This is a genomic window from Acidimangrovimonas pyrenivorans (assembly GCF_042643245.1).
In the GTDB taxonomy this organism is placed as follows: Bacteria; Pseudomonadota; Alphaproteobacteria; order Rhodobacterales; family Rhodobacteraceae; genus Acidimangrovimonas; species Acidimangrovimonas pyrenivorans.
The window spans coordinates 1-56,812 of sequence record NZ_JBHRSK010000014.1; the positions used below are offsets into that span (position 1 = coordinate 1).

47 protein-coding genes (1 of these 47 cut by a window edge) are annotated in these 56,812 nt (G+C 69.2%); 23 read left to right on the forward strand and 24 right to left on the reverse strand.

Annotated elements, in window-relative coordinates:
* Window positions 1–134 precede the first annotated feature (134 nt).
* Window positions 135–677 carry a flavin reductase family protein gene (locus tag ACFOES_RS15750; protein WP_377834265.1) on the forward strand — a complete coding sequence of 181 codons (543 nt, stop codon included), beginning with the start codon at window positions 135–137 and terminating at the stop codon, window positions 675–677.
* Between the two features lie 3 nt (window positions 678–680).
* On the opposite strand, the gene ACFOES_RS15755 is transcribed toward ACFOES_RS15750, so the two are convergent.
* The 6 genes from ACFOES_RS15755 to ACFOES_RS15780 form a co-directional block, all read right to left on the reverse strand.
* On the reverse strand, window positions 681–2,462 hold the full coding sequence (locus ACFOES_RS15755) for an IlvD/Edd family dehydratase (protein ID WP_377834266.1): 1,782 nt from the start codon (window positions 2,460–2,462) through the stop codon (window positions 681–683).
* Window positions 2,463–2,516: 54 nt separating this feature from the next.
* Window positions 2,517–3,284, reverse strand: coding sequence for an SDR family oxidoreductase (locus ACFOES_RS15760; protein WP_377834267.1), 768 nt, complete (start codon window positions 3,282–3,284; stop codon window positions 2,517–2,519).
* Window positions 3,285–3,379: 95 nt separating this feature from the next.
* On the reverse strand, window positions 3,380–4,144 hold the full coding sequence (locus tag ACFOES_RS15765) for an SDR family NAD(P)-dependent oxidoreductase (RefSeq protein ID WP_377834268.1): 765 nt from the start codon (window positions 4,142–4,144) through the stop codon (window positions 3,380–3,382).
* Window positions 4,141–5,091 (reverse strand): SDR family oxidoreductase, encoded by a 951-nt coding sequence (locus tag ACFOES_RS15770; protein ID WP_377834269.1) that lies wholly within the window; start codon window positions 5,089–5,091, stop codon window positions 4,141–4,143. Before ACFOES_RS15770 ends, ACFOES_RS15765 begins: the two co-directional genes overlap by 4 nt.
* Window positions 5,088–6,014, reverse strand: a complete 927-nt coding sequence (locus ACFOES_RS15775) for a bile acid:sodium symporter family protein (RefSeq protein WP_377834270.1) — start codon at window positions 6,012–6,014, stop codon at window positions 5,088–5,090. Before ACFOES_RS15775 ends, ACFOES_RS15770 begins: the two co-directional genes overlap by 4 nt.
* A complete protein-coding gene (locus ACFOES_RS15780) occupies window positions 6,011–7,327 on the reverse strand; it encodes a flavin-containing monooxygenase (RefSeq protein WP_377834271.1) in 1,317 nt (438 codons plus the stop codon). The genes ACFOES_RS15775 and ACFOES_RS15780 overlap by 4 nt, the downstream gene beginning before the upstream one ends.
* 77 nt (window positions 7,328–7,404) lie before the next feature.
* Here ACFOES_RS15780 and ACFOES_RS15785 point away from each other — a divergent pair, with 77 nt between their 5' ends.
* Complete coding sequence (locus ACFOES_RS15785; RefSeq protein WP_377834272.1) at window positions 7,405–8,085, forward strand: TetR/AcrR family transcriptional regulator; 681 nt, start codon at window positions 7,405–7,407, stop codon at window positions 8,083–8,085.
* Between the two features lie 73 nt (window positions 8,086–8,158).
* Here the strand turns inward: ACFOES_RS15785 and ACFOES_RS15790 are convergent, their stop codons facing one another.
* Window positions 8,159–8,548 carry a hypothetical protein gene (locus tag ACFOES_RS15790; protein WP_377834273.1) on the reverse strand — a complete coding sequence of 130 codons (390 nt, stop codon included), beginning with the start codon at window positions 8,546–8,548 and terminating at the stop codon, window positions 8,159–8,161.
* 221 nt (window positions 8,549–8,769) lie between these two features.
* Between ACFOES_RS15790 and ACFOES_RS15795 the strand changes: the two genes are divergently transcribed.
* The gene (locus tag ACFOES_RS15795; protein ID WP_377834275.1) at window positions 8,770–11,040 is read left to right on the forward strand and encodes a M10 family metallopeptidase C-terminal domain-containing protein; all 2,271 of its coding nucleotides are present in this window, start codon (window positions 8,770–8,772) and stop codon (window positions 11,038–11,040) included.
* A 153-nt stretch (window positions 11,041–11,193) separates the two neighbouring features.
* On the opposite strand, the gene betC is transcribed toward ACFOES_RS15795, so the two are convergent.
* The gene (gene betC / locus ACFOES_RS15800; protein ID WP_377834276.1) at window positions 11,194–12,705 is read right to left on the reverse strand and encodes a choline-sulfatase; all 1,512 of its coding nucleotides are present in this window, start codon (window positions 12,703–12,705) and stop codon (window positions 11,194–11,196) included.
* Window positions 12,706–12,922: 217 nt separating this feature from the next.
* On the opposite strand from betC, the gene ACFOES_RS15805 reads away from it, so the two are divergent.
* From ACFOES_RS15805 to ACFOES_RS15830, 6 genes are all read left to right on the forward strand, one after another.
* Window positions 12,923–14,923: a CocE/NonD family hydrolase gene (locus ACFOES_RS15805; RefSeq protein WP_377834277.1), complete on the forward strand. Its 2,001-nt coding sequence runs from the start codon at window positions 12,923–12,925 to the stop codon at window positions 14,921–14,923.
* 295 nt (window positions 14,924–15,218) lie between these two features.
* Window positions 15,219–16,805 (forward strand): ABC transporter substrate-binding protein, encoded by a 1,587-nt coding sequence (locus ACFOES_RS15810; RefSeq protein ID WP_377834278.1) that lies wholly within the window; start codon window positions 15,219–15,221, stop codon window positions 16,803–16,805.
* Between the two features lie 12 nt (window positions 16,806–16,817).
* The gene (locus tag ACFOES_RS15815; RefSeq protein WP_377834279.1) at window positions 16,818–17,777 is read left to right on the forward strand and encodes an ABC transporter permease; all 960 of its coding nucleotides are present in this window, start codon (window positions 16,818–16,820) and stop codon (window positions 17,775–17,777) included.
* Window positions 17,774–18,592 carry an ABC transporter permease gene (locus ACFOES_RS15820; protein WP_377834281.1) on the forward strand — a complete coding sequence of 273 codons (819 nt, stop codon included), beginning with the start codon at window positions 17,774–17,776 and terminating at the stop codon, window positions 18,590–18,592. The genes ACFOES_RS15815 and ACFOES_RS15820 overlap by 4 nt, the downstream gene beginning before the upstream one ends.
* The gene (locus tag ACFOES_RS15825) at window positions 18,585–20,222 is read left to right on the forward strand and encodes an ABC transporter ATP-binding protein (RefSeq protein ID WP_377834282.1); all 1,638 of its coding nucleotides are present in this window, start codon (window positions 18,585–18,587) and stop codon (window positions 20,220–20,222) included. The genes ACFOES_RS15820 and ACFOES_RS15825 overlap by 8 nt, the downstream gene beginning before the upstream one ends.
* Before the next feature lie 68 nt (window positions 20,223–20,290).
* Window positions 20,291–21,127, forward strand: coding sequence for an alkaline phosphatase family protein (locus ACFOES_RS15830; protein WP_377834283.1), 837 nt, complete (start codon window positions 20,291–20,293; stop codon window positions 21,125–21,127).
* Window positions 21,128–21,193: 66 nt separating this feature from the next.
* Here the strand turns inward: ACFOES_RS15830 and ACFOES_RS15835 are convergent, their stop codons facing one another.
* Together ACFOES_RS15835 and ACFOES_RS15840 are read right to left on the reverse strand one after the other, a co-directional pair.
* Window positions 21,194–21,958, reverse strand: coding sequence for a class II aldolase and adducin N-terminal domain-containing protein (locus tag ACFOES_RS15835; protein WP_377834284.1), 765 nt, complete (start codon window positions 21,956–21,958; stop codon window positions 21,194–21,196).
* Window positions 21,955–22,890 carry an alpha/beta hydrolase gene (locus ACFOES_RS15840; RefSeq protein ID WP_377834285.1) on the reverse strand — a complete coding sequence of 312 codons (936 nt, stop codon included), beginning with the start codon at window positions 22,888–22,890 and terminating at the stop codon, window positions 21,955–21,957. The genes ACFOES_RS15835 and ACFOES_RS15840 overlap by 4 nt, the downstream gene beginning before the upstream one ends.
* A gap of 242 nt (window positions 22,891–23,132) precedes the next feature.
* On the opposite strand from ACFOES_RS15840, the gene ACFOES_RS15845 reads away from it, so the two are divergent.
* The 3 genes from ACFOES_RS15845 to ACFOES_RS15855 all read left to right on the forward strand — a co-directional run bounded on the left by ACFOES_RS15845 (window position 23,133) and on the right by ACFOES_RS15855 (window position 26,891).
* Entirely contained in the window at window positions 23,133–24,737 is a 1,605-nt protein-coding gene (locus ACFOES_RS15845; RefSeq protein WP_377834286.1) for a phospholipase C, read from the forward strand.
* 9 nt (window positions 24,738–24,746) lie between these two features.
* A complete protein-coding gene (locus ACFOES_RS15850; protein ID WP_377834287.1) occupies window positions 24,747–26,084 on the forward strand; it encodes a cytochrome-c peroxidase in 1,338 nt (445 codons plus the stop codon).
* Window positions 26,085–26,156: 72 nt separating this feature from the next.
* On the forward strand, window positions 26,157–26,891 hold the full coding sequence (locus tag ACFOES_RS15855) for a CbiX/SirB N-terminal domain-containing protein (protein ID WP_377834288.1): 735 nt from the start codon (window positions 26,157–26,159) through the stop codon (window positions 26,889–26,891).
* 17 nt (window positions 26,892–26,908) lie between these two features.
* Here ACFOES_RS15855 and ACFOES_RS15860 read toward each other — a convergent pair whose 3' ends face one another.
* From ACFOES_RS15860 to ACFOES_RS15880, 5 genes are all read right to left on the reverse strand, one after another.
* Window positions 26,909–27,154, reverse strand: a complete 246-nt coding sequence (locus ACFOES_RS15860; protein WP_377834290.1) for an acyl carrier protein — start codon at window positions 27,152–27,154, stop codon at window positions 26,909–26,911.
* Window positions 27,151–28,341 (reverse strand): dihydrolipoamide acetyltransferase family protein, encoded by a 1,191-nt coding sequence (locus ACFOES_RS15865; protein WP_377834292.1) that lies wholly within the window; start codon window positions 28,339–28,341, stop codon window positions 27,151–27,153. Before ACFOES_RS15865 ends, ACFOES_RS15860 begins: the two co-directional genes overlap by 4 nt.
* A gap of 3 nt (window positions 28,342–28,344) precedes the next feature.
* The gene (gene pdhA / locus ACFOES_RS15870; RefSeq protein WP_377834294.1) at window positions 28,345–30,339 is read right to left on the reverse strand and encodes a pyruvate dehydrogenase (acetyl-transferring) E1 component subunit alpha; all 1,995 of its coding nucleotides are present in this window, start codon (window positions 30,337–30,339) and stop codon (window positions 28,345–28,347) included.
* On the reverse strand, window positions 30,336–32,075 hold the full coding sequence (gene acsA / locus ACFOES_RS15875) for an acetate--CoA ligase (protein WP_377834296.1): 1,740 nt from the start codon (window positions 32,073–32,075) through the stop codon (window positions 30,336–30,338). The genes pdhA and acsA overlap by 4 nt, the downstream gene beginning before the upstream one ends.
* A gap of 144 nt (window positions 32,076–32,219) precedes the next feature.
* Window positions 32,220–33,158: an acetamidase/formamidase family protein gene (locus ACFOES_RS15880; protein WP_377834298.1), complete on the reverse strand. Its 939-nt coding sequence runs from the start codon at window positions 33,156–33,158 to the stop codon at window positions 32,220–32,222.
* Window positions 33,159–33,599: 441 nt separating this feature from the next.
* Between ACFOES_RS15880 and ACFOES_RS15885 the strand changes: the two genes are divergently transcribed.
* The 6 genes from ACFOES_RS15885 to ACFOES_RS15910 all read left to right on the forward strand — a co-directional run bounded on the left by ACFOES_RS15885 (window position 33,600) and on the right by ACFOES_RS15910 (window position 41,376).
* Entirely contained in the window at window positions 33,600–34,322 is a 723-nt protein-coding gene (locus tag ACFOES_RS15885; RefSeq protein ID WP_377834301.1) for a FadR/GntR family transcriptional regulator, read from the forward strand.
* Entirely contained in the window at window positions 34,319–35,977 is a 1,659-nt protein-coding gene (locus tag ACFOES_RS15890) for an amidase (RefSeq protein WP_377834303.1), read from the forward strand. Before ACFOES_RS15885 ends, ACFOES_RS15890 begins: the two co-directional genes overlap by 4 nt.
* A 158-nt stretch (window positions 35,978–36,135) precedes the next feature.
* Window positions 36,136–37,680: an ABC transporter substrate-binding protein gene (locus ACFOES_RS15895; RefSeq protein ID WP_377834305.1), complete on the forward strand. Its 1,545-nt coding sequence runs from the start codon at window positions 36,136–36,138 to the stop codon at window positions 37,678–37,680.
* A gap of 67 nt (window positions 37,681–37,747) precedes the next feature.
* Window positions 37,748–38,689 (forward strand): ABC transporter permease, encoded by a 942-nt coding sequence (locus ACFOES_RS15900; protein ID WP_377834307.1) that lies wholly within the window; start codon window positions 37,748–37,750, stop codon window positions 38,687–38,689.
* Window positions 38,690–38,694: 5 nt separating this feature from the next.
* The gene (locus ACFOES_RS15905; protein ID WP_377834309.1) at window positions 38,695–39,525 is read left to right on the forward strand and encodes an ABC transporter permease; all 831 of its coding nucleotides are present in this window, start codon (window positions 38,695–38,697) and stop codon (window positions 39,523–39,525) included.
* 15 nt (window positions 39,526–39,540) lie between these two features.
* The gene (locus tag ACFOES_RS15910; RefSeq protein WP_377834311.1) at window positions 39,541–41,376 is read left to right on the forward strand and encodes an ABC transporter ATP-binding protein; all 1,836 of its coding nucleotides are present in this window, start codon (window positions 39,541–39,543) and stop codon (window positions 41,374–41,376) included.
* Window positions 41,377–41,512: 136 nt separating this feature from the next.
* On the opposite strand, the gene ACFOES_RS15915 is transcribed toward ACFOES_RS15910, so the two are convergent.
* The 8 genes from ACFOES_RS15915 to ACFOES_RS15950 all read right to left on the reverse strand — a co-directional run bounded on the left by ACFOES_RS15915 (window position 41,513) and on the right by ACFOES_RS15950 (window position 50,488).
* Window positions 41,513–42,277 carry a DUF1028 domain-containing protein gene (locus ACFOES_RS15915; protein WP_377834313.1) on the reverse strand — a complete coding sequence of 255 codons (765 nt, stop codon included), beginning with the start codon at window positions 42,275–42,277 and terminating at the stop codon, window positions 41,513–41,515.
* A gap of 15 nt (window positions 42,278–42,292) precedes the next feature.
* Entirely contained in the window at window positions 42,293–44,080 is a 1,788-nt protein-coding gene (locus tag ACFOES_RS15920) for a gamma-glutamyltransferase family protein (RefSeq protein ID WP_377834315.1), read from the reverse strand.
* 94 nt (window positions 44,081–44,174) lie between these two features.
* The gene (locus ACFOES_RS15925; RefSeq protein ID WP_377834317.1) at window positions 44,175–45,059 is read right to left on the reverse strand and encodes an ABC transporter permease; all 885 of its coding nucleotides are present in this window, start codon (window positions 45,057–45,059) and stop codon (window positions 44,175–44,177) included.
* On the reverse strand, window positions 45,056–46,000 hold the full coding sequence (locus ACFOES_RS15930) for an ABC transporter permease (RefSeq protein ID WP_377834319.1): 945 nt from the start codon (window positions 45,998–46,000) through the stop codon (window positions 45,056–45,058). The genes ACFOES_RS15925 and ACFOES_RS15930 overlap by 4 nt, the downstream gene beginning before the upstream one ends.
* A 62-nt stretch (window positions 46,001–46,062) precedes the next feature.
* Window positions 46,063–47,577 (reverse strand): ABC transporter substrate-binding protein, encoded by a 1,515-nt coding sequence (locus ACFOES_RS15935; protein ID WP_377834322.1) that lies wholly within the window; start codon window positions 47,575–47,577, stop codon window positions 46,063–46,065.
* Between the two features lie 96 nt (window positions 47,578–47,673).
* Complete coding sequence (locus ACFOES_RS15940) at window positions 47,674–48,756, reverse strand: ABC transporter ATP-binding protein (protein ID WP_377834324.1); 1,083 nt, start codon at window positions 48,754–48,756, stop codon at window positions 47,674–47,676.
* Window positions 48,753–49,790: an ABC transporter ATP-binding protein gene (locus ACFOES_RS15945; protein ID WP_377834326.1), complete on the reverse strand. Its 1,038-nt coding sequence runs from the start codon at window positions 49,788–49,790 to the stop codon at window positions 48,753–48,755. Before ACFOES_RS15945 ends, ACFOES_RS15940 begins: the two co-directional genes overlap by 4 nt.
* Window positions 49,787–50,488, reverse strand: coding sequence for a FadR/GntR family transcriptional regulator (locus ACFOES_RS15950; protein WP_377834329.1), 702 nt, complete (start codon window positions 50,486–50,488; stop codon window positions 49,787–49,789). The genes ACFOES_RS15945 and ACFOES_RS15950 overlap by 4 nt, the downstream gene beginning before the upstream one ends.
* A gap of 366 nt (window positions 50,489–50,854) precedes the next feature.
* On the opposite strand from ACFOES_RS15950, the gene ACFOES_RS15955 reads away from it, so the two are divergent.
* The 3 genes from ACFOES_RS15955 to ACFOES_RS15965 are packed head-to-tail and all read left to right on the forward strand — an operon-like array spanning window position 50,855 to window position 53,249.
* Entirely contained in the window at window positions 50,855–51,763 is a 909-nt protein-coding gene (locus ACFOES_RS15955) for a 2-dehydro-3-deoxygalactonokinase (RefSeq protein ID WP_377834331.1), read from the forward strand.
* Window positions 51,760–52,380 (forward strand): 2-dehydro-3-deoxy-6-phosphogalactonate aldolase, encoded by a 621-nt coding sequence (locus tag ACFOES_RS15960; RefSeq protein WP_377834333.1) that lies wholly within the window; start codon window positions 51,760–51,762, stop codon window positions 52,378–52,380. The genes ACFOES_RS15955 and ACFOES_RS15960 overlap by 4 nt, the downstream gene beginning before the upstream one ends.
* The gene (locus tag ACFOES_RS15965; RefSeq protein WP_377834335.1) at window positions 52,377–53,249 is read left to right on the forward strand and encodes an SMP-30/gluconolactonase/LRE family protein; all 873 of its coding nucleotides are present in this window, start codon (window positions 52,377–52,379) and stop codon (window positions 53,247–53,249) included. Before ACFOES_RS15960 ends, ACFOES_RS15965 begins: the two co-directional genes overlap by 4 nt.
* 297 nt (window positions 53,250–53,546) lie before the next feature.
* Here the strand turns inward: ACFOES_RS15965 and ACFOES_RS15970 are convergent, their stop codons facing one another.
* A complete protein-coding gene (locus tag ACFOES_RS15970; protein ID WP_377834337.1) occupies window positions 53,547–54,500 on the reverse strand; it encodes a LysR family transcriptional regulator in 954 nt (317 codons plus the stop codon).
* 152 nt (window positions 54,501–54,652) lie between these two features.
* Here ACFOES_RS15970 and chvE point away from each other — a divergent pair, with 152 nt between their 5' ends.
* Window positions 54,653–55,720: a multiple monosaccharide ABC transporter substrate-binding protein gene (gene chvE, locus ACFOES_RS15975; RefSeq protein WP_377834339.1), complete on the forward strand. Its 1,068-nt coding sequence runs from the start codon at window positions 54,653–54,655 to the stop codon at window positions 55,718–55,720.
* A 77-nt stretch (window positions 55,721–55,797) separates the two neighbouring features.
* A protein-coding gene (gene mmsA / locus ACFOES_RS15980; protein WP_377834341.1) for a multiple monosaccharide ABC transporter ATP-binding protein crosses the window boundary here: on the forward strand, window positions 55,798–56,812 show its 5' portion. It continues 524 nt past the right edge of the window; only the first 1,015 of its 1,539 coding nucleotides appear in the window; it begins with the start codon at window positions 55,798–55,800; the stop codon falls past the right edge of the window.

The window sequence follows — 56,812 nt, forward strand, 5'->3', positions numbered from 1 at the left end:
CCCGACGCTGACCAATGTCAACGATTTCCGCGCCATCCTGCTGACCGCCCCGGTGCCCGACTAGGGGGCAATGCCGGTGGCCGGGCCGGCCCCCCGCGCTATGTCGCCAAGAGGCAGGCAGCACGGGGACGGCGATGGACAGCCTGAAGCTGAGCAGGGCCTTCACCCTGATCGAACCGGGGCCGGTGGTGCTGGTGACCACGAATGACGGCGCCCGGGACAACGTGATGACCATCACCTGGACCATGGTGCTGGGCTTCTCGGCGCAATTCGCGATCACCACCGGGCCGTGGAACCATTCCTATGCCGCCCTGCGCGAGAGCCGCGAATGCGTGCTGGCGATCCCGGCGGCCGACCTGCTCGACACCGCGGTCGGTATCGGCACCTGCTCGGGCGCCGATACCGACAAGTTCGCGCGCTTCGGCCTGAGGCGCGAAAAGGCGGCCCATGTCCGGGCGCCGCTGATCGCCGACTGCCTGGCCAATATCGAATGCCGTGTCGTCGATTTCGTCGACCAGCACAGCATCGTCGTGCTGGAGGGGCTGGCTGCCTATTACGACGGCACGCGGGACGAGAAACGCCTGCTTCATGCCGTCGGCGACGGCACCTTCACCGCCGATGGCGAGGGCTTCGACCGGCGCGAGAGGATGCGCGACAAGCTGCCCGGCGGGCTGTAACCGCTAGTGATTGTCGCGCGGCAGGCTGCGGGCGATGCGCTGATAGGCCGTCGCCAGTTCGAGGCAGCCGCCCTGCGCCAGCTGCCCGACATGGCGGCGATAGAGCTCTTCCCACGGCGTCTGGCTGGGGAGCTCGGGCGCGGTCCACGCCGCCCGCCGGGCCTGCCACTCTGCCGCGTCGACCAGCGCGTCCAGCCGCCGCGAGTCGAGGTCGAGCCGCACTCGGTCGCCGGTTCGCAGCAGCGCCAGCCCGCCGCCGACCACCGCCTCGGGCGAGGCGTTGAGGATCGACGGGCTTTCCGAGGTGCCCGACTGGCGGCCGTCGCCGGCGGTCGGCAGATGCGCGATCCCGGCGCGGATCAGCGCGTCCGGCGGCTGCATGTTCACCACCTCGGCCGAGCCGGGATAGCCGACGCAGCCGACATTGCGGATGAACAGCATGGTCTTCTCGTTGATCCCGAGTTCGGGATCGTTGATCCGGTCGTGGTAGTCCTCCGGTCCCTCGAAGACCACGGCGCGGGCCTCGAACACGCCCTCATGGCCGGGTTCGGACAGGAAGTGGCGGCGGAAGTCGTCGGAGATCACCGAGGTCTTCATCAGGGCGGAGTCGAACAGGTTGCCGGAGAGGACGAGAAAGCCGGCCTTGTCGCGCAAGGGCCGTGCCACCGGGCGGATCACCTCGGGATCGAGGCTCTCGCGGCCCTCCAGCAGGGCCGACCACGGCTGGCCCGCCGCCGTCATCGCGGACAGGTTCAGCCGCCCGGCGCGGGCCAGTTCGCCCATCACCGCCGGCACCCCGCCGGCGCGGAAGAAGCTTTCGCCCAGGTAGTCCCCGGCCGGCTGCATGTTGACCAGCAGCGGCTGATCGTAGCCGAGGGTCTCCCAGTCCGTGACGTCCAGCGCCACCCCGGCATGGCGGGCGATGGCCTGCAGATGCGGCGGGGCGTTGGTCGAGCCGCCGATGGCGGTGTTGACGACGATGGCGTTCTCGAAGGCGGCGCGGGTCAGGATGTCCGAGGGCTTGAGGTCGTCCAGCACCATCCGGACGATGCGCCGCCCGGTCTCGTAGGCCATCGCCATGCGCTCGCGGAACGGGGCGGGGATGGCGGCGGCGCCGGGCAGGGTCATCCCCAGCGCCTCGGCCAGCGCGTTCATCGTGCTCGCCGTGCCCATCGTGTTGCAATGGCCGAGGCTGGGGGCGCTGGCGCAGGCGCGCTCCATGAACTCCTCGTAGTCGATCCTGCCCTCGGCCAGCAGCCGCCGGCTTTCCCAGATGATCGTGCCCGAGCCGGCGCGCTTGCCCTTCCACCAGCCGTCCAGCATCGGCCCGCCATTGAGCGCGATCGCCGGCAGGTCGACCGTCGCCGCCCCCATCAGCAGCGCCGGCGTGGTCTTGTCGCAGCCCGTGGTCAGCACGACGCCGTCGATCGGGTAGCCGTGCAGCACCTCGACGAGGCTGAGATAGGCGAGGTTGCGGTCGAGCGCGGCGGTCGGGCGCTTGCCGGTCTCCTGGATCGGGTGGACCGGGAATTCCATCGGCACGCCGCCGGCGTCGCGGATGCCGGCCTTGACCCGGTCGGCGAGGAAGAGGTGGATCTTGTTGCACGGCGCGAGGTCGCTGCCGGTCTGGGCGATGCCGATGACCGGGCGCTCGCCCTGCAGCTCGCCGCGGGTGTATTCCTGGTTCTGGTAGCGTTCGAGATAGAGCGCCGTCATGCCCGGGTTGTTGGGATTGTCGAACCATTCCTGCGAGCGGAACTTGCGGCGCGCGCGTGTGTCGGTCATCTGAAGCCTCGTTTCAATGCGCTCCGGTGCGTTGCCTGCCCGGCGGCGATGGTATCACAGCACCGAGCTCATGCCGCCATCGGCATAGATGATCTGGCCGGCGATGTAGCTCGAGGCGTCGGAGGCGAGGTAGATCGCGGTGCCGGCCAGTTCCTCGGGCCGGCCCCAGCGCCGCATCGGCGTCCGGCCTTTCACCCAGGCGTCGAAGTCGGGATCGGCGACCAGCGCCGCGTTCATGTCGGTCAGCATGTAGCCCGGGCCGATGGCGTTGGCCTGGATGCCCTTCTCGCCCCATTCCGCCGCCATCGCCTTGGTCAGCATCTTGAGCCCGCCCTTGGCCACCGTGTAGGGCGCCACCGTCGCCCGGGCCAGCCCGGACATCAGCGAGCCGATATTGATGATCTTGCCATGCCCGCGTTCCGCCATCCGCCGCGCCGCCTCGCGCCCGACGACGAAGGCCGAGGTCAGGTTGGCGTCGATCACCCGCTGCCAGTCGGCGGTGTCGAGCTCGAGCATCGGCTTGCGGAACTGGATGCCGGCATTGTTGACCAGGATGTCGATGGCGATCCGGTCGGCGTCGAGCCGGGCGAAGGCGGCCTTGATCGCGGCCTCGTCGGTGACGTCGAAGGCGGCGGTCAGCACCTCGTGGCCCGCAGCCCGCATCTCCTGCGCCGCCGCCTCCAGCCGCGCCGGGTTGACCCCGTTCAGCACCACCCGCGCGCCGGCGCCGGCCAGCCCCTCGGCGATGGCGCGGCCGAGACCGCGGGACGAGCCGGTGACCAGCGCGGTCCTGCCGGTGAGATCGAAAAGGGCAAGCGACATGGGCATGGCTCCTGACTGGCGACGACGCGGGCGGCCAGTCTTGCGGCGTGGCCCCGGCCGGGTCAATGGCGCCGGGGCTCGCGCTTGCCGGAGGATCAGGCGCCGTGAATGCGTTTCTTCATCTGGGTCTCGTAGAAGCCCGGCGACAGCCGGTTGACCCACCAGGCCAGCCGGGCGATGCGGCCGACCGGCGTCATCGGCGCGCGACGGTCATAGCCCGACAGGACGATCCGCGCCGCCTCGGCGGCCGACATCGCGTCGATATTGTCGCCGGTCGAGCCGGGGCGCAGCAGGCCGTCCGGGTCTGCGCCCGGGGCGGGATCGTTGGCGATGAAGGAGGGCGCGGCGATCAGGCAGGAGACGCCGTGGCGCTCTTCCTCCGTCCGCAGCGACTTGAAGAAGCCTTCGAGCGCGTGCTTGCTGGCGCTGTAGGCGGTGCGGTGGAACAGCGGCGTGAAGCCCGCGACAGAGGACATCGCCAGATGGGTGCCGCGCGCCAGCCGCACCGCGCCCAGCAGCTCCTTGGCCACCGATACGGCACCGAAATAGTTGATCTCGAACACCCGACGGTGGCTGTCGAGGCTGCTTTCGGCAAAGCCCGCCACCTGGGTGACGCCGGCATTGTAGATCACCAGGTCGATGGCCGGCGAGGCGGCGGCGATGCGGGCGCAGGCGCTTTTCACCTGGGCGGGGTTGGTCAGGTCGCAGGCGAAGGCCGAGACCTTCGGCCCCTCGGCCGCCGCAAGCGCCAGCGACGGCAGGTCGATCAGCTGGACCTGCCAGCCGCGCTCGACCAGTTCCGCGCACAGGGCCTGGCCCAGGTTGCCGGCGCCGCCGGTGATGACGGCGGTCTTGCTCATGCCGCATCCTCCCGCTTGCATGCGTCCTGCCACCACAGGTCGAAGACCTCGGCACTGGACAGCTCGGGCGTATAGTCGAACCTAGTCTTCAACGCGGAGTTGTCGAGGACGGGGCGGTATTGCAGGAAACGCACCTGCTCGGGCCCGTAGCGGGTCAGCCCCAGCGGCCGGGCAATGGCCAGCGCCGCGCGCAGCACGGCGGCGGGCAGGCGCAGCACCGGCTTGCCCATGCGGGCGGCCAGCTGCTCCACCGTCAACGCCCCGTCGCCGGCGACGTTGTAGATGCCGGCCGGGCCCGCGGTGGCGGCGCGGGCGAGGATGCGGGCGAGGTCGCGGGTCCAGATCAGGACGAAGGCGCTGTCGCTGCCGCGGATCGCCAGCAGCCGCTTCTTGTGGAACAGCGCGGTGATCTGGTTCTCGGTCCCGGCGCCCAGCACCGTGCCGACGCGCAGCACCACCTGCTCCAGTTCCGGGTGGCTTTCGCGCGCCCCGGCCAGCATCTCCTCGACCTGGCGCTTGTGGTCGGAATAGGCGAATTCCGGGTTGCCGCGGATCGGGTCGGCCTCGGTCAGCGGCCGGATGTTCTCGGGGTGGTAGCCATAGGCCGCGCCGGACGAGGTCACCACGATCCGCCGCACGCCGTGGCGCTGGCAGGCCTCCAGCACGTTGCGGGTGCCGGTGACGTCGACGGCATATTCCAGTTCGCGGGTCGAGCCCTTGGGCGGGGTGACGATCGAGGCGAGGTGAATGACGACCTCGGGCCGGGCCTCGCCGATCACCGTATCGGGATCGTCGCCGGTGACGTCCATCGGGGCGTAGTCGACGCCGTCCGGCAGGGCATCGGGGCGCCGGATGTCGGTGGCGGTGATCGCGTGTCCGCTGTCCGCCAGTTCGGCCAGCAGATCGCGGGCCACCATGCCGGCGGCGCCGGTGATCAGGATCTTCATCGTGCCGCCTCCGTCCTGCGCATCCAGCCGGCCAGCGCCAACCCGGCGATGGCGTGCCAGATGCCCCAGAAGGCGGCGACCACCGCCATGCCGCCCAGCCCGTTGAAGAAGCCGAAGATCAGCACCAGCCCGAGGCCGGAATTCTGGATCCCGGTTTCGATCGTCACCGCGCGGCGGTCATAGGGGCTCAGCCCCAGCAGCCGGGCGGTCAGGTTGCCGCCGGCGAAGGCGAGGCTGTTATGGGCGATCACCAGCCCGGCGACGATGCCGGCATAGGCGAGGAAGAAGCCCCAGTTGGCGGCCAGCGCGATCAGCACGAAGCCGATGAAGATCGCCATCGAGATCCATTGCAGCGGCTGGCGCAGCCGCGCCGACAGGCTCGGACGCCGGGCGTTGACGACGAGGCCGAGGCAGAGCGGCAGCACCAGCATCAAGCCGACCGTGACCGCCACCCGTAGCGGGTCGATATGGGTGCTGCGCAGGATCTCGCGCGTCGGCGCGTAGAGGCTGCCCCAGAAGGCGATATTGAGCGGGGTGAGGGCGATGGCGGCGACGGTGGCGAAGGCGGTCATCGAGACCGACAGCGCGGTATTGCCGCCCGCCCGGTGGGTGATGAAGTTCGAGATGTTGCCGCCGGGGCAGGCGGCGACGAGGATCAGCCCGAGCGCGATCGAGGGTCGCGGGGTCAGCACGCTGACCAGCAGAAAGGTCAGCACCGGCAGCACGACGAATTGCGAGAACAGCCCCGTCAGCAGGGCCCTGGGCGCGGTAGCGACGCGGCGGAAATCGGACGGGCTGAGGTCGAGCGCGATGGCGAACATGACGATCGCCAGCACCGCGTTCAGCACCATCATCCCGGCCGGGCTGAAATTCAGCACCACGTCGTCGACATTGGCGAGGGCGGGCGCGGCGGCGGGGGTCATGCGCCGCCCCCCAGTGCCCGGATCTCGCGGTGCACTTCCTTCAGGTAGGTCGCCTTGTCGACGTAATAGGCCATGCGCGGCAGGTCGATGTAGTGCATCCCGCCTGTGGCGCGGGCGAAGCCGGCCGCCTTGCGCTTGCGCAGCGCCTCGGCCTTCGGCGTGCCCTGCGCCTTGAGGTAGCGCGCCACCATCTCGGCCTGGTCGTGCCGGCCCTGCCAGCCCAGTCCCGAGGCCTCGACCATGCCGAGGACGAAGAGATCGTCACGCTCGGGATGCATGCAGTTGAGGTAGAGATGCGGCGCGTCGCCCTGCCAGTTGAGCAACTCGCGGTCGATGAACGGGTAATGCAGCTTGTAGCCGGTCGCGGCGAGGATCATGTCGTAATCGCCGCTGCTGCCATCCTTGAAATGGACCGTTCGGCCGTCGAGCCGGTCGATGTCGCCGCGCACCTTCACGTCGCCATGGCCGGCATGGAAGATGATTTGCGAATTGACGACGGGGTGGGATTCGTAGAGCCGGTAATCGGGCTTCGGAAAGCCGTATTTCTGCGGATCGCCGACGAACCAGCCCAGCAGGAAGCTGTCGATCGGCCGCTTGAGCCACATCGGCAGCCTGATCGCGCCGCCGACGGTGTCGGCCGGCTTGCCGAAGACGTATTTCGGCACGAAGTAATAGCCGCGCCGCATCGAGATCTCGCAGCTTTCGCCGTGATGGATCGCGTCGACGGCGATGTCGCAGCCCGAGTTGCCGGCGCCGACCACCAGCACCCGCTTGCCGGCGAACTGGCGCGGGCTGCGATACTGGCTGGAATGGATCAGCTCACCGTCGAAGCCGCCCTTGAAGGCGGGCAGGTTCGGTTCCGACAGGGTGCCGTTGGCGATCAGCACGCCCTTGAAGACCTGCTCGTGCTCGGCCCCGTCGCCGTCGCGCCACTGCACGCGCCAGCCCGCGCCAGTGCCGCCCAGCGGCGCCACTTTCAGCACCTCGGCGTTGAAATGGTAATGCGGCCGCAGGTCGAAACGGTCGGCATAGGCGCGGAAATAGCTGCAGACCTCGCGATGCGAGGGGTAGTCGGCCACTACCGCACCCATCGGGAAATCGGCGAACTCGGTCTTGTGCTTGGACGAGATCAGATGCGCCGTCTCGTACATGGTCGAGCGCGGGGCGTCGATGTCCCACAGCCCGCCGACATCGCCGTTCAGCTCGAAGCCCTGAAAGGGAATGCCCAGCTGCTTGAAGATCTTGGCGGTCGCCAGACCCATCGGTCCGGCCCCGATCAGCGCGTACTGATCCGCCGTCTGTTCCCTGCCCACGCGCCGGCCTCCCTTTCCGGTTGATGGTATGTGAAAATTAAATTGAACGACCGTCCAAATTAATGCAAGCTGAATTCATGTTTGCAGCCAAGAAGGATCCGGCGCGACGCAAGCGGGCGCCCTCGCAACGGTCGATCGAGACCGGGCAGCGGATATTCGACGCCGCCGAGCGGCTGTTCGCCGAGCGCGGGTTCGAGGGCACCTCGGTGCGCGACATCGCCGCCCTGTCCGACGTGACCCCGGCGCTGGTCAGTTTCCACGGCGGCAGCAAGCAGGCGCTGTTCGAGGCGATCATCGAACGCCGGGCCGGGGCATTGTCGCGGATGCGGCTCGAGCGGCTGGCGGCGGCGCAGGCGGCGGGCCGGGTCGAGCTGAGGACGGTGCTGGAATGCTTCGTGCTGCCGCTGCTCGAGAAGGCGCAGGGCGGCGATCCGCAATGGCTGGCCTATGCGCGGCTGGTCGCCATCGTCTCGGCCGACGCGCAATGGGCGGCGCTGACCCGGCGCTGTTTCGATCCGACGGTGGCCGAGTTCAGCCACGCGATCTCGACCCTCTGCCCGCAGGCGGAAGCCGCCGAGATCGCCGCCGGGCTGGTCTTCACCGTCGCCGCGATGCTGTCGCTTTGCACCGCGCAATGGCGGGTCGCGGCGCTGACCGGACAGGACGACGGCGGGGCGGGCGACCCGGCGCTGAACGACCGCCTGATCCGCTATTGCGAGGCCGGGATGACGGCGCTGATCGGCCCGCCGCAGGGCTGAAACGGCAAACGCCGCCCGGTCGGGCGGCGCCTTGGATTCATTCGCTTCTGGTGCCCGGTTGCTGGGGCTCCGACTACTGGGTCCAGGTGCCCATGCCGCACCACAGCCGCTGCAACTCGCCGCGCGCGGCCTCCTGGCGGGTTTCGTGCAGCGCCGCCAGCGCCTCGATCGCGCCCTTGATCGCGGCCTCGCCGCCGATCACGCCGATCATCACCCCGGACTTGTGCAGCTCGAGGTAATCCGGGTCGCGCACCAGGTCGTAGGCCGGACGTCCCTCGCCCTTCTCGAGCAGCCGCTCGAAGGCGTTGCGGGCGTCACGGAAAGATTCGAACAACTGGCCATAGTCCACGGCGGGACCCTGGGCATGGTTCGCGGCAGTGCTCTGACCGTATTCGCCAACGGTATACATCGTCTTGGCCTTCTTCTTGAACGTATTGACGGTTTCGTTATCGCGGTCGGGCAAGGCAGGAATTGGGCCGCATCTTGTCCATTCGGGTACAGTTTGAAGTCATCGCCATGCGGGACCGACGGTCGCAGCCGCGGCGCCTTTGCCCCCCGCGTTGTTTTCGCGCATGACATCCGGTCACCGGCCATGTTCTAGTGGACCCGGTTTGCGCGAGACCGTCGGTGGGCAGGACAACCTGCGGCTGCGACGCGCCCGCCATTGGGATTGAGGGGACCGGCATGACACTCGAAACGACCGACGCCGCGTCGAACGCGTCCACCAGCTATGGCATCGGTGTCGGTGACGTCTTCCACGGTGGCCTGACCCCTGGCGATTCGGACTGGATCGCCGTCGATCTGGCCGCCGGCCGGCACTACACCTTCGCGATGACCCCGATCGGGGCGCTGAGCGACGGGCTGCGCAATCCCTACCTGATCCTGCGCGATGCCGGCGGGTTGGAGGTCGCCGGGGGCGACACGGGCAACAATGCCGGGCCGGGCATGGCGGCGACCTTCGGTTTCACCGCCACGACCGGCGGAACCTATTACCTCGGTGCCCGGGCTGTCTCCGGCAGTGACCGCGGCAGCTATGGCGTCTCGGCCACGCTGGGCCATCACGCCAGCTACGATACCGACATGGCCGCCGGGGTGCTGCTGCGCCACGACCTGTCGTGGAACAGCCAGCCGGATACCGGGGCGGCGCTGAGCTGGTCCTTTCGCGCCTATGGCCCGGCCTATGACGCCCAGGGCAACTCTGTCGCTTTCGCGCCGCTGAGCGAGGCCCAGCGGGCGGCGGTGCACGACGCGCTGGCGATGTATTCCGACGTCGCCCGGCTGAGCTTCAGCCAAGTCGCGCCGGGCGGCAGTTCGAACGACGCGACGATCCGCTTCGGTGCCTACAGTTCGACCCTCGACGGCGCCGGCGCCTATGCCTACTACCCGGGCGATCCGGCCCATAGCTCGGACGACGGCGACGTCTGGCTCAACAACGAGAGCGTGTCTCGGACCGACCTGTCCAAGGGCAGCTACAGCTTCTACACCATCGTCCACGAGCTGGGCCACGCGATGGGGCTGGGCCATCCCGGCGACTACGAGGCCGCGCCCGGGGTCGATATCACCTATGGCAACAGCGCGCAGTTCATCGAGGACAGCCAGCAATACACGGTGATGAGCTATTTCTCCGGCACCGAGACCACGGCGACCTTCCCCGGCTATCCCGACACGCTGATGCTGGACGACATCTACGCGCTGCAGCAGCTCTACAGCGCCAACATGACGACGCGGGCGGGCGATACGACCTACGGTTTCCACAGCACGCTCGCCCCCGGTTCGGTCTACGACTTCTCGACCAACGGCGATCCCAAGCTCTGCGTCTGGGATGGCGGCGGCAACGACACGTTCGATTTCTCGGGCTTTGCCGGCAATCAGGTGATCGACCTGCATGACGGCGCCTTTTCCAGCACCGCCGGGCTGACCGACAACGTCTCGATCGCCTATGGCGCGGTGATCGAGAACGCGCTCGGCGGCAGCGGCAACGACCACATCTATGGCAATGCCGTCGACAATTTCCTCGGCGGGGGAGGGGGCGACGACATCCTCTACGGCGGTATCGGCGCCGATACGCTGGAGGGCGGCGCCGGGGCCGACCGGCTGAGCGGCAATGTCGGCAATGACCGCCTGCTCGGTGGCGATGGCGGCGACCATCTATATGGCAATCTCGGGGCCGATCTGCTTGGCGGGCAGGGCGGTGGCGACACGCTCAACGGCGGCGCCGGCGATGACCGGCTGCTGGGCGGCGTCGGGGCCGATCTTCTCCTCGGCGGCAGCATGGCCGATACCCTGGACGGCGGCGCCGGCAACGACCGGCTGGAGGGCGATCGGGGCGCCGACCTGCTGCGCGGCGGCGGCCAGGCCGATCACCTTTACGGCGGCGGCGGCCGGGACGTCCTGCTGGGCCAGGGCGGGCAGGATACGCTCGATGGCGGCAAGGGCGACGACCGGCTGCTGGGCGGCGTCGGCGCGGATCACCTGAATGGCGGCGATCAGGCCGACATTCTGGACGGCGGCGCCGGCAACGACCGGCTGGCGGGCAATCTGGGGGCCGACCTGCTGCGCGGCGGCGATCAGGCCGATCAGCTGTTCGGCGGCGGCGGTCAGGATACCTTGCAGGGCCAGAACGGGCAGGACACGCTTCATGGCGGCGCGGGCAACGACCACCTGCTGGGCGGGGCCGGCGCCGACCTGCTGTTCGGCGGTGCCGGAGCCGACAGCTTCCAGTTCGACACCGCTGCCGGGCAGGACACGATCGGCGATTTCGACCCGAGCGTCGACAGGCTGCTGCTCGACCGGGCGCTGGTCGGCGACGGGGCCACGGCGGCAACGGTGATCGCCGATCATGTCACCGTCGTCGGGGCGGAGGTCGAGCTGCGTTTCGACAGCGGCGTCACCGTCCTGCTGCACGGGATCGACGATCCCGGCCTGCTGGACGGGCACATCCTGATCCTCGGCTAGCGCGCCCCGGGGCGGTGACGCGGAGGTTCGGCCGGGGCCGCCCCCGGGCCCTCCCGCGAGGCGCGCGCCGAGACGAAGGCCCGCGATGCGCCCTGCCTTCCTCTCAGTCCAAGTATCCCGGGGTCCGGGGCAGAGCCCCGGCCTTGCCGGGCGTTACTCGCCGCGCGGGAAGCGCTGGTTTTCCTCCAGCACGTTCAGGTCCATGTGGTTGCGCATGTAGCGTTCCGAGGCCTTGCGCAGCGGCTGGTAGTCCCAGGGGAAATAGGCGCCGTTGCGCAGCGCCTCGTAAACCACCCAGCGCCGGGCCTGGCTCTGGCGCACCTCGGCGTCATAGGCCGGCAGGTCCCAGCGCGCCTCGGCGATGCCGCGCAGCCGCGCCATCGCTTCGGCATGGGCCGGATCGGTGGCGAGGTTGGTGGTCTCGCCCGGATCGGCGTCGAGATCGAAGAGCTGTTCGGGATCGGCGCCGCAGGCGGTGTATTTGTAGCGGCCGTCGCGCAGGCAGACCAAGGGCGTGATCGAGCCCTCGGCGGCGTATTCGATCGCCACCGGGCTGCGGCGCGGGGTGCCGGTGGCCAGCGGCACCAGGCTCTCGCCATCGGTCCAGGACATCACCTCGGCCATGTCGACGCCGGCCAGGTCGCACAGCGTCGGCAGGGTGTCGATGGTCGAGACCGGGGTGTCGATCCGCGCCGGCGCCAGCCCCGGCGCCGAGATCATCAAGGGCACCCGGGCCGAGCCCTCGTAGAAGCTCATCTTGAACCACAGCCCCTTGGCGCCCAGCATGTCGCCGTGATCCGAGACGAAGACGACGATGGCCTCCTGCCTTGTCCGTTCCAGCGTGTCGAGGATCTCGCCGATCTTGTCGTCGAGATAGGAGATATTGGCGAAATAGGCGCGGCGCGCGCGGCGGATATTCTCGTCGGTGATCTCGAACTTGCGCCAGTCGTTGGCATCCATCAGCCGCTTGGAATGCGGGTCCAACTCGTCGTAGGGTAGGGCCGGCTGATCGGGCGCGAGATGTTCGCACTCCTCGTAGAGGTCCCAGAACTTGCGCCGGGCGACGTAGGGATCGTGCGGATGGGTGAAGGAGACGGTCAGACACCAGGGCCGCGCGTCGGCGCCGCGCGACAGGTCGTAGATCTTCTGCACCGCGTTGAAGGCGACCTCGTCGTCATATTCCATCTGGTTGGTGATCTCGGCCACGCCGGCGCCGGTGACGGAGCCGAGGTTGTGATACCACCAGTCGATGCGCTCGCCCGGCTTGCGGTAATCCGGGGTCCAGCCGAAATCGGCCGGGTAGATGTCGGTGGTCAGCCGCTCCTCGAAGCCGTGCAACTGGTCGGGGCCGACGAAATGCATCTTGCCCGACAGCGTGGTGGCATAGCCGGCGCGGCGCAGGTGATGGGCATAGGTCGGGATGTCGGAGGCGAATTCGGCGGCGTTGTCGTAGACCCGGGTGCGGCGCGGCAATTGCCCCGACATGAAGCTGGCCCGCCCCGGCGCGCAGAGCGGCGAGCCGGTATAGGTGTTGGCGAAGCGCACGGACCGTTCGGCGAGGCGCTTCAGGTTGGGGGTGTGCAGCCACTCGGCCGGCCCGTCGGGGAACAGCGTGCCGTTGAGCTGATCGACCATCAGGATCAGGATATTGGGGCGGTCTGTCACGGCGGCTCTCCTCTGCTGGTTGGCGGCAGATTGCTGTCGGGCGGGGCCGGCGGTCTGGCCTGTCCGCGACCCTTGGCGCCGCTCAGCGGCATTCGGCCGCCGGCGCGCCCCGGGCACGGGGGCTGCCTCCGGCGGGGATATTTCGGTGAAGATGAAAGGGCAAGGCTTGACTCTCGGGCCCCTCCGGCGTGGCTTGGCGGCAAGCAGGAGGGTGGCGATGAAGACTGTGACCGAATTTCCCCGCAAGGTGACCGAGACGCCCGACATGGGCATCGTCCTGTCCGACGGCACACGGCTGTCGGCGCGGGTCTGGATGCCCGAGGACGCGACGGACGCCCCGGTGCCGGCGGTGCTGGAATTCCTGCCCTATCGCAAGCGCGATTCCACGGTGGCACGCGACGCTCTCACCCATCCCTATTTCGCCGGCCATGGCTATGCCTGCCTGCGCGTCGACATGCGCGGCAATGGCGACAGCGAGGGGCTGATGGCGGACGAATACACCGCGCAGGAGCTTGCCGATGCCTGCGAGGTGATCGCATGGATCGCGGCCCAGGACTGGTGCGCCGGCACGGTCGGGATGATGGGGATCAGCTGGGGCGGCTTCAACTCGCTGCAGGTCGCGGCGCTGAAACCGCCGGCGCTGAAGGCGATCGTGACGCTGTGTTCCAGCGTCGACCGCTACAACGAAGACATCCATTACAAGGGCGGCTGCCTGCTGAACGAGAACCTGGGCTGGGGGGCGACGATGTGGGCCTACAGCTCGCGGCCGCCCGATCCGGCGCTGCGCGACGACTGGCGCGCGCTGTGGCTGAAGCGGCTGGAGAACGAACCCTTCCTGCCCGCCACCTGGCTGCGGCATCAGGGCCGCGATGGCTATTGGAAGCATGGCTCGGTCTGCGAGGACTATTCGGCGATCGAGGCGGCGGTGCTGGCGGTCGGCGGCTGGGGCGACAGCTACAAGAACGCGCCGCCGGCGCTGATCGAGCACCTGCAGGCGCCGGCCAAGGCGATCCTCGGCCCCTGGGTGCACAAATACCCGCATTTCGCCGTGCCCGAGCCGCGCATCGGCTTCCTGCAGGAGGCGCTGCGCTGGTGGGATCGCTGGCTCAAGGGCCTCGGCACCGGGGTCGAGGACGATCCGGCCTATCGCGGCTACCTGATGGACGGGGTGCGGCCGGCGGCGTGGTATGACGAGCGGCCCGGGCGCTGGATCGCCGAGCAGGTCTGGCCGGCGCCGGGGATCAGGACGCGGCGGCTGGCGCTGACCGGGACGGGCAAGCTGGCCGCGAAAGGCGGGCGCTTCGAGATCCCCGTCGCCTCGCCCCAGCATTGCGGCGCCGCCGGCGGCGAGTATTGCGCCATTTGGCTCGGCCCCGAGATGCCGGGCGACCAGCGCGTCGACGATGCCTATTCGACCTGCTTCGACATGGCGCCGCAGCGCCACGACGCCGATATCGTCGGCGCGCCCGAGGTCACGCTGCGGCTGTCCTCGGACAAGGCGCTGGGCCAGATCGCGGTGCGGCTCAACCACGTCCATCCCGACGGCGCCTCGACCCGGATCACCTATGGCGTGCTCAACCTCGCCCGCGCCGGAGACCAGGAGCATGCGCAGCCGCTGACCCCGGGCAGGGAGGTCGAGGTGACGCTGCGGCTCGACCATATCGCCTATCGTCTGCCGGCCGGGCACCGGCTGCGGCTGGCGATCTCCTCGGCCTATTGGCCGCTGATCTGGCCGGCCCCCGAGGCGGCCACGCTGACCCTGCGCGAGGGCGCGCTGCAACTGCCGCTGCGCCGCGCGGCGGCGGGCGCCGAATGGACCTTCCCGCCACCCGAGGCCGCGCCGGCGCAGCAAACACGCCAGATCCGGCCCGAACGCCATGTCCGGCGCAGCGAGACCGACCAGCGGACCGGCCTCGTCAGCCTGGTGATCGAGGACGATTTCGGCCTTTCCGAGAACCTCGACCACGGCATGATCCATGGCGGGGTGGCGCGGGAGCACTGGGAAATCCATCCCGACGACCCGCTTTCGGCCCGCGGCCGCACCCACTGGACCGAGGAACTGGCCCGCGGCGACTGGTCGGTGCGGACCGAGACCCATGCCGAGATGTGGTCGGATGCCGAGAACTTCCACCTCGCCGCCCGGCTTGAGGCCTGGGAGGGCGAAACGCTGCTGCTGACCCGCGAGATCAGCGAGACCATTCCGCGCGACGGGCTCTGAGGCGGACCGAAACGGGTCCGGCGCCGCGCGGTCGTCACCTGCCCGGCGCCGGTTCGTGACGCGGCGCGACCGGATATTTCCGCGGCAACTGTGGACATCCGGGGGGGCGGCGGGGATAGTCGGCGCCGATGGAACCTCAATTCCACAGTGCCGACCAGGGCGTTGCCGCGCCCCTCTTGCCGCCAGCGCGGGCCGGAACGGCCGCCCGGCAAGGAAAACATTGCCCGCGAGGCGATTCGCGGGTTATTGATTGGTCAATCAAGAAAAACATCAGGACGATCAGGGAGCTCATCCGATGAACGACGAATTGCGCTATCTCATGGCCCGCACCGTTGCCGGCCGTCACAGCCGCCGCGCCTTCCTGGGCCGGGCGGCGGCCTTCGGCGTCACCGCGACGATGGCCAACACCATGCTGGCCGGCGCGGCGCGCGCGGCCACGCCCAAGCAGGGCGGCACGCTGAAGATGGGCCTCGGCGGCGGCCAGAGCACGGACTCGCTCGACCCCGCGCTGGCGGCCAGCCAGGTGCCCTTCATGTATCTCATGACCACCTCCGACCGCCTGACCGACGTGGCGCCGGACGGCTCGATCCTCAACCGGCTGGCGGAAGAGATTTCTAGCTCGCCCGATGCCAAGACCTGGACCTTCAAGATCCGCAAGGGCGTCCAGTTCCACAACGGCAAGACGCTGACCCCGGACGACGTGCTCAAGACGATGCAGCGCCATTCCGACAAGGATTCGAAATCGGGCGCGCTGGGCATCATGAAGGGCATCGAGTCGATGAAGGTCGACGGCGACAACTTCGTCGTCACCCTGGTGACGCCGAATGCCGACCTGCCCTACCTGATGTCGGACTATCACCTTGCCATCCAGCCGGGCGGCGGCATCGACAAGCCCAATGCCGGCATCTTCACCGGCCCCTACAAGTGGACGTCGAACGAGCCCGGCGTGCGCTACGTGATGGACAAGTTCGAGAACTACTGGGACAGCGAGCGCGGCCATTACGACCAGATCCAGATGATCGTCATCAACGACGCGACGGCGCGCAACGCGGCGCTGCAGTCGGGCCAGGTGCAGATGGTCAACGGGGTCGAGCCGCGGGTCGCCGGGCTGCTCAAGCGGGCGCCGAACGTGACCGTCGCCGCCTCGAGCGGGCGCGGCTTCTACTGCTTCAACATGTTCTGCGACACCGCGCCGTTCGACAACAACGACCTGCGGCTAGCGCTGAAATACGCCATCGACCGCGAGGAACTGGTCAACAAGATCCTCGCCGGCTACGGCTCGGTCGGCAACGACATGCCGGTCAACGCCTCCTATCCGTTGTTCGACAGCACCATCCCGCAGCGGACCTACGATCCGGACAAGGCCAAGTTCCACTTCAAGAAGTCGGGCTATGACGGCGAGGTGCTGGTGCGCACCGCCGACGGCGCCTTCGCCGGCGCGGTCGACGCGACCCAGCTGTTCCAGCAAAGCGCGGCCAAGGCCGGCATCAAGCTGACCATCAAGCGCGAGCCGAACGACGGCTACTGGTCGGAGGTCTGGAACAAGAAGCCGTTCAGCGCCTCCTACTGGGGCGGCCGGCCGACCCAGGACCAGATGTATTCCACCGCCTATATCTCGAGCGCGGACTGGAACGACACCAACTACAAGAACCCCAAGTTCGACAAGCTGATCCTCGACGCGCGGGGCGAGCTGGACAAGGCCAAGCGGAAAGAGATGTATCGCGAGGCCGGGATGATGATCCGCGACACCGGCGGGCTCATCAACCCGATGTTCAACCAGTTCATCAACGCCTATGACAAGAACAAGGTCGTCGGCTGGACCGACAACCCGAACCAGGACATGATGAACGGCCTTGCCGGCGTCCTGTGCTGGCAGGCGTGATGCCCGGCTCTCATGGCTAATCCTGTCGTGAAACTGGTTGCCCAGCGCGTCGCGCTGGGCATCCTGCTGCTCCTCGCCGCCTCGGTGCTGATCTTCGTCGGCACCCAGATCCTGCCCGGCGACGTCGCCCAGTCGATCCTGGGCCAGTCGGCCACGCCGCAGGCGCTGGCCAACCTGCGTGCCCAGCTCGGCCTCGATCAGCCCGCCTATATCCGCTATTTCACCTGGCTCGGCGGCGCGATCCATGGCGATTTCGGCACCGCCCTGACCAACGGGCAGGACATCGCCACGGCGGTCGGCCGGCGGCTGTCCAACACCCTGTTCCTCGCCGCCGTCGCCGCCGTCATCGCGGTGCCGCTGGCGATCGTGCTGGGGCTGATCGCGGTGCGCTACCAGGGCCGCTGGCCCGACAAGCTGATCTCGGCCGTCACCCTGGCCTCGGTTTCGCTGCCCGAGTTCCTGCTCGGCTACATCATCATCTTCTTCCTCGCGGTGCAGTTCCACGTCGCGCCCTCGGTCTCGACCATCTTTCCCGGCATGGGCTTCTGGGCCAAGCTGCACGCGGTGGTTCTGCCGGCGCTGGTGCTGGTGCTGGTGGTGCAGGGCCAGATGATGCGCATGACCCGCGCCGCCGTGCTCAACCTGATGCAGTCAGCCTATATCGAGACGGCGGAACTGAAGGGCCTGCGCCCGTTCCTGATCATCGTCCGCCACGCCTTCCCCAACGCCATCTCGCCGATCGTCAACGTGGTCATGATCAACCTCGCCTATCTCGTCGTCGGCATCGTCGTGACCGAGGTGGTCTTCGTCTATCCCGGCATGGGCCAGTACCTGGTCGACCACGTCGCCAAGCGCGACGTGCCGGTGGTGCAGGCCTGCGGGCTGATCTTCGCCGCGGTCTATATCGGCCTCAACATGCTGGCCGACGTGATCTCGATCCTGACCAACCCGCGGCTGAGGCATCCGAAATGAGGCGCATCCCCCTTTCGGCCATCATCGGCCTGACCATCACCGCGGCCTATTTCCTGGCCGCCATCTTCGCCCCCTTCCTCGCCCCCTACGGCATGAGCGACGTCGTCGGCGGCGTCTGGGAGCCGTCCTCGGCCACCTACTGGCTCGGCACCGACGGCATCGGCCGCGACCTGCTGACCCGGATGATCTATGGCGGCCAGACCACCATCGCGATCGCCACCGCGGCGACGATCCTCAGCTTCGGCACCGGCGCGACGCTGGGCCTGACCGCGGCGGTCATCGGCGGCTGGGTCGATCAGGCGCTGTCGCGCTTCGTCGACCTGGTGATGTCGATCCCGACGCTGATCTTCGCGCTGGTCGTGCTCTCGGTGATGCCGGTCAACATCCTGACCCTGATCCTGGTGATGGGCTTTCTCGACGCCACCCGGCCGTTCCGGGTCGCCCGCGCCGTCGCCGTCGATATCGCGGTGATGGATTACGTCGAGGCCGCCCGCCTGCGCGGCGAGGGCCGGCTGTGGATCATCTTCCGCGAGGTGCTGCCCAACGCGCTCAGCCCGCTGGTGGCCGAGATGGGGCTGCGCTTCATCTTCCAGGTGCTGCTGCTGTCGACGCTGTCCTTCCTCGGCCTCGGGGTCCAGCCGCCGATGGCCGACTGGGGCGGCATCGTCAAGGAGAACAAGGAAGGCATCGTCTACGGCGTCACCGCCGCGCTCTACCCGGCGATCGCCATCGCGACGCTGGCGATCTCGGTCAACCTCGTCGCGGACTGGATCCTCAACCGCACGACCAGCCTGAAAGGGGGCCGCGGTGGCTGAACATCTGCTCGATATCCGCAACCTGAAGATCGAGGCGACGGTCTATCCGCCCGACGCGGACCCGCATGACATCACCATCGTCGACGGCGTCTCGCTGACGGTCGAGAAGGGCCGCGTCCTCGGCCTGATCGGCGAATCCGGCGCCGGCAAGTCGACGATCGGCCTTTCCGCCATGGCCTATGGCCGCGGCGGGGTGCGGATCACCGGCGGCGAGATCTTCCTCAGCGGCCGCGACATCCGCAAGCTGGGCCATGCCGGGCTGCGCGCCGTGCGCGGCCACGAGGTGACCTATGTCGCCCAGTCCGCCGCCGCCGCCTTCAACCCGGCCAAGAAGCTGATGGAGCAGGTGATCGAGACCACGCTCCAGCACGGGCTGGCCGGCCGCGCCGAGGCCGAGAAGCGGGCCGTGACCCTGTTCGACAAGCTCGGCCTGCCGGACCCCGAGAGCTTCGGCAACCGTTACCCGCACCAGGTCTCGGGCGGGCAGCTGCAGCGGGCGATGACGGCGATGGCGCTGTGCCCGCAGCCCGACCTGGTGATCTTCGACGAGCCGACGACGGCGCTCGACGTCACCACCCAGATCGACGTGCTGGCCGCGATCAAGGACGCCATCGCCGATACCGGCGTCGCCGCGCTCTACATCACCCACGACCTCGCCGTCGTCGCCCAGGTCTCCGACGACATCATGGTGCTGAAGGACGGCAAGACGGTCGAATACGGGTCCGTCGAGCAGATCATCGAGGCCCCGCGCGAGGACTATACCCGCGCCCTGGTCTCGGTGCGCCAGATCGCGCATGAGGAAAAGGAGCCGGCGGGCGAACCGGTGCTGACGGTCGAGAGGGTGACGGCCCGCTACAGCGGCACCCATTTCGACGTGCTCAAGGACATCTCGGTCGATCTCTACCCGGGCCAGACCTTGGCGGTGGTCGGCGAATCCGGCTCGGGCAAGTCGACGCTGGCCCGGGTCATCACCGGCCTGCTGCCGCCCAGCGACGGCGCGATCCACTTCGCCGGCCGCACCCTGTCGGCCGATCTCAAGCACCGCTCGCGCGACGACCTGCGCGAGTTGCAGATGATCTACCAGATGGCCGATGTCGCGATGAACCCGCGCCACACGGTGGGGACGATCATCGGCCGGCCGCTGGAATTCTATTTCGGCCTCAAGGGCGCCGAGAAGCGCAAGCGGGTGCAGGAGCTGCTCGACGAGATCGAGATGGGCGAGGGCTTCATCGACCGCTACCCGGCCGAGCTGTCGGGCGGCCAGAAGCAGCGGGTCTGCATCGCCCGGGCGCTGGCGGCCAAGCCCAGGATGATCATCTGCGACGAGGTCACCAGCGCGCTCGATCCGCTGGTCGCCGACGGCATCCTCAAGCTGTTGATGAACCTGCAGAAGATCGAGGGCGTGGCCTATCTCTTCATCACCCACGACCTGGCGACGGTGAAGGCGATCGCCGATTCCATCGCCGTGATGTATCAGGGCGAGGTGGTGCGCTACGGCCCCAAATCCGCAGTCCTGGCGCCGCCCTTCGACGACTATACCGATCTCTTGCTCTCCTCGGTGCCCGAGATGAAGCTCGGCTGGCTCGAGGAGGTGCTCGCCCACCGCAAGATGGAGAGCGCCGGCCACTAGGCACTCTCCCCTTTCATCTTCACCCAAATATCCCGGGGGTGCGGGGGCAGGGCCCCCGCGTTATCGACATGAAAAACAAGCTGCTCCTGATCATCCTCGACGGCGTGCCCTACGCCAACTGGCGGCGCTATTTCGGCAATCTCGAGGGCTGGGTTGCCTCCGGCGAGGCGCGGGTCTGGAAGATGCGCGCGGTGCTGCCCTCGACCTCGGCCTGCTGCTACGCCTCGATCCATACCGGCGTCACGCCACAGGTCCATGGCGTGACCTCGAACGAGACCATCTTCCGGCTCAGTCAGCCCGATGTCTTCGGCCAGGTCCGCAAGGCCGGCGGCGTCACCGGGGCGGTCGCCCATTCCTTCTGGTCGGCCTTCTTCAACCGCGCGCCCTTCGACATGGTGCGCGACATCGAATACGACGAGCCCGAGAGCGACAGCATCAACCACGGCCGCTTCCACACCATGACCGGCTATGGCCTGATCAACCAGATGACGCCCTCGGATGCCGATCTCTTCGCCACCCTGACCATGTTGTGCGAGCGTCACGGGCTCGATTACGGCATGCTGCATACCTGCACGCTGGACAGCATGGGCCACCGCTTCGGCCATGACTGCACCGAGATGGACTATTCCTGCGCGATGATGGACGCGATGCTGGCCGCCTTCCTGCCGCGCTGGCGGGCGGCGGGCTACGAGGTCATCGTCACCGCCGATCACGGCCAGTCGATCCGCGGCCATCACGGCGGCGCCGGCGAGGACCAGCAGGATTTCGCGCTCTACTATTTCGGCGATGCCGAGGGGCCGGAGCCGGGCGCGGTGCTCGACCAGCTGGCGCTGGCGCCGACGGTGCTGGGCCGGATCGGGGCCGAGGTGCCTCAGACGATGCGCGCGGCGCCGTTCCTGAGCTAGGCCGGGGGCGCTGCCCCCGGACCCCCGGGATACTTGTCAGCAGAAAGTGGACCGGGAAAGGGTCCGTCAGCTGGCGTAGTCGCTGCCTTCGCGGTCGAGAATTTCGCGCAGGTCGCGCAGGTGGGCGGCGGCGGTGTCGACCGGGTAGTCCTCCCATTCCTGCGCCGTCTTCTCGGCGATCTCGTCGGGCAGGACGCGCAGCGGCCGGTCGGTCTGCAGGGCGCGGATATAGGTCTCGGCGGCGCGTTCGAAATAATAGAGCCGGTTGAAGGTCTCGGCCACCGTCTCGCCGATCACCAGCACGCCGTGATTGCCCATGATCATCGTCTTGATCTTGGGGCTGGCGAGCAGGCGGGCGCAGCGGGCGCCCTCGTCCTCGAAAGCCATGCCGCCATAGCCGCTGTCGACGACGTGGCGGTTGAAGAACATGGCGCTGTTCTGGTCGACCGGCGGCAGCCGGCTGTCGGCGAGGCTGGCCAGCACGGTGGCGTGGATCGAATGGACATGCATGACGCAGCGGGCCTGCGGGCAGGCGCGGTGGATGGCGCCGTGCAGGCCCCAGGCGGTCGGGTCGGGCGCGTCGGGGCGGTTCAGCGTCTCCGGGTCGCCGGCGTCGATCTCGAGCAGCTCCGAGGCCCGGATCAGCGCGAAATGGCGCGCGTTCGGGTTCATCAGGAAGCGGGTGCCGTCGTCGTTGACGGCAAGGCTGAAATGGTTGGCGACGGCCTCGTGCATCTCCAGCCGGGCGGTCCAGCGGAAGGCGGCGGCAAGGTCGCAGCGCTCGCTCCAGTGGGTGATGTTGGCGGGCGGGGGCGTTCCCGGGGCGTTCATGGCGTTTCCTCTCCGTAAGGCCAGTCGCCGCGGGCGAGGGCGGCGATGGCGGCGGTGATGCGGGTGAAGCTGTCGCGAATGCGGCTGACGGTGCTGCGGCCGCGCAGGTAGCCGTGGACGAGGCCCTTTTCCAGCACCCAGTGGGCGCGGCCGCCCTCGGCTTCGACCAGCGCGCAATAGGCGCGGGCGTCGTCGGCCAGCGGGTCGCATTCGGCGCTGAAGGCGACCGTCGGCGGCAGGCCGGCGAAGCTGGCGGCCCAGAGCGGCGCGGCGGTCTCGTCATCCTCGGCCACGCCCTCGGCACGGCGGATCTGGCCGTAATAGAGCACCTCGGCCCGGGTGAGCATCGGCGCCTCGGCATGGCTGAGGTAACTGCCGCGGTCGGGATCGCCGCCGAGGCCGGGATAGACCAGCACCTGGCCGGCGAGCGGCAGCTCGGCCTTGGTCGCCTGGGCCACGGCGGCGGCGAGGTTGCCGCCGGCGCTGTCGCCGGCCAGCACCAGCGGGCCGGGGAAGGCGGCGGCCACCGCCCGGGTGGCGGCGATTGCGTCGTCATAGGCGGCGGGGTGGCGGTGCTCCGGCGCCAGCCGGTAATCGACCGCGACCACGCGGCAGCCGGTCGTGGCGCAGATCTCGGCGCAGATGTCGTCGTGGCTGTCGAGCCCGCCGACGACGAAGCCGCCGCCGTGGTAATAGACCACCGTCGCCACCGCCTCCGGCCCGTCGTAGCGCCGGCAGGGCACGCCGCCGAAGGCCGCGTCCTCGGCGGTCACCCCGGGCGGATAGCCGTTGTGGAAGGCGCGGCACATCCGGTCGTAGACGGCGCGCTGTTCGGCGACGCTGCGCTCGGTGGCGTCGGCCGGGTAGTAACGCTCGGTGTCGCGGATGAAGGCCCAGGTTTCGGCGTCGATCAGCTGGTTGTAGTCGGGCATCGGGTCTCTCGATTGCGGGTCCCGTTCAGTCTGCGCCGCCCCGGCGCCGGGTGCAACGCGATTGCCGGCCCGCAGGGGGCGGGGCGGCGGCAAGGGGGCGCTCACGCGGGGTCACGCAAGGGTGACGGCGTGTGAGCGCAAGCGTCACCGCGCTGACAAGATGTCGCGCCTAGGTTGTCCCCGCCTGCCGGTCCCGCATGGCCGCCGGGCCGTTGATACCGTTCACACAGAGGGAAACCGGAATGTCCATCTCCTCCAAGGCCGTGCTGTCCGGCTGCAGCGCGCTGGCCGTCGCCTGCGCGATGTCGGCCGCCGCCCCGGCCCAGGCCGCCGCCGGGCGCAACACCGCCACCCCGATCAAGCACCTCGTGGTGATCTTCCAGGAGAACGTCTCGTTCGACCACTACTTCGCCACCTACCCGAAGGCCGCGAACCCGAAGGGCGAACCGGCCTTCACCGCCGCCGCCGACACGCCGAAGGAGATCGACACCCTGGCCCATGCCGGGCTGCTGACGCAGAACCCGAACTCGACCGCGCCGTTCCGGCTCGACCGCAGCCAGGCCGCGACCCAGGACCAGAACCACGGCTACACCGCCGAGCAGGCCGCCTTCGACAACGGCAAGATGGACCTGTTCCCCGAGAATACCGGCCGGGCCGAGAAGGGCGGCGAGGGCGCCTTCGGCACCAAGGGTCTGGTGATGGGCTATTACGACGGCAACACCGTCACCGCGCTGTGGAACTACGCCCAGCACTACGCGATGAGCGACAATTCCTTCTCGTCCACCTTCGGCCCCTCGACCCCGGGCGCGATCAACCTGATCTCGGGCCAGACCAACGGCATGACCCTGCCGCCGGGCTACCAGCTCGAGAAGGACGGCAGCTATGACAAGGGCCGCGTCGTGCCCGACGGCAATGGCAGCTGGACGATGATCTCGGATCTCGACCCGACCGGCGATGTCTGCTCGAAGGGCAAGACGGCGCTGATGACCGGCCGCAACATCGGCGACATGCTGAACGACCAGGGCATCAGCTGGGGCTGGTTCGAGGGCGGCTTCGACCTGACCGCGACCAATGCCAACGGCACCACCGGCTGCGGCCGCAAGACGCTGTCGGACGTGACCAAGGTCAACATGGTCGACTACATCCCGCATCACGAACCGTTCCAGTATTACCCGTCGACCGCCAACCCGACGCACAAGCGTCCGTCCTCGGTCGCCGCGATCGGCACCAGCCACGACGGCGGCGCCAATCACCAGTACGACATGAGCGACTGGTACGCCGCGCTGAAGGCGGGCAACCTGCCCAGCGTCAGCTTCCTCAAGGGCCGCGGCTACCAGGACGGCCATGCCGGCTATTCCGACCCGCTGGACGGCCAGGCCTTCATCGTCAAGGCGGTCAACGCGCTGCAGCAATCGCCGTTCTGGAAGGACACCGCGATCATCGTCGCCTATGACGACTCCGACGGCTGGTACGATCATGCCCATGCCATCGTCAACGCCTCGAAAATCCCGCTGGCCGGCTATGACAAGGTCAGCGGCGACAAATGCGGCAGCGGCATCGCCCTGCCGGGCGTCGAGGGCAAGCCCGCCCAGGGCCGCTGCGGCTACGGCACCCGCCAGCCGTTCCTGGTGATCTCGCCCTATGCCAAGCAGAACTACGTCGATCACACCCTGACCGACCAGTCGTCGGTGATGCGCTTCATCGAGGATAATTGGATGGGCGGCCAGCGCCTCGGCCAGGGCTCGTTCGACGCGGTCGCCGGCTCGATCGACGGCATGTTCGACTGGAGCCATGCCGCCGCCGGCGCGCTGGTGCTCGACCCGGTCAGCGGCCAGCCCAAGGGCTGATCCGGCGAAATGAGCAACCGGTTGCTCTTCAAGGCCGTCCCGGCGGCCCGGGCCGCGAGCGTCCTGCTCGCGGTCCTCACCGCCGGGGCGGTCGCCCTGCCCGCGGCGCGGGCGGGGCAGCAGGCACCGCAGCTCAGCGCCGTGGCGCAGCTGGGCAAGGCGCTGTTCTACGACACCACCCTGTCGGGCAGCGGTCGGATGTCCTGCGCCAGCTGTCACGACCCGGCCAATCACTACGCGCCGGCCAATGGCCGCGCGGTCCAGCTCGGCGGGCCCGATCTCAGCCGCCCCGGCCTGCGCGCCGTGCCGACGCTGACCTACAAGACCTTCACCCCGGCCTTCTCGATCGGCCCCGAGGATCCGTCGCAGGAGTTGAACGAGGTCTCGCCGATGGCGATCGCCGCCGGCAAGACCTCTGCCGCGGCCGTGCCGCTGGCGACCCGGGCGCCGGCCACCGCCAAGGGCGCCAACGCGGCGGCGAATATCGTGCCGCGCGGCGGCATGTTCTGGGACGGGCGCGCCGTTTCGCTGCAGGGCCAGGCGATGGGCCCGCTGCTGTCACCCTTCGAGATGGCCAATCCCGACATCGCGACGCTCTACGCCAAGCTGCGCGCCGCCCATGGCAAGCAGATCGCGGCCCTGTTCGGCGCCTCGGTGCCGGACGATCCGCAGATGACCGTCTCGGAAGCTGCCTTCGCCATCGCCCGCTACCAGGTCGAGGACCCGTCGTTCCACCCGTTCAGCAGCAAATACGATGCCTACCTGCGCGGCGCGGCCCAGTTGAGCCCGGCCGAGGCGCGCGGGCTCAAGCTGTTCGAGGCCCCGGACAAGGGCAATTGCGCCGCCTGCCACCTCGACAAGCCGGGGCCCGACGGCCGGCCGCCACTGTTCACCGATTTCGAATACGAGGCGCTGGGCGTGCCGCGCAACCCGGCGATCCCGGCCAATGCCGACCCGTCCTATCACGATCTCGGCCTCTGCGGTCCGCTGCGCCACGACGCCTATGCCCGCCAGCCGCGGAATTGCGGCCTGTTCAAGACGCCCACCCTGCGCAACGTCGCCAGCCGCAAGGCGTTCTTCCACAACGGCGTCTTCCACGCGCTGAAGGACGTGCTGCGCTTCTACGTGCTGCGCGACACCGATCCGGGCGCGGTCTATCCCAGGGGGGCGGACGGCCGGCTGCGGCTCTACGATGACCTGCCGGCCCGCTACAGCGGCAATATCGACCATGCCGACGCCCCGTTCGACCGCCATCCGGGAGATCCCCCGGCGCTGAGCGTGGAGGAGCGAAGCGATATCGTCGCCTATCTGCGCACGCTCACGGACGGCTACGTTCCGGGGCACTGAGACGGTAGTCTCGGCGCCGGGTATCGGCTATTCTTTCCGGGCGTATCGCAAGACACGCGGTGGGGAATCATATTGTCTGAAACCATTTCATTTCCGGGCGTCGGCGGTGGCGAACTGGTGATCGTCGCCCATGGCGCCCCGTCCGATCCGGAACCGCAGCAGCAGGCGCTCGAGGCGCTGGCGACAGAGGTGGCGGCGCTGCTGCCCGGGGACTGGCGTGTCGGCGGGGCGACATTGGCCCGCAAGGGGGCGCTGGAAACCGCGCTGGCGGGCATGGACCGGCCGCTGGTCTACCCGTTCTTCATGGCGCAGGGCTGGTTCACCGGCACCGAATTGCCGCGGCGGCTGGCCGCCGCCGGTCGCGGCGAGGCGCGGCAATTGTTGCCCTTCGGGCTCGATCCGGCCTTGCCCGGGCTGGTCATGCAGGCGGCCCGGCAGGGCGCGGAACAGGCCGGGCTGGCCCCCGGCGAGGCGGGGCTGGTGCTGGCTGCGCATGGCTCGGCGGTCTCGCGCGGGTCGGCAACAGCGACGACGGCATTGGCCAGGGAAATCGCCGCCTGCGGGACCTTCGCGCGGGTCGAGGCCGGCTACGTCGAAGAGGCCCCCTATCTGGCCGCGATCGCCTGCGGGATGGGACCTTCGGTCTGCCTGCCGCTTTTCGCCCAGCGCGCCGGCCATGTCACCCGTGACGTGCCGCGGGCGCTCGAGCAGGCCGGGTTCGAGGGGCCGCTGCTGCCGCCGATCGGCGCCCATCCCGGCGTGCCGGCGCTGATCGCCGCCGCGGCTGCGCGGGCCGTCACCGAGTAGACCGGCAAGCCGGCGGCTCAGGCGGTCTTGGCGGCCAGGTAGGCGGTGGCGCGGTCGGCGGTCGCGATCTGCGGATAATCCGCTTCCGGGATCGCCACCCCGAAGCGCTTGTTCAGCGCGATCACCAGGTTGAGCACGTCCATCGAGTCGAGTTCGAGATCGTCCTGCAGGTGGTCGCCGCCGCCGATGCTGTCGGCGTCGAGGTCGGGAGCGACGTTGATCAGTTCCTCGATAAAGGCTTGGCGGATTTCGGCGTCGGTCATAGGGCCTCCGGGGCTTGCAGTCTGTCTTCGATCTCGCTGAGGAAACGGGCGCCGAGGCGGCCGTCGCTGACCCGGTGGTCGGCGGCCAGCGTCAGGGTGATGGCGGGGCGGGCGACCACCGCGCCGTCCCTGACCAGCGCCATCTGCTGCGGGCTGCCGGCGGTCACCAGCGCCACCTGCGGCGGCACGATGATGCCGGCCATCGCCTCCACCCCGCTCTCGCCGAGGCTGGAAAGGGTCAGCGTGCCCATGTTCATCTCGGAACTGCGCAGCCTTCCGGCGCGGGTGCGGGCGGTGACGTCGCGCATCGCCGCCATCAGTTCGGGAAGACCGAGCGTGTCGGCATCGAGGATCGCCGGCGCCACCAGCCCGCCGCCGCGCAAAGCCACGGCAAGGCCGAGATGGACCCGGTCGGAGGGCTCGAAGCCGTCGGCGTAATGGCCGTTGAAGCCCTTGACCGCCTTGGCCGCCAGCGCCGTCGCCTTCATCAGGATGGCGCCCATCAGCAGCCGTTCCTCGGGCGGCCGGGCGGCGTTCTGGGCTTCGAGCCAGTCGGTGGCGGCGCCCAGGTCGATCGTGTGGGTCATGTAGTAGTGCGGGATCTCGCGTTTCGAGCGGGCCATCGCGGCGGCGATCGCCTTGCGCATCTCGGTCAGGGCCGCGGCGCGGTCGCCGCCCGCCGGTTTCGGCGCCGGCTTGGCGGCAGGCGCGCCGGTCTCGACATCGGCCAGCACGATGGCGCCGCCGGGGCCGGAGCCTTTCACGGTGGCAAGGTCGATCCCCAGTTCCGCCGCGCGGGCCCGGGCGGCGGGCGAGGCGGCGATACCGGTCGCGGCGACTTGCGGCGCCGGGGCCGTCGGGGCAGGGGCCTTCGCCGGCGCGGCCGCCGGTTCCGGCGCCTTGACCGGGGCCGGTTCCGGTGCAGACGGCTCAGGGGCGGCGGGGGCCTCGCCCGCGCCGCGGATCACCGCCAGCGGCGCGCCGACGGGCAGGGTCTGGCCCAGCTCGGCCTTCAGGGTCTCGACCGTGCCGCCCTCGAAGACCTCGATCTCGATGGCGCCCTTCTGGGTCTCGACCACGGCGACGATATCGCCGTGCTTGACGGTGTCGCCCGGCTTCACCAGCCATTCGACCAGCTTGCCGTCCTCCATGTCTGCCCCCAGCGAAGGCATCTTGAACACGCCCATCGCTCAGCCCTTCCCGACGGCGGTCTTGGCGGCGGCGACGATGGCCGGGACCTGCGGCACCGCCGCGTCCTCGAGATGCTTCGGGTAGGGGATCGGCACCTCGACCGAGCAGACCCGGCCGACCGGCGCGTCGAGATGCCAGAAACCCTGCTCGCCGATCCGCGCCGCGATCTCGGCCGAGAGCGAACCCGAGCGCCAGCCCTCGTCGACGATCACCGCCCGGCGGGTGCGGGAAAGCGAGCCCAGGATCGTGGCGTCGTCCAGCGGCCGCAGCACCCGCAGGTCGATGACCTCGGCCTCGATGCCGTCCTTCGCCAGCTCCTCGGCCGCCTCCAGCGTCTTGTAAAGCGAGCCGCCATAGGTGATCAGCGAGACATCGGTGCCAGGCCGCCGGATCGCGGCGGTGTCGATCTCAACCGGGCCGGCATTGGCGGCGATCTTGCCGGTCATGTTGTAGAGCATGACATTCTCGAAGATCAGCACCGGGTCCGGGTCCTGCAGCGCCGTCCACAGCATGCCGCGCGCGTCCTCCAGCGTCGCGGGGGCGAGGACCCGCAGCCCGGGGATATGGGCGAACCAGCCTTCGAGAGAATGCGAATGCTGGGCGGCGAGCTGCTTGCCCGCGCCGGTCGCCATCCGGATCACCACCGGCACGTTGAACTGGCCGCCGGACATATGGCGGATGGTGGCGGCGGTGTTCATGATCTGGTCGAGGGCGAGCAGCGAGAAGTTGACCGTCATCACCTCGACGATCGGCCGCATGCCGGCCGCCGCCGCGCCGATCCCGGCGCCGGTGAAACCGGATTCCGACAGCGGCGTGTCGCGGATCCGGTCCTCGCCGAACTCGGCCATCAGCCCCTTGGAAACGGCGTAGCAGCCGCCATAGGCGCCGACATCCTCGCCCATCAGGAAGACCCGCTCGTCGCGCTGCAGCGCGTCGCGGATGCCCTGCTTGGCCGCCTCGCGATAGGTCATCTCGACCGTCTCGGCCGATGGCGCGGGGGCCGGAGGCGGGGCCGGACGGTCCTCGGCCACGACATGCTTGGTCAACGTCTCCAGCGGCTCCCAGTCGCTCTGTTCGGCGAAGTCGACCGCCGCCGCGACCTCCTCGGCCACCGCGGCCTCGATCTCGGCCACTTCGGCGTCATGGATCAGGTTGTTCTCGCTCAGCCAGCCCTGGAAGCGGACGATCGGCCCTTTCTCGCGCCAGCTTTCGATCTCGGATTTCTCGCGGTAGAGCTGGGCGTCGAACATCGAATGGGCGCGGAAGCGGTAGGTGAGGCATTCGAGGAATTGCGGCTTGCCGGTCTCGTGGATCGTCTCCAGCGCCTTGCGCGCTGCCGCCTCGACCGCGACCACGTCCATGCCGTCGACCTGGTGCGACTCGATACCGTAGCAGGCGGCCTTCTCGTGGATGTCGGTCACCGCCTCGGTCCGGGCGAGGGCCGAGCCCATGGCGTAGCCGTTGTTCTCGCAGACGAAGAGCACCGGCAGCGACCACAGCGCGGCGAGGTTCATCGACTCGTGGAACTCGCCCTCGGCCGCCGCGCCCTCGCCGAAGAAACAGGCGGTGACGCCGGGCGCCTTGGCCATCTTGTCGGCCAGCGCCAGCCCGACGGCCAGCGGCAGGCCGCCGCCGACGATGGCGTTGCCGCCGTAGAAATTGCGTTCCGCGTCAAAGATGTGCATCGAGCCGCCGCGCCCGCCGGAACTGCCGGTCGCCTTGCCATACATCTCGGCCATGACGGCGTTCATCGGCACGCCGCGCAGCAGGGCGTGGCCGTGTTCGCGATAGGTGGCGACGATGCGGTCCTCGGGCCGCAGCACCGGAATGACGCCGGTCGCCACCGCCTCCTCGCCGTCATAGAGGTGGAGGAAGCCGCGGATCTTTTCCTGCGTGTAGAGCTCGGCGCATTTGTCCTCGAAGCGGCGGATGCGGATCATGCCGGTGAGCAGCTCGCGCAGGTGGGCATGGGTCAGGTGAGGCTTGTCGCTCATGTCTCGTCACTCTCCAGCGTGGAAATGTCGCCTTCCGGCAGGCCCAGTTCGCGTGCTTTCAGCAGCCGGCGCATGATCTTGCCCGAGCGGGTCTTGGGCAGGGTGTTGCGGAATACCACCTCGCGCGGGGCGACGGCGGGGCCGAGCTTCTTGCGGGCGAGGCCGCGGATCTCGCGTTCCAGCTGCTCGGAGGGCTCGAAGCCCGGGTTGAGCGCGACATAGGCCTTGACCACCTCGCCCGCGGTCTCGTCCGGCAGGCCGATGGCGGCGGCCTCGGCCACCGCCGGGTGCTCGATCAGCGCGCTTTCGACCTCGAAAGGGCCGATCAGGTGGCCCGAGGACTTGATCAGGTCGTCGGCCCGGCCGACGAACCAGAAATAGCCGTCCTTGTCGCGCATCGCGAGGTCGCCCGACAGGTACCAGCCGTCGACGAAGCATTTGTCGTAGCGCGCCGGTTCGTGCAGGTATTCGCGCATCATCGAGGGCCAGCCGGGCCGCAGCGCCAGCTCGCCGATCTCGCCGGGCTTGCACGCGCGCACCCCGTCCTTGCCATGGTCGACGATGCCGGCCTCGATCCCTGGCAGCGGCTTGCCCATCGAGCCGGGGTGGATGTCCATCGCCCTTGTGTTGGCGATCATGATGCCGCCGGTCTCGGTCTGCCACCAGTTGTCGTGGAACGGCCGGCCGAAGACATCGTTGCCCCAGATCACCGCCTCGGGGTTCAGCGGCTCGCCGACCGAGGCCATGAAGCGCAAGGTCGAGAAATCATAGGGCGCCGCCGCCGCCTTGCCGGCGCGCATCATCATCCGGATCGCCGTCGGCGCGGTGTACCAGACCTCGATCTTCTCGTTCTGGAGGAGGCCGTACCAGCGATCGGTGTCGAAATCGGCCTCGTCGACGATCATCGTCACCCGGTTTACCAGCGGCGAGATGATGCCGAAGGAGGTGCCGGTGACCCAGCCGGGATCGGCGGTGCACCAGTAGCGGGTGCCGGGCGTCAGTTCGAGCGCGTAGCGCCCGGCGGCGACATGCATGACGACCGCCTGATGGACGTGGACGGCGCCCTTGGGCCGGCCGGTGGTGCCCGAGGTGAAATGGATCAGCGCCGGGTCCTCCGGCTGGGTCGCGACCACCTCGAAGGTATCCGAGGCCACCGCCATCGCCGGCCCCAGCGCGACGCAGCCCTCGGGCGCCTCGTCGCCGAGGATCAGCACCAGCTTCAGCGACGGGATCTCGTCGCGCCACTTGGCGATCTTGCGGCGGTAGATCGATTCCGTGGTCACCAGCGCCGTCGCCTCGCCGATCTCCATCCGCATCCGGATCGGGTCGGGCCCGAAGGCCGAGAACAGCGGCGTGAAGATCATCCCCGCCTTCAGCGTGCCGAGCGCGGCGACATAGAGTTCGGGCACCCGTTCCGACAGGGCGTAGAGCCGGTCGCCCGGTTCGAGGCCGTGGTCTTTCAGCAGGTTGGCGAAGCGGGCGGTTTGCGCGGTCAGCTCGGCATAGGAGAACTCCCGCCGCTCGCCCGCCTTGCCGAACCAGATCAGCGCCGTCTGGCCGCCGTGTCCCGCCGCGACATGGCGGTCGAGCGCCTCGTAGGCGATGTTCAGCCCGCCGCCCGGCAAGCCGTCGAGCATGTCGCGCGCGGTGTCCCAGGTGAAGCTCTCGCGCACTGCCTCGGTCAGCGTCGCCTCGGTGCGGTCCGCGTCCGATTTGCGGATGATCTCCATGGCCATGCCCTGCTCCTCCCTCCACACACACAACACCGAACCGGCAGGACGCACCGGCCGGTGCCCTTGACTTGAGGGTGAGTCTGTCAGGGGGTTTTCCCCGCCGCATTGATCGAGATCACGACGCCGGGGCGGGGCCCTGGCGGCGCTTCAGCGGGCCAGCGCCGACTTGGGCAGCATCATGTGGCTGCCCTTCTGTTCGTTGACCAGCTGGGTTATGCGGGCGTCGCCGATCAGGCTGAGCAGCATGAAGGCCCGGGTGCGGTCGAGATCGGTGATCTCGGTCACCCAGTCGATCATGCGCCGGATCGCGTCGCGGGCGGCGGTGTCGAGATCCTCGTGCGTCGCCATCGAGATCAGGTGATCCGGTGTCTCGGCGCGCGGGAAGTCCCAGTGCAGGTCCTTGCGCAGGATCAGCTCGAACGTGCCTTCCAGCGCCGTCTCGATCGCGGTGATGCAGACCTCGCCGTCGCCCTGCACGCCATGGCCGTCGCCGACCGAGAACAGCGCCCCCTCGGCATGGACCGGCAGGTAGAGCGTGGTGCCGGCGACCAGTTCTTTGAGGTCGATATTGCCGCCATGGGCGCGCGGCTGGATCGTCGAGATCGCGCCCCAGTTCGGCGGCGGCGCCACGCCCATGACGCCGAAGAACGGTTTCAGCGGCAGCTCGGTGCCCCAGGGCAGCCGGCCGATGCCGCGCGCGGCGTCGAGGTCGATGATGATCTGGGCGGCCGCGTCGAAATCGAGCGGCAGGGCGCCGGCAAGGGGGCGGACGATGGTGTAGCCCCAGTCCTGGCGCAATTGCACGTCGCGGATCCGGACCTCGAGCACGTCGCCCGGCTCGGCCCCGCGCACCGCCACCGGGCCGGTGAGGATATGACCCGGCACCCGCCGCGCTGCGTGCTCGTGGATCGCCAGCAGCTCGGGCGGCACGTGGTAGCCGTCGCCGGGCAGGTTGCCGGGCCCGCCCGAGACGGTCTCGATCACCACCGTATCGCCGCTGTCGACGGTCAGCGCCGGCGGCAGGGCGGCGTCGAACCAGCCCCAGTGCACGGTTTTCGGATCGGCGGTCAGCCGGTGCTCGGCCATCTCGGTCTCCTTTCGTCCGGTCCTCGGTCGGTGCCATCGGAGCAGCTTGCGTCCCCGCCGGCAATGGCTTTGAGGCGCGGAATGGGGTCGGCGGAACACCTTGGCGCGTTTTCTTGCCCTCCGCTCGCGGCGGTGCCCGTCTGGCGGGCGCAGCGATGACCCATTTTCAAATTGGTGCATTGGTTCGCTCTCCCGCCCTCGCTCAAGTGGCGGCGGCCGGGTGAGTCGGGGCGTGGTTGAGCGGCACCGGGTTCAGGTGCGCGGTGCGGGAGTGGCGGTTGAGTTTCTGCTGAATACGTGGGCGCCGGGGCGAAATATGTGCGGCGAATGCGGGAATTCGCCGCTGCCGGCATTCCGGCGGTTGACAGAAACGTGATCGTCACGCGTGCTTGAGGAACCACTGATGAATTGGTTCCACCCCTCGCGGGAGACGATCCGCCGATGCCGGATAACAGCAACAAGGTGCGCGCGCGGCTGCTGGCGCTGCTCGACAGCAGCCGACTGGCCCCCGACGGCCGGCTGATGACCGAGCGTGCCCTGGCCGAGCAGCTCTCGGTCGGCCGGCGCACCGTGCGCCGGGTGCTCGAGACGCTCGAGGCCGAGGGGCTGATCTGGCGCAAGCAGGGCAAGGGCACCTTCGCCGGTCAGAAGCCCGACCCGACCGGGCGGCTGGCGGCCGAGATCACCGGCCAGACCGATCCGCTGGAAGTGATGGAGGCCCGGCTGGTAATCGAGCCGGCGCTGGCCGCGCTCTGCGCCCGCGCGGCGCTGCCGGCCGATGTCGAACGGATGCGCCAGCTCGCCCGCCGGATCGCCGAGACAACGGATTCCGATGCCGCCGAATTGTGGGATTCCGCGCTGCACCGGCTGATTGCCCGCACCGCCGGCAACCGGCCGCTGCTGACCAGCTTCGCCCTGCTGGACGAGATCCGCGGCACCGACGCCTGGGTCGCGCTGCGGGCGCCGGACTGGTCGCTGGAAGTCCTGCGCGAGAACGACCGCGAACATCGCGCGATCATCGACGCGATCGAGGCCGGCCGGCCCGAGGCCGCCGAGACGGCGATGCGGGCGCATATCGCGGCGCTGGTGCAGAGCATGAAAGACAGACTGACCGCCCCTGCCGAAGACCCGGCGGGCGAGGCGCATCGAGGAGCCGCAGAATGACCGAGACCACGATCACCCCGGAAGACATCGCGGCCGCCGAGCGGTTGATGGGCATCGCCTATACCGCGCGCGAGCGGGCGCAGATGACCGGCAACATGGCCGGCCAGATCGACTCGGCCATCGCCCGGCGCGAGGTCTCGCTGCCGAACGCGGCGCCGATGGCGCTGCGCTTCGATCCGCGGCTGCCGAATTTCGCCATGCCGGCGCCCGAGGGCGTGCTGCGCTACTCCGGCAGCGATCCCGGCCCGGTGCCCGACAATCCCGAGGATGTCGCCTTCGCGCCGCTGACCAGCCTGTCGGCCTGGGTCGGCTCGGGCGTGCTGTCGAGCCGGTCGCTGACCGAGCTCTACCTGCGCCGGATCGAGGCGTTGAACCCCAAGCTGGAATGCTTCGCCACGGTGATGCGCAAACAGGCGCTGGCCGAGGCCGATGCCGCCGACGCGCTGCTCAAGGGCGGGGTGTATCTCGGCCCGCTGCACGGCATTCCCTATGCGCTCAAGGACCTGTTCGACACCAAGGGCACGATCACCGGCTGGGGCGCGGAGCCGTTCCAGCACCGGCTGCCCGAGGCCGATGCCGCCATCGTTCACAAGCTGCGCGCGGCGGGGGCGGTGCTGCTGGGCAAGTCGACCGTCGGCGCGCTGGCCTATAACGACATCTGGTATGGCGGCCGCACCCGCAACCCGTGGAACCTGAACGAGGGCTCTAGCGGGTCGAGCGCCGGCTCGGCCTCGGCCACCGCCGCGGGGCTGTGCGGCTTCTCCATCGGCACCGAGACGCTGGGCTCGATCACCTCGCCCAGCCAGCGTTGCGGCACCACCGGGCTGCGGCCGACCTTCGGCCGGGTCTCGCGCGCCGGCGGCATGGCGCTGTGCAACTCGCTCGACAAGGTCGGGCCGATCTGCCGCTCGGTCGAGGACACGGCGATGGTGCTGGCGGCGATCAATGGCGGCGACATCGCCGATCGCGGCTCGATCGACGCGCCGTTCCATTTCGACGCCACCGCCGGCATCGCGGGCATGAAGCTGGGCTACCTGCCCGAGGCCTTCGGCGACGGCGCCACCGATGTCGACCGCGCCGCGCTGGAGGCGGCCAAGGGGCTGGGGATCGAGGTCGTCGAGGTCTCGCTGCCCGATCTGCCCTACGGCGCGCTGATGAACATCCTCTACGCCGAGGCGGCGGCGACCTTCGAGGAACTGACCCTGACCGATGCCGACGACACCCTGACCTGGCAGGACGACGGCGCCTGGCCCAACACTTTCCGCAAGGCGCGCTTCCTGTCGGCGGTCGACCATGTCCAGCTCGACCGGCTGCGCTACCAGGTGATGCTCGCGCTCGACGGGCTGTTTGCCGAGGTCGACGCCCTGATCGGGCCGTTCATGACCGGGCCGATGCTGGTCGCCTCGAACTTCACCGGCCATCCCTGCCTGCACCTGCGGGCCGGGTTCCTCGATCTCGGCACCCGCGGCATGGCCTCGCTGGGCGCCGGCAAGCTGACCACCGGTGAGGCCGACGACGCCGGCCGGACCTTCCGCGTGCCGCAGGGCATCTCGCTCTGGGGCCGGCTCTACCAGGAAGGCCCGATCCTCAATCTCGGCATGGCGCTGGAACGCGCCCTGGGCGTCGCGGGAGAGCGCCCGGAATTCCCGGCCTGAGTAGGTAGGCCGGGCGAGGACCGTGGGCGGCAGGGCAGGCCGCCGCCCCGGCAGGACCATTGCCAAAGAAGCCGGCAGCCAAGCCGGTCGACCGGGATTTCCCGGACAACTCCCTCATGCCCGCTCGCCGGGCGCCGCGATCCAACAGGAGCAAGACGATGAAACGCAGAGACTTCCTCAAATCCACCACCGCCCTCGGCGGTGCCGCGCTGTTCGGCACGCTCGCCCCGGCCCGGCTCATGGCGCAGGAGACCCCGGTCAAGGGCGGCACCCTGATCTGGGGCCATTCGGAAACCACCCAGAACCTCGACCGCCACAAGACCGGCACCGCCTCGACCAGCCGGGTGCTGCAGAACGTCCATGCCGGGCTGATCACCGTCGACAAGGACTTCAACCTGATCCCCGATCTGGCCGAGAGCTTCGAGCAGAGCGAGGACGGGCTGACCTACACCTTCAAGCTGCGCCCGGGGGCGAAGTTCCACAACGGCAAGGACGTGACCTCGGCCGACGTGAAATACTCGTTCGAACGCTGCGCCGACCCGGCCACCGGAGCGACCAACAAGCCGGTCTTCAACGACATGACCGGGATCGAGACCCCGGACGACCTGACCGTGATCGTCAAGATGGGCAAGGTCAACGCGCCCTTCCTGGCCCGGATCGCCGAGCATGGCGCCGGCGTCATCATGCCGGAAGGCTCGGGCGACCAGCAGGGCACCCACCCGATCGGCGCCGGCCCGTTCAAGTTCGTCCGCCGCGAATTCGGCAACGAGGTCGAGCTGGAACGTTTCGACGACTACTGGGGCGGTCCGGCCTATCTCGACAAGGTCATCGCCAAGGAGATCACCGAGCCGACGGTGCGCCTGACCGGTCTGCAGACTGGCGAGCTGCACATGATCAACGACATCCCGGCCGACCGCATCGCCTCGGTCGAGGGCGACTCGAAATATCAGGTGCTGACCTGGTTCCCGCTGAACTGGGACTTCGTCAACCTCAACCACGAGTTCGAGCCCTTCAAGGACCCGAAGGTGCGGCAGGCCTTCGACCTGATGATCGACAAGCAGGCGCTGCTGGAAGGCGCGCTCTGGGGCCAGGGCAAGGTCACCGCCTCGCCCAGCTTCCCGTCCTCGCCGACCTACAACCACGACCTCAAGCAGCGGCCGCAGGACCTGGCCAAGGCGCAGCAGCTGCTGACCGAGGCGGGCTATCCGCCGGGCAAGCTGGAAGTCGTGTTCAAGGTCACCACCAACTACCCCTACCACGTCGAATCCGCCCAGATCATGCTGGAATGGTTTCAGGCCGCCGGGGTGAAGACCAAGATCGAACAGCTGACCTGGGCCGACTGGCTGAGCCAGTGCTGGGTCAACAAGGACTTCCAGATCACGATGATGAACTTCTTCACGCTGTGGGAGCCGGATTTCCTCTACTACAGCCTGTGGAACTCGACCGGGGCCTTCAACTACCGCCACATCAACGACAAGGTGATCGACGACCTGACCGAGAAGGCGCGGGTGACCGTCGATCCGATGGCGCGGGCGGATATCTACAAGCAGGTCCAGCAGCGGGTGTTCGACGAGACCCACGACATCCTGCTGTGGTTCCGCAACGGCTCGATCGGGGCGCAGCAGAGCGTCGGCGGGCTGGACGGCATCGTCCATCCCAACGGCTCGAACCTGAACTTCCACAAGGTCTGGCTCAAGGCCTGAGCGCAGTGACCGGGCGGGCCTTGGCGGGCCCGCCCACCTTCCGTTTCCCGTCCGCGAGGGGGCCCGCATGTCCTACCTGCTGAGCCGGCTGATGTCGCTCGTCCTGACCCTGTTCCTGATCTCGGTCGTCACCTTCGCGGTGACCAACATCCTGCCCGGCGACGTGGCGATGATGATCATGGGCACCCAGTCGAACCCCGAGGCGCTGGCCGGGCTGCGGCAGTCGCTGGGGCTGAACGACCCGCTGGTGGTGCAATACGGCCGCTGGATCGCCGGCATGCTGAGCGGCGACTGGGGCACCTCGCTGGTGTTCAAGGAGCCGATCGGCGCCCTGCTGCTGCAGAAGATGGCAGCCAGCGCGGTGATCGTGGTGATGTCGATGACCATCGCGCTGGTCTTCGCCGTGCCGCTCGGGGTCTGGGCCGCGGTCCATCGCGACCGCTGGCAGGACACCGCCAGTTCCTCGACCGCGCTGCTCGGCGTCAGCCTGCCGGATTTCTTCTGGGGCATCATGCTGATCCTGCTCTTCGCCCGCACCCTGGGCTGGCTGCCCTCGAGCGGCTTCACCGATCCCGCCGAGGACCTGCTGGGCGCGATGCGCCACGCCTTCCTGCCCTCGCTCGGCCTCGGCCTCGGCCTGATGGCGCACCTGACGCGGATGACGCGCTCGACCATGGTCGGCATCCTCGAACAGGAGTTCATCCGCGTCGCCCGCGCCAAGGGCCTTTCCGAGCGCACCGTGGTCTGGTGCTATGGCCTCGCCAACGCGATCGGGCCGGTGATGACCATCGCCGGGCTGCAGATCGGCTACCTGTTCGGCTCGATCATCGTCATGGAGAGCCTGTTCAACTACACCGGCATGGGCTGGCTGACCTACCAGGCGCTGCTCAACCGCGACATGCCGCTGATCCAGGCGACGGTCTTCGTCATCGCCGCCGTGGTGATGCTGACCAACCTCATCGTCGACCTGCTCTACGTGCTGGTCGATCCGCGAATCCGGCTGGGGTAGGGCGCATGAAGACTTTCCGCAAACTGTTCCGCAGCTCCAAGGGCAGCATCGGCATCGTGCTGGTCCTGCTGGTGCTGGCCATCGCCATCTTCGCGCCGATGATCATCCCGCCGGACTATGCCACCAAGATGGACATGCGCGCCCGGCTGCACGCGCCGTCGCTCGGCCATCTTCTGGGCACCGACCAGCTTGGCCGCGACATGTTCTACCGGGTCATGCTGGGCGCCCGCACCTCGCTGCTGATCGCGGTCTCGGCGGTGCTGATGTCGATCGTGCTGGGCCTGCCGCTGGGCATCGTCTCGGGCTATTTCGGCGGAAGGCTCGACAACGTGCTGATGCGGCTGGTCGATACGCTGCTGGCCTTCCCGGCGCTGCTGCTGGCGCTGACGATCAGCGCGGTGCTGGGGCCGAACCTGCCCAACACCATCGTCGCCATCGGCATCGCCTTCACCCCGTTCCTGGCCCGGATCATCCGCGGCGAGGCGCTCAGGGTCGCCCAGATGCCCTATGTCGAGGCCGCGCGGGCGGCGGGCACCACCGACTTCAACATGATCGTGCGCCACATCCTGCCCAACATCATGCCGGCGACCATCGTCCAGGCCACGATCAGCCTCGCCTTCGCCATCCTCGCCGAGGCCGGGCTGTCCTTCCTCGGCCTCGGCACCCAGCCGCCGGAATCGAGCTGGGGGCTGATGATCCAGGCCTCGCGCAACTACCTCGACGTCGCGCCCTGGACGGCGCTGGTGCCGGGCTTTGCCGTGGCCTTCACGGTGCTGGGGCTGAACATGTTCGGCGACGTGCTGCGCGACGTGCTCGACCCGAGAACGAAATCCTGAGCGGCGGAGGTTCCCATGCTTGACGACAGCCAGAAACCCGCCCCGATCGTCGATATCGACCGGCTCAAGGTCGAGTTCCGCACCGAGGACGGCATCGTCACCGGGGTCAAGGATGTCAGCTTCACCATCCAGCCGGGCGAGACGGTCTGCGTCGTCGGCGAATCCGGTTCCGGCAAGTCCGTCACCTCGCTGTCGCTGATGCGGCTGGTCGAGTTCGGCGGCGGCCGGATCGCCGATGGTCGGCTGAACTTCTCGCGCCCCGACGGCTCGGTGCTGGACGTGGCCGGGGCGGATGACGCCACCATGCGCGAGATCCGCGGCAACGAGATCGGGATGATCTTCCAGGAGCCGATGACCTCGCTCAACCCGGTCTTCACCATCGAGCGCCAGCTTACCGACGGCCTCATCATGCACAAGGGCCTGAGCCGCGAGGCCGCCAGCGACCGGGCGCTGGAGCTGTTGAAAAGCGTCCGCATCCCCGAGCCCGAGCGCCGGCTGAAGCAATACCCGCACGAGCTTTCCGGCGGCATGCGCCAGCGCGTCGTCATCGCCATGGCGATGGCCTGCGAGCCGCGCCTGCTGATCGCCGACGAGCCGACGACGGCGCTCGACGTCACCATCCAGGCCGAGATCCTCGCCCTCATCGACCGGCTCAAGCGCGAGAACGGCATGGCGGTGCTGTTCATCACCCATGACATGGCGGTGGTGGCGCAGATGGCCGACCGCGTCGTCGTCATGTTCCGCGGCGACGTCGTCGAGCAGGGGCCGGTGGCGCAGATTTTCGCGGCGCCGAGGGAAGACTATACCAAGGCGCTGCTGGCCGCCGTGCCGCGGCTGGGCGAGATGACCGGCAAGCCGGCGCCGGAGCCGATGCGGGTGCTGGGCTCCGAAGCCGCCGCAGCAATCCCGGCCGCGTCGGCGGCTCCGGCGAAGCCGCGCCCGCTCTTGGAGGTGAAGAACCTCACCACCCGCTTCCCGGTCAAGGGCGGCTTCCCGCGCCGGACGATCTCGAACGTCCACGCCGTCGAGGATGTCAGCTTCACCGTCAATGTCGGCGAGACCCTCAGCCTCGTCGGCGAATCCGGTTGCGGCAAGTCCTCCTGCGGCCGCTCGATCCTGCGGCTGGTCGAGCCGAGCTCGGGCCAGGTGCTGGTCGAGGGCAACGACATCACCAGGCTCAGTCCCTTCGACCTGCGCCGCGCCCGGCGCGAGATGCAGATGGTGTTCCAGGACCCCTTCGCCTCGCTCAACCCCTATCGCCGGCTCTTCGACCAGGTCGCCGAGCCGCTGGTCAATTTCGATATCGTCCGCGGTCAGGAACTGCACGACCGCGTCGCCGGGCTGTTCGACCGGGTCGAGCTGCCGCGCAGCTTCATGCGCCGTTTCCCGCATGAGCTCTCGGGCGGCCAGCGCCAGCGCGTCGCCATCGCCCGTGCCCTGGCGCTGCGGCCGAAACTGATCGTCGCCGACGAGTCGGTCTCGGCCCTCGACGTCTCGGTCCAGGCCCAGGTGCTGAACCTGATGATGGAGCTGCAGGCCGAGATGGGCATCTCGTTCCTGTTCATCAGCCACGACATGGCGGTGGTCGAGCGGGTCTCGCACCATGTCGCGGTGATGTATCTGGGCCGGATCGTCGAACGGGGGCCACGCGCCGCCGTGTTCGAGAACCCGCAGCACGGCTATACCAAGGCGCTGATGTCGGCCGTCCCCGTCGCCGACCCGTCCCGCCGCCGCATCCGCGAGGATCTGCGCTTCAAGCCGATCCCGTCGCCGATCTTCCCGGTCGGGCACGAACCCGGCCCCTCGCTCTACGACGAGGTCGCCCCGGGGCATTTCGTGCTGCGGGACTAGCGCGGCAATCGGGCCAGAAGACGACGAAGAGGGAGGCCCTGCCTCACTTTCTGCTCGAAAATATCCTCGGGGAGCGCGAGGGGCAGACAGCCCCTCGCCCTTTCTTGCGCCGCGCCACCGGTGCGGCGCAACCGGTTCAGCCGGCGGGCGTCACCGGCCCCGAGGCGTGCGAGGCGCTGGGGAGGCCGGCCTTGGCCCGGCGCTCTTCCTCGGCCGCGATCTTGCGGTCGATCGGGCTGCGGTCGGCCATGCCGGAGAAGTTTTCGCGCGTCGGCAGGATCTCGGCGACGTAGAGGAACCGCTCCTGGGCCACGGCGTAGAGCCGGCGCAGCTCGGCCAGCGGGTCGGCATGGTCGTCGGCGCGGATGTCGAGCCAGGGGTAGTCCTGGTCGCGATGGATGCGCAAAGCCGCCGATTGCCGGCCGCGCTTGTCGCCGCCCGCGGCCTCGCCCGCCTCCATCGCCGTCATCAGCCGTTCGGCGAAGGGCAGGGCGGCATTGGCCTGGTAGCTCTTCAGCGTCTCGGCGACGACTCCCGGCCCGGCCAGCATGTTGCCGGCGACCGAGACCCCGTCGCCGATCAGGTGGCCGGCCCAGTCGATGCAGTCGGTCCCGGTATGGGCGGCCGAGCGGCCGGCGGCGTCGATCATGTGGATCTGGCGCTGGGACTGGCCGGCATCGCGCGCCACCAGGTCGGCGGTGATCTTCGCCGCCGCCTCGCCGCGGGCGATGCGGTCGGCGGCCTCGATGCCCCAGAGCGGGCTGACGAAGGCCTGGGTCGCCACCGCGCCCTTGCCGGCGCGGATATGCGGCACCAGGGCGCCGACGGCGAAGAAGCGGCTGGCGACGGCGACGCCGAGGGCGCCGGTCTCGGGGTCACGGGCGACGATGGACCAAGTCATTTGTGCCTCTCCCGCTCAGCGACCGACCGCGTAGGCCTGCATCAGCCGTGGCGTCGCCCCGGCGCGCAGCAGGCCCGAGGCGTCGCGCTGGGCGGCGGTCAGGCGGCCGACGGTCCAAGGTTCGGCGACCTCCACGTTGTGGCCGCGGGCGCGCAGGTCGTCGATCACCGCCTCGCCGACCGCGGGCTCGATCATCAGGTGGCCGGGCCGGGTGCCGCGCGGGTAGAACGAGGCCTGGAAATGGCCGGTATGGAACAGCGGCGCGTCGATCGCGGCCTGCAGGTTGCGGGTGGCGTGGACGAGGCGCAGGAAGAAGATCAGCTGCCACTGGTCCTGCTGGTCACCGCCCGGGGTGCCGAAGGCGAGCTGGGCGCCGTCCGGCGCCTGCGCCATCGACGGGGTCAGCGTGGTGCGCGGCCGGGCGCCAGGCTTGAGCGAGGTGCCAAGCCCCTCCTGCAGCCAGAACATCTGCGCCCGGCTGTTGAGCGGCATGCCCAGTCCCGGCACCACCGGCGAGCTTTGCAGCCAGCCGCCCGAGGGCGTGGCCGAGACGCTGTTGCCCCAGCGGTCGATGACGTCAATATGGACGGTGTCGCCGCGGCGCTGGGTCAGGTGGGCCATGGTCGGTTCGCCGGCGCCGGCGCCGGCGGTCTCGGTTTCCTGGCTGGCGCGGGCGATGGCGGCCTCGGCCCAGGCCTCGTAGCCCGGGATGGCGCCGGGGCGCTGGTCGAGCGAGGCTTTGTCGCCGATCAGGGCGCGGCGGGCGGCGGCGTAATCGGCCGACAGCAGGGTCTCGGCCGGGATGTCGGCGAAATCGGGATCGCCGTAATAGGCCTCGCGATCGGCAAAGCTGAGCTTCATCGCCTCGGTCACGGTATGGGTGAATTCGGCCCCGTTCGGGTCCATCTCGCCCAGGCCGATGCCGTTCAGCGTGTTCAGCGATTGCAGGAAGCTCGGGCCCTGGGTCCAGAACCCGGCCTTCCACACCTGCCAGCCCTCGTAATCGGTGCTGACCGGGGTTTCGTAAGTCGCCTGCCAGTTGGCCATGTCCTCGCCGGTCAGCACGCCCTTGCGGCGACCGCCGGCGGCGTCCATGACGCAGGCCTCGCGCATCCAGCTGTCGATCGCCTCGGCGATGAAGCCCTTGTAGAAGGCCGTGCGGGCGGCGTCGATCTGGGCCTCGCGGCCGGGGACCGCCTCGGCCTCGCTCAGCAGCCGGGTCCAGGTCGCGGCGAGATCGGGGTTGCGGAACAGGCTTTCGGGCGCCGGGGCCTCGCCGCCGGGAAGCCAGGTCGCGGCCGAGGTCGGCCATTCGTCGCGGAAGAACTCGGCCAGGTTGGCGATCGCGCCCGAGACGCGGGCCAGCACTGGGTGGCCGTGGGCGGCGTAGTGGATCGAGGGTTCCAGCACCTCGCGCAGGCTCATCGTGCCGTGGTCGCGCAGCATCAGCATCCAGGCGTCGAAGGCGCCGGGGACCACGGTGGCGAGCAGGCCCGAGCCCGGGATCATCGTCAGGCCCTCGTCGCGGTAATGCGCGATGGTGGCGCCGGCCGGGGCGACGCCCTGGCCGCAGATCACCGTCGGGGCCGCGTCGCCGGCCTTGCGGATCAGCGCCGGCATGTCGCCCAGGGGCCCGTTCAGATGCGGTTCGACCACGTGCAGCACGAAGCCCATGGCGACGGCGGCGTCGAAGGCGTTGCCGCCCTTCTCGAGCATGGCCATGCCGACCGAGGAGGCGATCCAGTGGGTCGAGGTGGCAACCCCGAGGGTGCCCAGGATCTCAGGCCGCGTTGTGAACGTCATTGTGTCCCTTTCCGTCTGCGGTGGGCCGTCTGTCGCGGCCGTCGCGTGTTCCGTTTCCGATTGCCGCCCCGGCGTCAAGCCGTGCTGGCAGCGGTCATCCGTCGCGCGGGTCGAGCGCGTCGCGCAGCCCGTCGCCGAGCAGGTTGAAGCCGAGCACGACGAGGAAGATGGCGATCCCCGGCCACAGCGCCATCCACGGCGCCTGCTCGAGGAAGTTCTTGGCGATGTTGAGCATCGAGCCCCAGGACGGCGCCGGCGGCTGCTGGCCGAGGCCGAGGAAGCTGAGCGAGGCCTCGGCGATGATCGCGGTGGCGATGGTCAGCGTCGCCTGGACCAGGATCGGGGCGAAGATGTTGGGCAGGATGTAGCGCCCGACCAGCGGCAGGTGGCCCAGCCCGATGGCGCGGGCGCTCTCGACGTAATCCTCGGTCATCACCGCCATGGTCTGGGCCCGGGCGAGGCGGATGAAGACCGGCATGGCGGAGAGGCCGATGGCGATCATCGCGTTGGTCAGCGACGGGCCGAGGAAGGCGGCCAGCGCGATGGCGAGGATCAGGAAGGGCGCGGCCAGCAGCGCCTCGGTGATGCGGGAGATCACGGCGTCGGTCCAGCCGCGCAGGTAGCCCGAGGCGACGCCCAGCGGCACGCCCAGCAGCACCGCGATGGCAACCGAGACGACGCCCGCCAGCAGCGAGGCCTGCGCGCCCCAGATCATCCGCGACAGCAGGTCCCGGCCGATCTCGTCGGTGCCCAGCCAATGCGCGGCCGAGGGGCCCTTGCGCACCGCCATCCAGTCGGTGGCGATTGGATCGGGGATCGGCAGCACCGGCGCCAGCGCGGCGATGGCGATGAAGAAGATCACCAGCGCGGCGCCGAACAGGGCGACGGGATTGCCCAGCAGCTTGGCGCGCAGCCGGCTGCGCGGGCGCGCGGGGACCGGATCGGCGGCGGGGGCGGCGGTGGTTTCGGCGAGACTCATGCGTCCCTCATGCGGGGGTTGAGGATGCGGTAGGCGGCATCGGCAAGGATGTTCATCGCGATGAAGCCGACGCCGGTGCACAGCACGATGCCCTGCACCACCGCGTAGTCGCGGTTGAAGACGGCGTCGACGACCAGCTTGCCGAAGCCGGGAATGGTGAAGATCTGCTCGGTCAGCACGGCGCCGCCCAGCAATTCGCCGAAGAGCAGCGTGGTGATGGTGACGATCGGCACCAGCGCGTTGCGCAGCGCGTGGCGGGTGAGGACGACATTCTCGGCCAGGCCCTTGGCGCGGGCGGTGCGGACATAGTCGGATTTCAGCACCCCCAGCATGGCCGAGCGGGTGTGGCGCATCAGCGTCGCGGCGAGGCCGGTGCCGAGCACGAAGGCCGGCATGATCATGGTCTCGAGCGAGCGGATCGGGTCCTCGCTCAGCGGCACGTAGCCCGAGGCGGGCAGCCAGCCGAGGCGGACCGAGACCAGCAGGATCAGCATGATGCCGAGCCAGAAATTCGGGATCGAGAGTCCCGACAGCGCGGTGATGTTGGCGATCCAGTCGACCCATGTGCCCTTCTTGTAGGCCGAGAGCACGCCGGCCGGGATGCCGATCGCCAGCGCCACGATCAGCGCCATGATGGCGAGCTGGATCGTCACCGGCAGCTTCTCTCCGATCAGTTCCAGCACCGGCTGGCGGGTGCGCAGCGAGATCCCCAGGTCGCCCTGGATCGCGTTGCCGACCCAGAGGCCGTATTGCACCGGGATCGGCTCGTTCAGGTGGTATTTCTCGCGCAGGAAATTCAGCGTCGCCGGATCGCGCTCCTCGCCGGCCATGGCCAGCACCGGATCGCCGGGCAGCAGTTTCTGCATCCCGAAGACGAAGACCGAGATCAGCAGGATCGTCGGAATGGCGATCAGGATGCGGCGGGTGAGGAAACCGAGCATTGTTCTGCCCTCTGGCAACGGAGTGGGTGGGTCCGGCGGTGGCCGCCGGACCCGGGGGCCGATTACTCGGCGAACTTGACGCCCTGCAGGCGGATCATGCCGTCGGGGTAGGGGGTGAAGCCCTCGACCTTCTTCGACAGCGCCCAGAACCACACCGGGTGGTAGAGGTACATGATCGGCAGGTCCTGCATCAGGATCGCCTGGGCCTTGTCGTAGGAGGCCTTGCGGGTGGCCAGGTCGGTCGAGGTGCGGGCGGCGTTCAGCGCCGCGTCGACCTCGGCGTTCGAGTAGTGGCCGTCGTTCAGCCCTGCGCCGGTGACGACGAAGCCGTAGATGTTGCCGTCCGGGTCGACCCGGCCCGACCAGCCGATCTGGCTGCCCTCGAAGGCGCCGGCGGTCTGGTCCTTGAGCAGCGTCGCGAATTCCTTGGCGACGATGTCGATCTTGATGCCGGCCTCGGCGGCCATGGCCTGGATCACCTGCATCAGCTGCTGCTGGACCGGGTTGTTGGTCGCCTGGATCTGGATCTTGACGCCGTCCGGATAGCCGGCCTCCTTCAGCAGTTCCTTGGCCTTGGCGACGTCGCGGCCCTGGAGCGGGAAGTCCTTGTCATACCAGGACGAGGTCGGCGGGAAGGGCTGGTTGCCCGGGGCGAAGGCGCCGTTGAACACGACCTGGTTGATGACGTTGCGGTCGATCGCCAGCGACAGCGCCTGGCGCACCTTGGCGCTTTCGCCGAACGGGTTCTTGGCCGCGTCGGTATTGCCGGTGTTGAAGGTGATGCCCTGGTAGCCGAGCGAGGTGGCGCTGGCGACGGTCAGGTTGGCGTCGGCCTTGGCCGAGGCGATGTCGGTCGCCGCCAGACGCTCGAGCATGTCGAGATCGCCGGCGCGCAGGTTGGCCAGGCGGACGGTGGTGTCCGGGATCGGCAGGAAGGTGACCTTGTCGAAGTGGATCTTGTCGGCGTTGTAGTAGCCGGCATACTTCTCCAGCACGATCTTGTCCTGCTGGACCCGCTCGACGAACTTGAACGGACCGGCGCAGACCGGGTGCAGACCGAAATCGGCGCCCGCCTTCTTGGCCGCCTCGGGGGCCACCATCATGCCGGCGCGGTCGGCGAACTGCGCCAGCAGCGTCGCATCCTTGCCCTTGAGGTGGAAGGTGACGGTGTAGGGGTCGGTGACCTCGACCGAGGCGATCGACTTCACCTCGTTCTTGCGCCGGCTCTCGGGCAGGGTCTGGCTGCGCTCGATGTTGTACTTCACCGCCTCGGCGTCGAATTTCTCGCCGTCCTGGAAGGTGACGTCGTCGCGCAGGGTCATGGTCAGCGCCATGCCGTCATCGGACCATTTCCAGCCGGTGGCCAGCATCGGAACGATCTTCAGCTCCGGCGTGATGTCGACCAGCTTGTCGCAGAGCGAGGCATAGACGATCCGGCCGACGAAGGTGCGCGACTGGTCGGGGTCGAGGATATCGGGATCGTCCTGCAGGCCGATCCGCAGATCGGCGGCCATCACGGCGTTGGCGCCAAGCGCCAGCATCGCCGCGAGGGCAAGTTTGCGTCCGGGTGTCTTCATTTTCTTTAACTCCTTGTTGGTATGGGCCGCGGGGGTTTCGTGAGTGGTGGTGGGTCGCGGGTATGGGGTGAGTGGTGGTGGAAAGGGGGAGAAAACTCAGGGCGCCGCCTGCTCCCCCTTGCGCGCCGCGCGGTAGAGATCGAAGCGGCGGGCGGTGGCGGGGCTGCGTTGCGGGGAGACGGCGGCGAGGCCCTGAAGCTCCAGTTCCCCGGCGCGGTGGCAGGCGACCTGGCGCTCCTGCCCGGGGAGGGCGCGCAGGTCCGGCCGTTCGGCGGCGCAGCGCGGCTGGGCGTAGGGGCAGCGCGGGTGGAAGCGGCAGCCCGGGGGCGGCGCGATCGGGTTGGGCAGGTCGCCCTCGACCCGGGCCATGGCGGCGCGGGCGCCGACATCGGGCAGCGGGATCGCCGCCACCAGCGCCTCGGTATAGGGATGGCGCGGGGCGGCGAAGATCTCGCGCGCCGGGGCCAGTTCGACGATCTCGCCCAGATACATCACCGCGACGCGGTCGGCCATGTGGCGGATCACGGCCAGGTCATGGGCGATGACGATCAGGGTCAGGTCGAATTCCTGCTTCAGGTCCTCGAGGATGTTGATCACCTGGGCCTGGATCGAGACGTCCAGGGCCGAGACCGGCTCGTCCCCGACCAGCACCCTGGGCCCGGTGGCGAGCGCCCGGGCGATGCCGATGCGCTGGCGCTGGCCGCCCGAGAACTCGTGCGGATAGCGGTTGATCGTCAACGGGTTGAGCCCGACCTTGCGCATCAGGTCGGCGACCCGCGCGCGGCGTTCGGCGGGCGTGCCAATGCCGTGGGCCTTGAGCGGCTCCTCGATCAGCGCACCGACGGTCATGCGCGGGTTGAGCGACGAGAACGGGTCCTGGAAGATGAATTGCAGCTCGGAGCGCAATGCCCGCAGCTCGGGGCCTTCGAGGCGGGTGATGTCGCGGCCCTTGTAGGTCACGGTCCCGTCGGAGGCGTCGATCAGCCGGACCAGCACCCGGGCGAGGGTGGACTTGCCGCAGCCGGATTCGCCGACGATGGCGAAGGTCTCGCCGCGCCGGATCCGGAGCGAGACGCCGTCGACCGCGCGCACCACGGTCGGCGCGCCGAAAAGCGGCTTGCGGGTGGTGAAGCGGCGGGCGAGGCCGTCGGCCTCGAGGATGATCTCGGGGGCGGTCATGCGGAAACCTCCTCGGTGGCGGGCGTCGCGGCGGCGCCGGTGACGGCCTCCAGCGGCGCGCGCCAGCAGGCGACCGCGTGGTCGGCCCCGGGGGCGCTTCCGACATCGGTCAACGGCGGCTGGACGGCGCAGTCGGGCCCGGCGAAGGGGCAGCGCGAGGCGAAGCGGCAGCCCTCGGGCATCTCGGCCGGGGTCGGCACCACGCCGGGGATCGTCACCAGCTTCTGCTCCTCGGCGCCGAAGGACGGCATCGAGCTGATCAGGCCGATGGTGTAGGGATGCTGCGGATCGTCGAAGATCGCCCGGGCCGAGCCGGTCTCGACCACCTTGCCGGCATACATCACCGCCACCCGGTCGGCCATTTCGGCCACCACGCCGAGGTCATGGGTGATCATGATCAGCGCCGCGCCGGTCTCGTCCTTGAGCTGGCGCATCAGGTCGAGGATCTGGGCCTGGATGGTGACGTCGAGCGCGGTGGTCGGCTCGTCGGCGATCAGCAGGGCGGGGGCGTTGACCAGCGCCATGGCGATCATCGCCCGCTGGCGCATGCCGCCCGACAACTGGTGCGGATATTCGTCGAGCCGCTTCTCGGGCGCCGGGATCCGGACCCGGCGCAGCGCCTCCAGCGCCTCGGCCCGCGCCGCCTCGCGCCCGAGGCCGCGATGCCGGCGCACCGCCTCGGCGATCTGCTCGCCGATCTTCAGCGCCGGGTTCAGCGCCGTCATCGGCTCCTGGAAGATCATTGCCATCCGGTCGCCGCGCACCCGGCTCAGCGCCCGTGGGGACAGCGCCAGCAGGTCCTGGCCCTCGAACCAGGCCTCGCCGCCGGTCAGGCGCAGCGGCGGGGTCGCCAGCAGGCCCATCAGCGCCAGCACGCTCAGGCTCTTGCCGCAGCCGGATTCGCCGACGATGCACAGGGTCTCGCCGGCCCGGACCTGGAACGACAGGTCGTCGACCAGGTCGCGCGGGGCGCCGTCGGGGCGGATCGACAGGTGGCGGACGTCGAGCAGCGGGGCGTCGGAGGGGGAGGTCATGCGGCGCCTCCGTCGGGGAGCTTGGCGTCGAGCGTCTTCTCGAGATTGCGCATCAGGCGGTTCAGGTGCTCGGTCATCGCCTGCCGGGCGGTGTCGGGATCGCGGGCCTCGATGGCGTCGATGATCGCCTCGTGCTGGCGGTGGTAGAGCCTTGTGGTCTCGTCCGACCGGGCCTGGTCGCGCACCCGCTGCCAGTCCTCGCGGATCCGCACCTCGTCGACCAGCGAGAAGGCGGTCAGCAGGATCTGGTTGCCGGCGGCGCGGGCGATCATCCGGTGCAGCGCGCCGTCCCAGATTTCCGCCGTCTCGGAATTCGGATGCGGGCCGATCTTGGCGGCCAGGTGGCGCATCCGCCCGATGTCGTCGGTCGAGGCGCGCTCGGCGCAGAGCGCCGCCAGCGTCGGCTCGATGCACAGCCGCGCCTCCATCACCGACAGCGCGTCGGTGGCGGCGACGATGTCGGCGGCGAGCACGCCCGTCGGGTCCGGTGGCTGGCCGATGAAGGTGCCCTTGCCCTGGCGGCGCCAGATCAGCCCCTCGGCCTCGAGCACTTCGAGCGCGCAGCGCAGCTCGCGCCGGCCGACGCCGAGCTGGGCGCAGAGCGTCCGTTCGGTCGGCAGCCGGCCGTCGGCGTCACTGCCGCCGGCGTCGATGATGCGGCGGATCTGGGCCAGGACGGTGTTGGCGTTCTCGGTCATGGTATCCTTCGGGGCGTCCTTCCGGGCGTCTTGCAGGGCGGGCGGAACGCGGCGCGGTGCCGCTGATCCCTGTGCCGGATCAATGTCTCATTGGTGCAAACCAAAGTGAAATTGGTTCGGCCTTGCTGTCAACGAAAATGTGAGGAATGCGTGAATCGGCGTGTATTCCGGCGCTTTGCGGCCGGGCATGGCTAATTTTTATGCGCGTCAGGATGGCGCCCCGGTGCCCGATACTGCGAATCGGGCGGGGCCCGCGCAACTTTGGCAAAGCCGGCGCGGCCCGGCCCGCTGGCGGAAACGTCATTGATGCGCGCGCCGGATCGACTAGAACGGCCACAGGCCGAGGCAGGCAGAGAAGGAGCTGAGATGCTGGCGGACTGGATTGCGGTCGATTGGGGCACCACCCACCTGCGGGCCTGGGCGATGTCGGCGGCGGGCGAGGTGCAGGCCACCGCGGCCTCGGATGCCGGCATGAACGGGCTGTCCCGCGACGGGTTCGAACCGGCGCTGCTCGACCTCGTCGGCGGCTGGCTGGCCGAGGGCCGTCAGACCCCGGTGATCGCCTGCGGCATGGTCGGCGCGCGCCAGGGCTGGGCCGAGGCGCCCTATCGCGCGGTGCCCTGCACGCCGCTGGATGCGGGCGCGATGATCGCGGCGCCGTGTTCCGATCCGCGCCTGTCGGTGCGGCTGATCGCCGGGCTCAGCCAGGCCAGCCCGGCCGACGTGATGCGCGGCGAGGAGACACAGATCGCCGGCCTGCTGGCGGCGCGGCCCGATTTCGACGGCGTGCTCTGCCTGCCCGGCACCCATTCGAAATGGGCCCGGATCAGCGCCGGCGAGGTGGTCAGCTTCCAGACCTTCATGACCGGCGAGCTGTTCGCGCTGTTGGCCGAGCAGTCGGTGCTGCGCCACTCGGTGGCCGCCGCGGGCTGGGACGACGACGCATTCGCCGAGGCTCTTTCGGATGCCATCTCGCGCCCCGACCGGATCGGCGCCCGGCTGTTCACCCTGCGGGCCGAGGCGCTGTTGTCCGGGCTGGCGCCCGAGGCGGCGCGGGCGCGGCTGTCCGGGGCGCTGATCGGGGTCGAGCTGGCGGCGGCGCGGCCCTACTGGCTGGGCCAGGACATCGCCGTGATCGGTGCGGCCGGGATCGCCGGGACCTATGTCGCCGCGCTGACCGCCCAGGGCGCGCTGCCGCAACAGTATGACGGCGACGAGATGACCCGGGCGGGGCTGACCGCCGCCCATGCGCAGAGGAAGGGAGCGTCGCAATGAGCCGAAAGATCATCGCCATCCTCAGGGGGCTGACCCCGGATCAGGCCGAACCGATGGCCGACGCGCTGATCGGCGCCGGGATCACCGCGATCGAGGTGCCGCTCAATTCGCCCGAGCCTTTCGACAGCATCGCCCGCATGGCCCGCGCCTTCGGCGCCGAGGCGCTGATCGGCGCCGGCACGGTGCTGACCGCCCACCAGGTCTGGCAGGTGGCCGAGGCCGGCGGCCGCATGGTGGTTTCGCCCAATGCCGATCCGGAGGTGATCGCCGCCACCCGCGAGGCCGGGCTGGCGAGCTATCCCGGCGTCCTGACCCCGACCGAATGCTTCGCCGCGCTCAAGGCCGGGGCGACGGGGCTCAAGATCTTCCCCTCCTTCCTGATGGGCACCGAGGGGCTGAAGGCGCTGCGCGCTGTGCTGCCGCCGGGCACCCAGGTCTATGCCGTCGGCGGCGCCGGGCCGGAGAATTTCGCCGACTGGATCGCGGCCGGCGCCGACGGTTTCGGCATTGGCACCGCGCTGTTCAAGCCGGGCCGGACGGTGGCCGAGGTGGCCGAGCGCGCGCGAGAGATCGTGGCGGCCTATGACGCGGCGACCGGCAGGGGGGTGACGGTATGACGGACACGATGCAGGCCGAGGTCTTCGACCGGACCGAATGCGCGCTGGGCGAGGGGCCGCTGTGGCACCCCGAGCGCGGCCAGGTCTTCTGGTTCGATATCCTTGGCAAACGGCTTTGCACCCGCGACGGCGACGCGACCCGGCACTGGCAGTTCGACGACCATGTCTCGGCCGCCGGCTGGATCGACCGCGACAGCCTGCTGATCGCCTCGGAACGGGCGCTGCTCCGCTTCGACATCGGGACCGGGGCGCAGGAACATGTCTGCGACCTCGAGGCCGACAACCCGGTGACGCGGTCGAACGATGGCCGGGCCGACCCTCATGGCGGCTTCTGGATCGGCACCATGGGCAAGCGGACCGAGCCCGGGGCGGGCGCGATCTGGCGCTGGTACCGGGGCGAGCTGCGCCGGCTATTCGCGCCGATCACCGTGTCGAACGCGATCTGCTTCGCGCCGGACGGCCGCCATGCCTGCTTCGCCGACAGCCCGAAGCGGCAGGTGCTGCGGGTGGCGCTGGACGGCGACGGCTGGCCGGTGGGCGAGCCGGAGGTGCTGGTCGACCTGACCGGCCACAAGCGGGTGCCGGACGGGGCGGTGATGGATGCGGATGGCGTGCTGTGGCTGGCCGAGTGGCGCGGCAGCCGGGTCGCGGCCTACGGGCCGGACGGGCGGCTGCTGCGCGAGGTGACGGTGCCGGCACCGCAGGTCACCTGTCCGGCCTTCGGCGGGCCCGATCTGACGACGCTCTACATCACCACGGCGCGGGACGGGCTGGAGCCCGGGAAACTGGCGCAATACCCGCAGAGCGGCATGACCTTCACCGCCGAGGTCGGGGTGAAGGGCCAGGTCGAGCACCGGGTGGTGCTCTAGGGCGGGCACGTCGCTGGCTGGAGGGCGCCTGAGCCTCGGGGCTGGCGTTGCCGCTTGGGGCCGTTGAGGCCGCCGTCCGCACTTCGCGCTGCTTCGCCCGATACGCGTAAAACACGCTGGGCGAGCGCCGGCCCGTCCCGGCGGGCTGGCGCTATGGGGGCGGGGCGCAACGCTTGTTTTGCGGAGGGGCTTGGCCGGCATAAAGTGCAAAGCACGGCCGTTGCGAGCGCCACCCCACGGTCAGGCGCTCGCCCTGCTTCCGCTGCGCAATGCGATTGGCCTACAGGACGCCCCGCCTCACCCTGCCTGCGCCTTCTCCCGCTGCCGCAGCAGGATATCCGACAGCAGGTCGCGGCAGCGCATCGCCGCCGGCGACAAGTGACGCGATTTCAGCGTGATCAGCGAATAGGGCGCGACATGGACCGGCTCGGTGACGTTGAGCCGCGACAGGTCGGTCTGGGTCGCGGTCAGCAGATCGGCGACCTCGTGGCTGACCGGGGTGACGACGTCGGGGTTGCGCAGCAGCGCCAGCGTCATCAGCAGCGAGGCGGTGTTGGTCACCCGCCACGGCACCGGCGCGCCGAGGTCGAGGAACGCCTCCTCGACCGCGCGCCGGATCGGCGATCCCGGTCCCTGCATCACCCAGTCGCTGCCCGCCAGCTCGGCGAGGTCGAGCCGCGCCCGCCCGGCGAAGCGGTTGTCGCGATGGGCGAGGAAGCGCACCTGCTCGCCCCGCGCCCGCTGGATCGTGAACTCGCCCGGATCGGCCTCGGGCCGCAGCCGGCCGAGGATCATGTCGTAGCGCATCGCCTCGAGCCCGGTCAGCAGCGACTGGCTGTTGGCGACGTCGATATGCAGCTCGACATCCGGCACGGTCAGCTTCAGCAGCCGGATCGCCGGCACCACGTAGCCCACCGCCGCCCCGGTGACGGCGCCGATCCGGACCACGCCGCCGGTGCCCAGCCGCAGCTTCTCGACCGCCTCGACGGCATGGCCGAGCTCGTCGAGGATGTTGCGGGCGTGGCGCGCCAGCCCCTCGCCGACCGGGGTCAGGGTCATGCCGCGCGGGTGGCGGTCGAAAAGCGGCGCGCCGACCAGCGTCTCGACCTCGGCCAGGGTGCGCGAGGCGGCGGGCTGGGTCAGCGCCAGCGCCTGGGCGGCGAGCGAGAGCTGGCGATGGGCGGCGATCGCCTCGATCAGCCGCAGGTGGCGCAGCTGTAGCCGGGTGGCGAGGTTTCTCGGATCTGACATACCGATATCGTTATGAGGAATGCGTTAGATGTAATTTGAACGGTATGGATACCCCTGTCTAGTCTGCGCCCGGGTCACGACGGCCCGCTTGAATCAGTCTCCGTGGGAGCGAAGGGCCCATCGGCCCGGTGCCGGAGATAGGGAGGAGCATGATGAGGAAACTTACCGCCATTCTGGCGTCGCTGGCGCTTGGCGCCTCGCTGGCGGCCGTGCCGGCCGCCGCGCAGGACAAGGGCACCATCGGCATCGCGATGCCGACCAAGAGCTCGGCGCGCTGGATCGCCGACGGCAACAACATGGTCAAGCTGTTCCAGAAGGCCGGCTACAAGACCGACCTGCAATATGCCGAGGACGATATCCCGAACCAGCTGGCCCAGATCGAGAACATGATCACCAAGGGCGACAAGGTGCTGGTGATCGCCGCCATCGACGGCACCACGCTGTCGAACGCGCTGGAAAACGCCGCCGCCTCGGGGATCAAGGTGATCGCCTATGACCGGCTGATCCGCGACAGCAAGAACGTCGACTATTACGCCACCTTCGACAACTTCAAGGTCGGGATCGAGCAGGCCAATTCGCTGGTCGAGGGGCTGAAGCAGCGCTTCCCCGACACCCACCCGTGGAATGTCGAGCTGTTCGGCGGCTCGCCCGACGACAACAACGCCTTCTTCTTCTACAACGGCGCGATGTCGGTGCTGCAGCCGATGATCGACAAGGGCGACATCAAGATCGTCTCGGGCCAGATGGGCATGGACAAGGTCGGCACCCTGCGCTGGGACGGCGCGGTGGCGCAGGCGCGGATGGATAACCTGCTCTCGGCCTTCTACACCGACAAGCATGTCGACGGCGTGCTGTCGCCCTATGACGGGCTGTCGATCGGCATCCTGTCCTCGCTCAAGGGCGTCGGCTACGGCTCGGGCGACATGAAGATGCCGATCGTCACCGGCCAGGACGCCGAGATCCCCTCGATCAAGTCGATCGAGGCGGGCGAGCAGTATTCGACCGTGTTCAAGGACACGCGCGAGCTGGCCAAGGTCACCGTCGAGATGGTCGACGCCATGCTCTCGGGCGGCAAGGTGCCGGTCAACGACACCAAGACCTACAACAACGGCGTCAAGGTGGTGCCGTCCTACCTGTTGCCGCCGGTTCTGGTGAACAAGTCGAACTACGAGAAGGTGCTCGTCGGCTCGGGCTACTACACCAAGAAACAGCTGATGTAATCCCCGACATCGGCCGACTGGCCCCGCCGCCGCTTCCCCGTGGCGGGGCCCCCTTCAATTCAAAGACGGACGAGGCCATGGTCCCGATCCTAGAGATGCGCGGCATCACCAAGACCTTTCCGGGCGTCAAGGCGCTCGACGACGTCACCTTCCAGGTCATGCCGGGCGAGATCCACGCCCTCGTCGGCGAGAACGGCGCCGGCAAGTCGACCCTGATGAAGGTGCTGTCCGGGGTCTATCCCCATGGCAGCTACGACGGCGAGATCCTGTTCGAGGGCCAGCCGATGGCCTTTGGCGGCATCCATGACAGCGAGGCCCGCGGCATCATCATCATCCACCAGGAACTGGCGCTGGTGCCGCTGCTGTCGATCGCCGAGAACATCTTCCTCGGCAACGAGATCACCCGGCGCGGCGCCATCGACTGGCACCAGACCTACAGGCGGACCGAGGAGCTGCTGGCCAAGGTCGGGCTGCGCGAGGATCCGCAGCTGCCGGTCGACAGCCTCGGCGTCGGCAAGCAGCAGCTGGTCGAGATCGCCAAGGCGCTGTCGAAGAAGGTCAAGCTCTTGATCCTCGACGAGCCGACCGCCGCGCTGCAGGAGCATGACAGCCAGAAGCTGCTCGACCTCTTGCTCGAGTTCAAGGCGCAGGGCATCACCTCGATCCTGATCAGCCACAAGCTCAACGAGATCGACCGCGTCGCCGACCGGCTGACCGTGCTGCGCGACGGCGCCACCGTCTCGCACATGGACCGGGGCGAGATCTCCGAGGCCCGGATCATCCGCGACATGGTCGGGCGCGACATGGCCCACCGCTTCCCCGAGCGCACGCCCGAACTGGGCGAGACGCTGTTCGAGGTCAGGGACTGGAACGTCTTCCACCCGCAGCATCCCGACCGGCAGGTGATCCGCAATGCCTCGCTCACCGTGCGGCGCGGCGAGGTCGTCGGCATCGCCGGGCTGATGGGGGCCGGCCGCACCGAATTCGCGATGAGCCTGTTCGGCCGCAGCTGGGGCCAGAAGATCAGCGGCAGCGCCACCCTGAACGGCCGGCCGGCCGACCTCAGCTCGGTCCCCGCCGCCGTTGACGCCG

Bases quoted from the DNA above. Each gene is read 5' to 3' on its own strand.
- ACFOES_RS15750 (WP_377834265.1), top strand. From the start codon at position 135: ATGGACAGCCTGAAGCTGAGCAGGGCCTTCACCCTGATCGAACCGGGG.
- ACFOES_RS15755 (WP_377834266.1), bottom strand. From the start codon at position 2,462: ATGACCGACACACGCGCGCGCCGCAAGTTCCGCTCGCAGGAATGGTTC.
- ACFOES_RS15760 (WP_377834267.1), bottom strand. From the start codon at position 3,284: ATGTCGCTTGCCCTTTTCGATCTCACCGGCAGGACCGCGCTGGTCACC.
- ACFOES_RS15765 (WP_377834268.1), bottom strand. From the start codon at position 4,144: ATGAGCAAGACCGCCGTCATCACCGGCGGCGCCGGCAACCTGGGCCAG.
- ACFOES_RS15770 (WP_377834269.1), bottom strand. From the start codon at position 5,091: ATGAAGATCCTGATCACCGGCGCCGCCGGCATGGTGGCCCGCGATCTG.
- ACFOES_RS15775 (WP_377834270.1), bottom strand. From the start codon at position 6,014: ATGACCCCCGCCGCCGCGCCCGCCCTCGCCAATGTCGACGACGTGGTG.
- ACFOES_RS15785 (WP_377834272.1), top strand. From the start codon at position 7,405: ATGTTTGCAGCCAAGAAGGATCCGGCGCGACGCAAGCGGGCGCCCTCG.
- ACFOES_RS15795 (WP_377834275.1), top strand. From the start codon at position 8,770: ATGACACTCGAAACGACCGACGCCGCGTCGAACGCGTCCACCAGCTAT.
- ACFOES_RS15805 (WP_377834277.1), top strand. From the start codon at position 12,923: ATGAAGACTGTGACCGAATTTCCCCGCAAGGTGACCGAGACGCCCGAC.
- ACFOES_RS15810 (WP_377834278.1), top strand. From the start codon at position 15,219: ATGAACGACGAATTGCGCTATCTCATGGCCCGCACCGTTGCCGGCCGT.
- ACFOES_RS15815 (WP_377834279.1), top strand. From the start codon at position 16,818: ATGGCTAATCCTGTCGTGAAACTGGTTGCCCAGCGCGTCGCGCTGGGC.
- ACFOES_RS15820 (WP_377834281.1), top strand. From the start codon at position 17,774: ATGAGGCGCATCCCCCTTTCGGCCATCATCGGCCTGACCATCACCGCG.
- ACFOES_RS15830 (WP_377834283.1), top strand. From the start codon at position 20,291: ATGAAAAACAAGCTGCTCCTGATCATCCTCGACGGCGTGCCCTACGCC.
- ACFOES_RS15835 (WP_377834284.1), bottom strand. From the start codon at position 21,958: ATGAACGCCCCGGGAACGCCCCCGCCCGCCAACATCACCCACTGGAGC.
- ACFOES_RS15840 (WP_377834285.1), bottom strand. From the start codon at position 22,890: ATGCCCGACTACAACCAGCTGATCGACGCCGAAACCTGGGCCTTCATC.
- ACFOES_RS15845 (WP_377834286.1), top strand. From the start codon at position 23,133: ATGTCCATCTCCTCCAAGGCCGTGCTGTCCGGCTGCAGCGCGCTGGCC.
- ACFOES_RS15850 (WP_377834287.1), top strand. From the start codon at position 24,747: ATGAGCAACCGGTTGCTCTTCAAGGCCGTCCCGGCGGCCCGGGCCGCG.
- ACFOES_RS15860 (WP_377834290.1), bottom strand. From the start codon at position 27,154: ATGACCGACGCCGAAATCCGCCAAGCCTTTATCGAGGAACTGATCAAC.
- ACFOES_RS15865 (WP_377834292.1), bottom strand. From the start codon at position 28,341: ATGGGCGTGTTCAAGATGCCTTCGCTGGGGGCAGACATGGAGGACGGC.
- pdhA (WP_377834294.1), bottom strand. From the start codon at position 30,339: ATGAGCGACAAGCCTCACCTGACCCATGCCCACCTGCGCGAGCTGCTC.
- acsA (WP_377834296.1), bottom strand. From the start codon at position 32,075: ATGGCCATGGAGATCATCCGCAAATCGGACGCGGACCGCACCGAGGCG.
- ACFOES_RS15880 (WP_377834298.1), bottom strand. From the start codon at position 33,158: ATGGCCGAGCACCGGCTGACCGCCGATCCGAAAACCGTGCACTGGGGC.
- ACFOES_RS15885 (WP_377834301.1), top strand. From the start codon at position 33,600: ATGCCGGATAACAGCAACAAGGTGCGCGCGCGGCTGCTGGCGCTGCTC.
- ACFOES_RS15890 (WP_377834303.1), top strand. From the start codon at position 34,319: ATGACCGAGACCACGATCACCCCGGAAGACATCGCGGCCGCCGAGCGG.
- ACFOES_RS15895 (WP_377834305.1), top strand. From the start codon at position 36,136: ATGAAACGCAGAGACTTCCTCAAATCCACCACCGCCCTCGGCGGTGCC.
- ACFOES_RS15900 (WP_377834307.1), top strand. From the start codon at position 37,748: ATGTCCTACCTGCTGAGCCGGCTGATGTCGCTCGTCCTGACCCTGTTC.
- ACFOES_RS15905 (WP_377834309.1), top strand. From the start codon at position 38,695: ATGAAGACTTTCCGCAAACTGTTCCGCAGCTCCAAGGGCAGCATCGGC.
- ACFOES_RS15910 (WP_377834311.1), top strand. From the start codon at position 39,541: ATGCTTGACGACAGCCAGAAACCCGCCCCGATCGTCGATATCGACCGG.
- ACFOES_RS15915 (WP_377834313.1), bottom strand. From the start codon at position 42,277: ATGACTTGGTCCATCGTCGCCCGTGACCCCGAGACCGGCGCCCTCGGC.
- ACFOES_RS15920 (WP_377834315.1), bottom strand. From the start codon at position 44,080: ATGACGTTCACAACGCGGCCTGAGATCCTGGGCACCCTCGGGGTTGCC.
- ACFOES_RS15925 (WP_377834317.1), bottom strand. From the start codon at position 45,059: ATGAGTCTCGCCGAAACCACCGCCGCCCCCGCCGCCGATCCGGTCCCC.
- ACFOES_RS15930 (WP_377834319.1), bottom strand. From the start codon at position 46,000: ATGCTCGGTTTCCTCACCCGCCGCATCCTGATCGCCATTCCGACGATC.
- ACFOES_RS15935 (WP_377834322.1), bottom strand. From the start codon at position 47,577: ATGAAGACACCCGGACGCAAACTTGCCCTCGCGGCGATGCTGGCGCTT.
- ACFOES_RS15940 (WP_377834324.1), bottom strand. From the start codon at position 48,756: ATGACCGCCCCCGAGATCATCCTCGAGGCCGACGGCCTCGCCCGCCGC.
- ACFOES_RS15945 (WP_377834326.1), bottom strand. From the start codon at position 49,790: ATGACCTCCCCCTCCGACGCCCCGCTGCTCGACGTCCGCCACCTGTCG.
- ACFOES_RS15950 (WP_377834329.1), bottom strand. From the start codon at position 50,488: ATGACCGAGAACGCCAACACCGTCCTGGCCCAGATCCGCCGCATCATC.
- ACFOES_RS15955 (WP_377834331.1), top strand. From the start codon at position 50,855: ATGCTGGCGGACTGGATTGCGGTCGATTGGGGCACCACCCACCTGCGG.
- ACFOES_RS15960 (WP_377834333.1), top strand. From the start codon at position 51,760: ATGAGCCGAAAGATCATCGCCATCCTCAGGGGGCTGACCCCGGATCAG.
- ACFOES_RS15965 (WP_377834335.1), top strand. From the start codon at position 52,377: ATGACGGACACGATGCAGGCCGAGGTCTTCGACCGGACCGAATGCGCG.
- ACFOES_RS15970 (WP_377834337.1), bottom strand. From the start codon at position 54,500: ATGTCAGATCCGAGAAACCTCGCCACCCGGCTACAGCTGCGCCACCTG.
- chvE (WP_377834339.1), top strand. From the start codon at position 54,653: ATGAGGAAACTTACCGCCATTCTGGCGTCGCTGGCGCTTGGCGCCTCG.